The sequence below is a fragment of the Streptomyces sp. NPDC006798 genome, from assembly GCF_040635975.1.
Classification (GTDB): domain Bacteria; phylum Actinomycetota; class Actinomycetes; order Streptomycetales; family Streptomycetaceae; genus Streptomyces.
This window is the reverse complement of the sequence record NZ_JBEYIS010000001.1, coordinates 169936-226622: the sequence shown is the minus strand read 5'-3', so window position 1 is coordinate 226622 and position 56687 is coordinate 169936. Positions and strand designations below refer to the sequence as shown.

The following is a 56687-nucleotide window of genomic DNA, read 5'->3' as shown; positions in this document are numbered from 1 at the left end:
CCGGACGGCGCCGTGGTCGATCTCGACGGTCACGAGGCCGCCCCCCGGCAGCTCGCGCCGGGTCGCGGCGTCGGTGACGGCGAACCGCGGCACGGCCTCGGCGAATACGGTCTCCACCCGGCCGCCCAGGTGGCGGGGGTCCATCGGGAGATAGGCGGCACCGGACTTGAGGATCCCGAGCAGCCCCACCACCAGGTCCTCGGTCCGGGGCAGGGCCAGTACCACCAGGTCCTCGGGCCCGGCGCCGCGCCGGGCCAGCTCCCGGGCGACCTCGTCCGCCCGTTCGCCGAGCCGCCGGTAGGTCAGGGTCCGGCCTTCGCAGACGATCGCGGCGGCGTCCGGTGTCAGGGCCGCCCGGGCGTCGAAGAGTTCGGGGACGGTCAGTGCCGACGTCTCGGCGGCGGTGTCGTTGAACCGGTCGAGCAGCCGGTCCCGTTCGGCCGGGCCGAGTACGTCGAGCCCGCCGACCGGCCGCCCCGGGTCGGCGGTCAGCCGCCCCAGCACCCGGACGAAGCGCCCGGCGACGTCCTCGGCGGTCTCGCGGTCGAAGAGGTCGGTGGCGTACTCCAGCCGGCCGGCGGCTCCGCCCGTACCGTCCGGGATCAGATCGAAGAAGAGGTCGAACTTGGCGGTCCCGGTCTCCAGCCGTTCGGACCGGGCGTCGAGGCCGGGGAACCGGGCCGCCGGTACGGGCGGCTGCCAGGCGAGCATCACCTGGAAGAACGGGTTGTACGCGGTGGACCGGTCCGGGTTCAGCAGCTCCACCAGCCGCTCGAACGGCAGGTCCTGGTGGTCGTAGGCGGCGAGGGCCCGGTCCCGTACCCGCCCGAGGAGCTGACGGAAGGTCGGGTTCCGGGAGAGGTCGACCCGGAGGACCCAGGTATTGACGAAGAAGCCGACGAGCTCCCTCAGCTCCTCGTCGGTACGGCCCGCGATCGGCGCGCCGATCGGGATGTCGTCGCCGCAGCCCAGATGGTGCAGCAGTACGGCGAGGGCGGAGTGCATCACCATGGAGACCGTGGTGTCGGCCCCGGCGGCCAGCTCCTCCACGGCCCGGAGCACTCCGGAGTCGACGGTGAAGCGGACGACGTCGCCCCGGTGGCTCATGCTCCTGGGGCGCGGGCGGTCCGTCGGCACGGCCAGGGGCTGGGCCAGCCCGGCGAGGGTCCGCCGCCAGTACGCGAGCTGCCCGGCGGCGAGGCTGTCGGGGTCGGTCTCGTCGCCGAGGACGTCCCGCTGCCAGAGCGTGTAGTCCGCGTACTGCACCGGCAGCGGCTCCCACACCGGGGCGCCGCCGTCCCGGCGGGCCGTGTAGGCGGCGATGAGATCGCGGAACAGCGGTGCGAAGGACTCCCCGTCGACGGCGATGTGGTGCATCACCAGGACCAGCGTGTGTTCGGCGGGTCCGCGGCGCAGCAGTACGGCGCGTACGGGGATGTCGGCGGCGAGGTCGAAGGTCGCGGTGGCCGCCTCGTGGACGGCCGCCGGTTCGTCGTCCTCCGCGACCGGGACGACCGGCAGCCGGAACGGGCTCTCGTCGGCCGGCAGCACCCGTTGGTACGGTACGCCGCCGTCGTCCTCGACGATCACCGTACGGAGGACCTCGTGCCGGTCGACGACATCGCGGAGGGCGGCCTCCAGTGCGCCCGCGTCCAGCTCGCCGCCGAGCCGGAGGGCGAAGGCGCCGTTGTACGTCGGCGACGGGCCTTCGAACCGGTCCACGAACCACAGTCGGCGCTGCGCGAACGACAACGGGATCATCGTCTCTCCAAGGGGGTAGGGCTGCCGGGGCGCGGTCGGCGGCTCAGTTCCGGTCGAGTACCGCCAGGAGTTCGGCGTTGTAGAAGTCGTCGATGGAGCAGGCACCCGACACCGTCGAGAAGTACCGGTCGGTCAGCTCCTGGTGGCCGGTGAGATGCCGGAGCATCGCCGTCCGCCCCTCGGGCTTCAGCTCCGCCACGTTGAGCGCGCCCTGGTAGATGTCGGAGAAGGTGTCCTCCAGATCGTCCTGGTAGCGCTGCAGGGCCTCCTCCAGCGCCGGGCCGTCGTGGAGCCGGTCCCCGACGTGGCCGGTCAGCGACTGGGCCTGGAGGAAGGCGTCGGTGATGCCCCGGGCGGTGATGGAGTCCTTGTGGTGGACGGCGTCGCCGAGCAGGACCCAGCCGGGGCCGTACGCCCGGCGGAAGTAGTTCTCCTGGTGCCCGGTGCCGTAGAACTGCTCGACCCGCTCGCCCGCCGCCATCCGTTCGAAGAGCTCGGGGGCGGTCGAGCGGACGGCTTCGAGCCAGTGGGCCTCCACCGCCGTACGGACCCCGGCGAACTCGGCCTGCGGGAAGTAGGCCATGACGAGGGTGAGGCCGTCGTTGGTCGGCACGGAGACGATCCACCGGCCCGGCCGTTCATGGATCTCGAAGCCGGAGGGGACCCCGGCCCAGTAGCTGTAGTAGACACAGGACAGCCTCGGGTGTTCGACGACGTTCCGCGCCCCGGTGGTACGGGCCACCAGGGACCGCATCCCGTCGGCGCCGACGACCAGCCGCGCCCGCTCCGTCGTCTCGGTGCCGCCCGGCGTGGTGTACCGCACCCCGGCGACCCGGCCGCCGTCGTGGACCAGGCCGGTGACCGTGCAGGACTCCCGGAACTCCGCTCCCGCCGCCACGGCCCCGCCCGCCAGAACCGGGTCCAGGACGAACCGCCTCGGCGCGTACGTGGTCCGATAGCCGTCGACCGGCAGGGAGAAGCCGTCCAGCCGGACTCCGGGGCCCCGGTAGCTCTCCCGGTCGATCGGCGGGCAGCCGGTGGCCCGGAGCCGGTCGAGCAGTCCCCAGCGGCCGAGCAGGGCCACGCCCGGCTGATGGATGTAGTGGGAGGAGAGGGTGTCCTTCGGGAATCGCGCCTTCTCCAGCAGCAGGGTGCGATATCCCCGCCGGGCGAACAGCATGGCCGCCGGTGAACCCGCGCACCGGGCACCTATGACAATGATGTCGTACACGGCGCCTCCCTGCCGGTGAGGTCGGAATTTCTCCGGTCGGCCGGAGCGGCGGATATCACCGGGGGTTGACCGCGTCGGGCGATACGTCTTCTTTTCCCTCGGCGCTCTCGGTCTTCTCGGCGTTCTCGGCGTTCTCGGCGTTCTCGGCTGCCTCGATATAGGCGACGATCGAGGCCACCGTGGGATTGCGGAACATCTGATCCACCGGCACTTCGACACCCAGCTCATCGATATAGGCCATCTGAATCTTGGCCATGATCACGGACTGGCCGCCGAGGGCGAAGAAGTCGTCATCGGCGGAGATGTCGTCGCGCTCCAGTTCCCGGCACCAGATACGGCGTACCGCTTCGGCAGTCATCGGCTTCCTCTCGGTGGTCGGCGGGATCGGCGGCTACCGGCCCGGCCGGTCGTCGGCGTACCGGTCGCGCCAGGCATCGGCCAGGGCCGCGCGATCGGCCTTTCCATGCGGGCTCAGCGGCAGCCGGGAAATGCTCAGAAAACTGGTCGGAACCATGTTCCGGGGCAGGGTCTCCAGAAGCCGGGCGCGCAGTTCGTCCCCGGTAGGGCCGCCGCCCGCCGGGACGACGAAGGCGACCAGCCGGACCTCGCCCGAGCCGGTGCGGACGGCCACCACGGCCGCCTCCCGGACTCCGGCGATCCGGCCCAGGGCGCGTTCGACATCGGCCGGGTCGATCCGTGTGCCGCGGATCTTCACCTGGGCGTCCAGCCGCCCGGCGACGACGAGTTGGCCCGACTCGGTCACCCGGCCCCGGTCACCCGTGCGGTACAGGCCGCGCGGTACGCCGTGGACCGGGGCGGTGATGAAGCGCTCGGACTCGGGGCCGCCCCCGTTGAGATAGCCCGCGCCGACGCCGGTGCCGAAGATGCAGATCTCGCCGTACTCCCCCGCCCCGACGCCCCGCAGCCGTTCGTCGACGACCTGGATACCGGTGTTGTGGGCCGGGGTGCCGACCGGGGGGATGTCGTGTTCGTCGGGCCGGTAGCCCGACAGGTCGTACGAGGTCGCGACGTCGGTGCACTCGGCGACGCCGTACTGGTGCAGCAGGGTGCAGGTGGTGCCGTCCCGCCGGGCCCAGTCCATGATCCGCTCGGCGCGCAGCGGCTCCCCGCCGAACAGGATGTGATCCAGCCGCGCGAGGGCGTCACCGCCGCGCGCGATCTCCCACTCGACCAGCAGATACAGGGTGCTGGAAGCGCAGTGCACCACCCGGATGCCGTACCGGCCCAGCAGCCGGTGGGCGAGTGCCGGGTCGAAGTTCCGGCTGGCCATCAGATGCTGGGTGGCGCCGCAGAACAGCGGGGCCATCAGGGCGCGCTGGGAGAGGTCGAAGCCGAAGGCGCTGACGACCAGATGGCTCGATCCCCGGTGCATCCGGTAGGCGGTCCGGAGCCAGTTCAGCAGATTGAACCAGCCCTCGTGCCGTACGGCCGTCACCTTCGGGACCCCGGTCGAACCCGAGGTGAAGACCGCGTAGCAGATGTCGTCGCCGGAGATCGCGACGGCGGGATCGGTCGCCGGGAAGTCCGCCGTCCGCCCGGCCCCCCGGTCGAGGAGGAGCACCTCGGCATCGGCCGATTCGACCAGGGCGGCCGTCTCCGGGGAGGCCACGATCAGGGCGAGACCGGGGACCTGGCCGAGCAGCAGCCGCAGCCGGGCCGCCGGGTAGGCCGGGTCGAACGGTACGTAGGCCGCGCCCGCCTTCAGGGTGCCGAGCAGGGCGACGACCATGTCGATCGAGTAGTCGAGGCAGATTCCGACCCGGGTGCCCCGGCCGTGGCCGCGGGCGACGAGGAAGTGGGCGAACCGGTTGGCCCGCGCGTTCAGCTCGCCGTAGGTCACCCGCTGTTCGCCGTGGACGACGGCGACGGCGTCGGGGGCGGCGGCCGCGTGCGTCTCGAACCGCCGGTGTACGAGGGGCGCCGGGGGCAGGGCGACCCGTTGTCCCTGAAGGATCATCAATCGGCTCCGATGCGGTAGCGCGCGTCCGGCCGGGCGCCGGGTCGCGGCGGTCCGCGGCCGGTGCCGTGGGGGTGTACCGGCCGTGGCGATCGCCGGTACGCGGCCCGGGGCCGGGTGCTCAGACGGGGCGCCGTCCGGCGGCGTCCAGGACCCGGGTCACCCACTGGCCGACGGGCAGGCCGTGGGCGGCGGCCGCCTCGGCGTAGTGGTCGAGCTGTCCGGCGGACAGTTCGATGGTGAGCGTCGTGACCGCCGGCCGCCGCTCACCGGCGGCGGCTGCGGCTGCGGGCCCGGTCGCGCCGGGTGGTCCGGTGGTGCCGGGCCGCCGGTCACCAGGGGCCGGCAGGGCTCCGGCCGGTACCGACTGCTCGGCGAGACCGGCCCTGACCGCCCGGCGCAGCTCGTTCCGCGACCACTTGCGCTGTTCGGCCCGGCGCAGCCAGTAGTCCTGCTCCGGCGGCGACAGCCGGGTCACCTCGGCGTGATGGGCGAAGCTGAGGGTGTCCCGGCGGCGGTCGTGCTCGAACCGCCGGGCCACCCAGGCGTAGTTGCGCAGGGTCTGGTAGTCGAGCCCCGTGCGCTCGATCGCCTCCCGGTAGCGCCGCCAGCCGTAGGCGGCCTCGCCGAAGACAAGCCAGTCGCCGAGCCACCAGGCGGAGGAGTTCGACAGTTCGCGCAGACTGGATCCGATCCGCTCCCAGGACCGTTCCGACAGCGTCTCCGGGAAGATCATCCCCGTCTTCCGTACCTGCGTCTGCTTGCCGACGAACGACAGCACGACATCGCGCTGCGCGCGTTCGCCGCCGCCCGTGGCCACCGGCATCGTTCCGGGTCCGCTCACGGTTCTCACAGGGCGTCCTCCACAGTCTTCTCTCCCCATCGAGGTGTTCGTCCGGACGTGGACGGACCGCCCGGCCGGGCGGGAGGGGCGGTCAGTCCGCCGCCATGGCCTCCCGCAGGCTCCGGGGGCGCAGATCGGTCCAGTTCCGCTCCACGTACTCCAGGCACTCGGCCCGGGACGCCTCGCCGAAGACCACCCGCCAGCCCGCGGGCACCTCGGCGAACAACGGCCACAGGGAGTGCTGGTCCTCGTCGTTCACCACGACGTGGAAACGACCGTCCTCGTCATCGAAAGGGTTCGTACTCACTGCCACCGTCCTCGATCGTCACGGAGGTCTGCCGGGGGAAATCGGAAATCGCCGGTGCGGGCGCTGGTTCCCGGGGTCGGCTTCGTCCTGTCGACGGGACACCCGGCATCCACGGCGGCCCGGAATGCTGACGCCACGCTAGGTCCCGGCCGCCGACGCCGCAAGGACGGCGGGAAAGCCGTTCTCCCGGCCTCAGGACCGGATCTGTATCGACCCGGTGTTCTGTGCCACGATGGCGGAGCCGGACCCGTTTCCGGGCCTGCTCGAAATGTATGCCGAAGCCGATTCGGCCCATCGGGTGCGGGAAGGGAATTCCGGGGCCGAATTCCCCCGGACGACTCCCCGCCGCCCCTGCGCCCGTACTCCGGCATTACGGTGATCCGGCGTTTCCGCATGACGGCGGCACGGCAGCACGGCGTTACGGGAGCACGGCGTCGCGCACGGTTCGACATCCACCATCCATCCGCCCCGGACGGCCGTCAGAAACCGTACGGGAGCCCCGCCTGGAGGCGATGCAGTGACCAAGCCGACGACTTCGGAGCGGGACGGGGTCCCCTTGCTCTGTCTTCCGTTCGCCGGGGGCGGCGCGAACTTCTTCCACCCGTGGAACAAGGCGGGTCTCCGCGGGGTCGTGGCGGCACCGCTCGCGCTGCCCGGCCGGGAGCGCCTGCTGGACGAGGAGCCGTACCGGGATGTGCACCGGGCGGCGGACGGACTGCTTCCGGCGGCGCTCGCCGCGGCGGGGGACGGTCCCGTCGCCCTCTTCGGGCACTGCTTCCTCGGCGCGGTGCTCGCCTATGAACTCACCCGCCGGATCACCGCGGTCTCCGGTGTCGAGGTGGTGCGGCTGTTCGTCAGCGCCGCGCGCCCGCCGTCCGCCGGACCGGCCAGCGATGTGTCCGCGCTCTCCGACGACGCCTTCCTCGCCCATGTCGAGAAGACCACCGGACGGAGTTACCCGGCCTTCGACGTGCCGGAGATCCGGGAGCTGCTGCTGCCGACGCTGCGGGCGGACTTCGCGATGGACGAGGGCTACCGGCCGGGCGACGGCGGCCCGCTCGATGTGCCGGTGACCGCCGTGTACGCCTCCGGCGACGCGTTCGTGTCCCGGGCCGACGTGGACCGCTGGCGGGAGGTGACGACCGCCGGTTTCACCCTGGTCGGGGTCGACGGGGGCCATATGTATCCGGCGGACGACCCCGGGCCGCTGCTGGAACTGATCTCCACGGCCGTCGCCGGGGGCCCCGGCCGTCCCGAGGGGGCCGGTCATGGCGCTGCGTGAGAAGACCGTGGTGATCACCGGGGCGGCCCGGGGGATCGGCCGGGCGTGCGCCGTCCGGGCGGCCGAGGAGGGCGCGGATCTCGTCCTGGTCGACATCTCCGGGGATCTGCCGGAGATCCCCTATCCCCTCGGGTCAGCGGATCAGCTGGAGCGGACCGCGCGGCTCTGCCGCGAGCACGGGGCATCCGTACTCGTCGCACCGGCCGATGTCCGTTCGGCCGAAGCGGTCGCCTCGGCGATCACGGCGGCGGTGGACCGGTTCGGCCGGATCGACGCGCTGATCAACAACGCGGGCGTGGGGGCGCCGTCGGGCCGGCCCGCCCATGAGGTCACCGAGGAGGAGTGGCGGGTGATGCTGGAGGTCAACCTCTCCGGGCCCTGGCGGCTGATCACCGCCGTCGCCCCGGTGATGCTGGCCCAGCGGGCGGGCAGCATCGTGAATGTCGCCTCGACGGCCGGTGTCGTGGGCTACCGCCACTTCGCCGGCTATGTCGCCTCCAAACACGGACTGGTCGGTCTGAGCAAGGCGGCGGCGCTGGACTACGCGCCCGCGAACATCCGGGTCAACGCCCTCTGCCCGGGGCCGGTCCGGGACGATCCCGCGGTCGACGGCCAGATGACGGCGGTCGTCGCGGACGCGCTCGGCATCAGCTACGAGGAGCAGGAGGCGGTCTATCTGGAGTCGGTGGCGACCGACTCCCTGGTCGACCCGGCCGATGTCGCGGGTGCGGCGGTCTGGCTGGCCGGGGACGACTCCCGGATGGTCACCGGAACGGTGGTCACCGTCGACGCCGGTTTCACCGCCCGCTGACCCCGCAGGACTTCTCCCCGGTCCCAGCCAAAGGAGTGAGTGTGTCCGTCCCCAGCGCAGCGGCCGACGGGATGCCCCCGGCCGATCCCCCAAGCGGGCGGCCGCTCGCCCAGGTCTGCCACAGCCTCGTCCGGCGGCTGCCCACCGGGACCGGCGCGGCCTCGGTACGCGCCGCCCTCGACGCCCTGATGGAGCGTCACCCCGGCTTCCGGGGCGTACGGCTCTTCGACGAGAGGCTCGGCGTGGGCGCGGGCGACCCGGTGGCGCGGATCCGCCGCGACCGGGAGGCGGGCCGTACGGTCGACGGCGATCCGGTCGTCGCACGGGCCGTCGTCCTGGGCTATGCCGACGGCGAGGCGGATCTGGTGCTGGTGGCACACCGCCGGGTGGCGGCGGACCGGCGGGCCCTGGGTCGGCTGGCCTCGGCGTTGTCGGAGCCCGGTTCGCCCCTCACGCCACCGGAGGCGGCGGCCCCGGGCCCGGAACCGGCCCCGGCATCGACCCCGGCGCGTGGTGACGCGTCCCGTACCCCTGCCCGTACGACCGGCGGGGCGCCCCCGCTGCCGTGGGGGCTCGGCGATCCGGACCGGGCGGGCCGGATCCGTACCGTCGAACTGGCCGCCGCGAAGGTCGCGGCCGACACCGCGCCCGCACTGCTGGTGGCGGCCACCGCCCTGGTCCTCGCCCGCTACGGCGCCTCGGAGCAAGCCGTGTTCGGGCTGCTCGCCGAGGGGCCGGGCGGTGGGGAGACGGAGTCCCTGGTCATCCTCCCCGTACGGGACGGGGCCGGGGTCACCGAACTCCTCGAAGCGGCGGCCGAACGCACGGCCCCGGGCGGCGAGCGGCCACCGGAGGCACCCGCGGTCCGGGTCCTGCTCACCGAGGAGCGCCCGGGCGAGAGCTACCGGCCCGCCGTCGCCCCCGCCTTCCCGGCGACCCTGGACTGGCGGTACGACCCGGACGGCACCGTCAGCGGTGTGCTCCACCACGACGAGGGCGCCGTCGCCCCGGCCGTCGCCCGGCAGTTCGCCGGACACCTCGACCGCGCCGTACGCGAACTGGCCGATGCCCCCGCCACGGCCGCGCTCGGCGACATCGCGCTGGTCACCGCCGACGAGGCCGCCGCCGTCCGCGCCGCCGGACGTACCCCCGCCAGGGACGGTACGGCCCCCGTTCCCCTCCACGAGACCTTCCGCGCGGTAGCGGCCGCCCAGCCGGACGCCCCCGCGCTCTCCGGCCCGGGCGGCACGCTCGACTACGCCGAACTCGACGCCCGCTCCGATACGGCGGCCCGTGTGCTGCGGTCCCGTGGCGTACTGGCGGGCGACCGGGTCGGGGTCTGTCTCGATCGCGACACCGATCTGGTGGTGACCCTGCTGGGGATCCTCAAGTCCGGCGCCGCGTACGTCCCGATGGACGGCGCCTATCCGGCGGACCGGCTGGTCCACACGGTCACCGACGCCGGTCTGCGGCTCGTGGTGTCGTCCGCGCCGGACTTCCCCGCAGTGGCGGGGGTGACCGTACTGTCCCCGGCCGAGCTGTCGCACGCCGACGACGGCCCGGACCCGGCCCGCACCGATACCGGCACCGACGCGGATGCCATCGCCTATGTCATCTACACCTCGGGCTCCACCGGGCGCCCCAAAGGCGTCGCGGTCCCCCACCGCAATGTCCACGCCCTGCTCTCGGCCACCGCCGACGACTTCGGGTTCACCCCCGCGGACACCTGGACGCTCTTCCACTCCAGCGCCTTCGACTTCTCCGTCTGGGAGATCTGGGGGGCGCTGCTCACCGGTGGACATCTGGTCGTGGTGCCGTACTACGTCTCCCGGAGCCCCGAGGACTTCCACGGCCTGCTGGTCCGGTATCGCGTCACCGTCCTCAGCCAGACCCCGTCCGCCTTCGCCGCCCTCAACGAGGCCGACCGGCACTCCCCGGCCGCCCTCTCGGTGCGGCTGGTCGTCTTCGGCGGCGAACCGCTGGACGTACGGATCCTCCGGGACTGGTTCCGCGGCCATCCGCACACCCGCTGCCGGGTGGTGAATATGTACGGCATCACCGAGACCACCGTCCATGTCACCGCCCACACCGTCACCCCGCCCGATCTCGCCACCGGCTCCCGGACCGTCGGCCGGGCGCTGCCCGGCTGGTCGGTCTCCGTACGCGATCCGGCGGGCCGGGTCCAGCCCTTCGGCGCCCCCGGCGAGATCTGGGTCGGCGGCGCGGGCGTGGCCGACCGCTATCTCGGCCGGGACGAGCTGACGGCGGCCCGTTTCGTGACCGACCCCGCCACCGGGGAACGGGTCTACCGCAGCGGGGATCTGGGCCGGCTGCGCCCGGACGGGCGGCTGGACCATCTCGGCCGGATCGACGACCAGGTCAAGGTACGCGGCTTCCGGATCGAACTCGGCGAGATCCGCTCGGTCCTGCTGGAGGACGACGGCGTCACCGCGGCGGCGGTCGTCCTCGGCGGCGATCCCGACGACCCTGCGGGGGTGCGGCTGGACGCGTATGTCGTCCCCCGGGACGCGGGTGTGTCCATGGCGGACGTCCGCAGGCGGGCGGCCCGCCGTCTCCCGGAGTACATGGTGCCCGCCACCCTCACCCCGCTGTCCGAACTGCCCCTCACCGTCAACGGCAAGTTCGATGTCGACGGGCTGGCGCCGGAAGCCGTCCCGGACCCGGGTCCGACGCCCGCCACCGGTTCCGGGGAACCGGCGGACGACCCGGTCCTGAGGGTCTGGCGGGAGATCCTCGGCGACCATATCGGCCCCCATGACGACTTCTTCACCACCGGCGGCAACTCCCTGCTCGCCGTACGGCTCTCGGGCGCGCTGCGCCGAGCCGGACTGCCCCCGGTATCGCTGCGCGAGCTGCATATCCACCCGACCCCCGCCGAGGTGAGCGCGCTGATCGCCGGACGCGATCCCGCCGGGGAGCTGCCCGGACCGGCCTCGGCCTGACGGTCCCGGCCGCGGTCCGGGACCGTCGCGTTCCTCGTGGTCCCCGCCGCCGGACGGGCGGCGGCGGGGACGTCCTCACAGGCCCGGAGGCTTGTGACTAGTTGAACTCAAGGGCGCTGATGCGGTCGTTCATCGCATTGCCCACATAGGACGTGTCGGAGGTGTAGTACTGGGTGGCACCGCTGTAGTCGCCGTGCTCCCACCCCCGGACGTAGCAGTTGCCCGCGAGCTGGATGGAGCTGATGGCGTCGTTCCAGTCCCCGAGATTGGTCCAGCGCCAGTCCCATCGCCCGTTGTTGTAGCAGGGGTTGCTCGCCCTGGCGATCCAGGTGGGCCCCGAGTAGTTGCCGTCCCAGTAGAAGACCCCGATGACATGCGACTGGTTCGCGGCGCGTGCGGTGCCGTTGCCGGTGCCCGCGGAAGCGTTGAGCTTCTCCGGGAAGTTCTTGTCCTTCGCCGCCGTCTTCTGCGTGGCGTCGGTGATCCGGCCGCCGGTCGCCGCGGCGACGCTCTCGCGGAAGGTGTCGTAGCAGGTGGTCTTGCCGGTGTCGAGATCGCCGACACAGTGGGCGGCGGCGGCCTTGTCCTGCGGGGCCTGGGCCGCGACGGCCGGAACAGGCGCCAGGAACACGCTCGCGCACGCGACGGTCACCAGGCCGGTCATACCGGTTCTTAACCTCAAGTGCTTCTCCCTCACACTGGACGTGCGCCGGTCGTACCGGACCGGTACGGCGGTGCGCCCTGTGGCGTACCGGGGTGGAAGAGGAAGAACCCCCACCGGAGGTTGCCCCGTCCACGGACTTGGCGCGAAAGAGATCTCCACCCGGTGACGGCCTACGGCGTTGTCCGACCCCTCTGGCAGAATCCGCGGATACCGATCGAGGGGGAGATGGTGTCGCGTCAGCTCTGGGGCATGAGCCCGCGGTCGTGGCTGATCCTCGCGGTCTTCACCACGGCTCTCCTGACCCTGGTGGGCCTGCCCGCCCTCTCCGACCGGCCGGACCGCTCGGCCCCCACCGAGGCCGCGCCCGGATTCGCGCCCGCCTCCCCGCGTCCCGACCGGAAGCTCGCGGGCGGCGCGACGGCCAGGCTGTCCCGGTGCGGTGCGCGGGAGAACATCTACCCCCCGGTGCGGGGAGCCGGGGAGCGGGAAGGCGACCCCGAGCTGACCGTACTGAGCTGGTCGACGAACGACACCGCCGCCCCGGACGACGACGGCATGAACCTGACGGTCTTCGCGGCCCTCCGCGCCGACGAGCGGCCTCTGCGGATCGCGGCCCCGGCATTCGCCGGCCGGGGCACCGTGGATGTCATATCCCCCTTCGGCAGCGGTGTCGGCGCCTCGGCCGGCGGCCTGGACGCGACGGTCGTCGAGGACGGACCGGGCATGCGGCCGGTGAGACCACCGGCCTCCGGATCGCACCACATCGCCCCCGGCAAACGACTGCTCCTCCAGGTGAACGTCCCGGCCGAGGCCATGTGCCCCGGCCTCAACCCCATCGACCTGATCGCCTGCTCCCCCGAAGAAGCCGCCTCGCCCGGCGAAGCCTGCCCGACCCTCGTCCTCACCTTCACGGACCCGGCGGTACGCGCCTACCGCGCCCAGGGAGCCGAACGGTCGCCCGGAAGATTCAGCGACCGCCTGATCGGCCTCCTGCCGGACCCTGCCGGAACCGCCCCACTCGCCTAGGACCGGTCGATTCCGCCGGGCCGGCGCGTCACGCGATAGCGGAGATAGACGGCCTTCGACGAGCTGAAGGTCCGGTTCTCGACCAGTTGGAGGTCCACCCGGCGCTCGTGCCGGGGGAAGAACGGCGTGCCGCCGCCGACCAGGACCGGGTAGACCACGGCGCGGTACTCGTCGATCAGCCCCGCCTCGGCGGCCGCGGCGGCGAGTGACGCTCCGCCGATCGCGATATCGCCGTCGCCGGGTTCGGCCCGCAGCCGCTCGATCTCCTCCGCCAGGCTCACGGAGGCCAGCCGGGCGTTACCCCGTACCGACCGCAGGGTGTGGGAGAACACCACTTTGGGGAGCGATTTCCAGAGCGCGGCCCACTCCAGTGTCGAGAAGTCGAGTGACGGGTTCTGGTCGGCGGTCTCCCAGTACAGCATCGTCTCGTAGAGTCGCCTTCCCAGCAGGTGGACGCCGAGTTGCCGGGTCTCATCGGTCCAGAAGCGGAAGACCTCCTCGTCCGGGGCCGTCCAGTCGAAACCGCCGTCCGGGCCCGTGATGTAGCCGTCGAGCGAAACGCTCATCGCGTAGGTCACACTGCGCATCAGAACTCCTCCTCGGTGCCGGGTCCGACGGTACGGCCCGTACGTCGTGGAGTTCACCGCGGCTCACCGGGCCCGCCGGACGGGCCACGGGGTCCCGCCCTTCACGGGCCGGGATAGCGTGGAGTCGAACCCCCGGACCATGAGGAGGGCGTGTGCGCTTCGCGCTGGACGCGCTGTTCGCCGATGTACCGGCGGCGCAGATCGAGGAGGCCCGCGCGTTCTACGGGGCGAGGACGGCGGGCCGGGGCCCCGGCACGCCCGAGGAGCTGCGGGCGGCGCGGGCGAAGAGGCCCGTACCGTGTGCCGCCGTCCCACCCGCCGTGGAGGAGACCGTCGAGACCGGGGACGCGCCCGTCCCCGTCAGAATCCTCATGCCGGACAGCGGTCCGCCGCAGGGCGTGTATCTCGACATCCACGGCGGCGGCTTCTATATGGACTCCGCGGCGCGCGGAGACGTACGCAACCGTGAGATCGCGGACGCCCTGCGCCTCGTGGTGGTCGGCGTCGACTACCGGCTGGCACCCGAACACCCCTGGCCCGCGGCGCCCGACGACTGCGAGGCGGTGGCGCTCTGGCTCGTCGAAGAGGCCGCCACCCGCTTCGGGACGTCCCGGCTGGCGATCGGGGGAAGTTCCGCGGGGGCCACTCTCGCCCTGGCGACCCTGCTCAGGCTGAGGGACCGGGGAGCCGTGGGAGGGTTCACCGGTGCCGCGCTCCAGTTCGGGACGTACGACCTGAGCGCGAGGACCCCGGCCGGTCGTCTGATCGCGGACGAGTACTTCATCCGGGCGTACGCCGGCCATGTCGCGGACCGGACCCTCCCCGATGTCTCCCCCGGCTACGGCGATCTGCGCGGTCTTCCCCCGACACTGCTGGTCGTCGGAGCCGAGGATGTGCTGCTGGAGGACAATCTGGCGCTCGCGGGCCGGTTGTCGGCGGCCGGCAACGAGGTCGAACTCCGGATCTATCCGGAGGCGCCCCATGGCTTCACGGGCCACCCCACGGCGCTGGCCGGGACCGCGCTCCGCGGTGTCGAATCCTGGCTGCGGGACCGGTTGACGCGACCGTAGGCCGTGGGCCCGCGATAGTCGTTCGCCGCGGCCGTCCCCGGTGACTACCGTCTCGGCCATGGACATCCCAGATCCCAAGGACCTGGTCCGGCGAGGGTACGACGCGGCTGCCACGCGATACGACGAGGCGTACGGCGCCGAGACCAAGTATCAGTCGCTCCTCGGCGACCTCCGTCGGCGGATCCCGGCCGGAGGGGCGGTGCTGGACCTGGGCTGCGGAAGCGGTATGCCCGTCGCCCATGCCCTCACTGCCGCCGGTTGCCGGGTCGTCGGCGTCGACATCAGTGCCGTGCAGATCCGCCGGGCCCGGGAGCGGGTGCCCGGGGCGGAGTTCATCCACGCCGACGCCACGGCCGTCTCCTTCGCCCCCGCTTCCTTCGACGCCGTCGTCTCCCTGTACGCGCTGATCCACATTCCCCTGGCCGAGCAGCCGCCCCTGCTGCGGAAGGCCGCCGGGTGGCTCCGCCCCGGAGGTTGTCTCGTGGCCACCACGGGACACGGCGAGTGGACCGGAACCGAGGAGAACTGGCTCGGCAGCGGCGCCCCGATGTGGTGGAGCCACGCGGATGCCGCCACCAACCGCGAGTGGCTGGAACAAGCGGGGCTCGTAGTCGAACGGCAGGAGTACGTCCCCGAGGGCGACAGCGGCCACACCCTCTTCCGGGCCCGCCGCCCCTGACTCGTTCACCCGCGTCGGCCCGGGCGCGCCGGTGACACGATCCGCTGGTCAGGACGGGCGCCTGGGGCGAGAATCGCTTCGGCCGAGGTCCCGTCACCGTCACCGTCACCGTCACCGAGCGGTGGACCGTAGGGCTCCTACTTCCTCCGGTCCTGCCCGCCGACGGGCGGCACACCCCTGCCCCCCCGCCCGCGCCGCTCCGCCCCGCCGACCTCTACAGGCCACCGCACCGAACCGGGTGACCGGCGGGCGTCGGCGCGGGGCCCGGCGGGCGTCGGGCGGCCCCGCCGCCCGCCCCGCCCCGTACGCGCCCCCGGACCTGTCGGCGGGCGGGAGCCGTACCATCGAGAGAGGCGGTTCGACCGATGCCGGGAGAGCCGCGCGAAGCGGGGCCGGCGCCGGGCCGCGAGGCGATCGGCGCGAGGTCCGCGCTGGTAGGGTCGAGGTCACGCTCGCAAACATCCTGGGCCCGTGCCGGACAAGGTACGGGCCCCGGTCCGTTCAGGGGCGCCGAAACGAGGAAGGACCCCATGAAGGCGAAGCAGCCCGCCTCCAGCAGCTCCGGCCAGGAGAGGGCCCCGCGGGGCGAGCTCTCGGTGCCGGGGACGTCGGCGCCCGGTCTCCCGCCCGCCGGATCCTTCGCGGAGCTTGACCTGCCGGTCGAGCTGACGGGAGTGCTGGCGGAGCTCGGGGTGAGGGAGCCGTTCCCGATCCAGGCGGCCACCCTGCCGAGCGCGCTGGCCGGCCGGGACGTCCTCGGCCGTGCGCGGACCGGCTCGGGGAAGACGCTCGCCTTCGGGCTGGCGCTCCTGGCGCGTACGGCGGGCCGGCGAGCGGAGCCGAAGCGCCCTCTCGCGCTGGTCCTGGTGCCGACGAGGGAGCTCGCGCAGCAGGTGAGCGAGGCGCTGGCGCCTTACGCGGAGGCCCTCGGGCTCCGCTCGGCGACCGTGGTCGGCGGGCTGGCGATCAACCGGCAGGTGGCGGCGCTCCGGGCCGGTGCCGAGGTCGTGGTGGCGACGCCGGGACGACTGACCGATCTCGTCGCCCGGCGGGACTGCCATCTGGACCGGGTACGGATCGCGGTGCTGGACGAGGCGGACCAGATGTGCGACCTCGGTTTCCTGCCGCAGGTCTCGGAGACCCTGGACCAGGTGCCCCCCGGCGGGCAGCGGATGCTGTTCTCCGCGACGCTCGACCGCAACGTCGATCACCTGGTCAGGCAGTATCTGACCGAGCCGGTGCTCGCCACGGTCGACCGGGCGGAGGGCTCGGTCGCGACGATGGAGCACCACGTACTGAACGTCCATCCCGCCGACAAGCTCGCGACCGCCACCGAGATCGCCGCCCGGGACGGCCGGGTCCTGATGTTCCTGGACACCAAGCACGGTGTGGACCAGTTCACCCGCCACCTGCGGAGCAGCGGCATCCAGGCGGCCGCCCTGCACAGCGGGAAGTCGCAGCCGCAGCGCACGCACACACTGGCCCAGTTCAAGGACGGCAGGATCACGGTGCTGGTGGCCACCAACGTCGCCGCCCGCGGTATCCACATCGAGCAGCTGGACCTCGTCGTCAATGTGGATCCGCCCGCCGACCCCAAGGACTATCTCCACCGCGGCGGGCGCACCGCGCGGGCCGGGGAGTCGGGCCGCGTGGTCACCCTGGTCACGCCCGGCCAGCGCCGGGACGTGAACCGGATGATGTCGGACGCCGGGATCCGGCCCACGGTCACCCAGGTTCGCTCCGGCGAGGAGCGGCTGACCGGCATCACCGGCGCGAAGCGCCCGCCGGTGCGGGAGAAGGCGAAGACCGGCGACGCGGCGTTCCGGGGGCTGGGGACCCGTACGGGCCGCCCGCCGAAGGAATCCCGCAAGGCGGCGGAGGCCCGCATGATGGCGGAGGCCCGCAGGGCGGGCCGAGTGCGCAAGGCCCGCTGACGGCGGTGCGCGCGGCCGTGGTCGAGAACACCATGAGGCATCCGCTGCCTCGTATCGAGTGGAGTGTCGAGGAGTGCGGATGGCGAGCAGGGTCCATCAACCCCGGGAGGACGCCGAGTTCGAGTTCGTCCTGGCGCGGGCGGACGTGCCGGTCCTCGCGTACTTCTACGGGGTCTGGCCCAAGGCCGTGGCGGCGTGCAAGGAGATGGAACCCCTGGTGCGGGAGGTGGCCGACGCCTACCAGGGCCGGCTGATCGTCGTACGGGCCGACATCGCGAGGTGCCCCGGCCCCGTACGGCGGTACGGCGTCACCGGCGCGCCCTCCTTCGTACTGATCGACCGGTACGAGGCGATCGCGGCCGGGAGCGGTCCGATGACCGGAGCCGCGCTCGGGGAGTTCCTGGACGCCCACCTGTGAGCAGGCCGCGTACCGGCCGGTGAGCGTACGGCCCGCGGCGACCGGCCCGGGCGCATCGGGGCCGCCGAGTCCCACTGCTCTCGCAGGACCACCGTTTGCCCTCGCGGGAGACTGTGCCGAGCCCTTCCAGGGTGAACTCGCGGATGCCCTCCCGCTCGGCACCCGACGGGAAACGACAGCTCAGCCGACGCGTACAGGCCACTCCGGCGGCGTCCACAACCGGGCATCGGCACCGCCGGACTGGATCAGCGTTCCAGAATGTCGGCCCTGACGCGCCGGGCGGAATCCGTCGATCGCGAACACCCGCTGTCCGCTGGTGATGCCGACGCCGTGCGGACCGGCCTCGTCGGCGATCAGCGGATGCTCTCCGTCGGTGAAGAAGCCGGAGGCGCCGACCGGCCAGGGGTGTCGCGACCGCCTTGATCCGTCGGACGCCCGGCGAGCGCGGTTCGATCGAGGTGGGGTCGGGGACGTGGACGGTACCGCTTCCGCCGTCGTCCCGGTCGTACACCGCGATCCGCTCGTCGTCGATCCACGCCACCGGCCGGTTCCACTCCGAGACCCCGGGATACACCGCATAGCCGGGCCCGTCCTCGGACTCGTACGGGTTGTCGTGCAGCCAGGCGGTCAGGCTCCACACCGCCGGCGTCCCCCACGGCTGCCACACCCAGCCGCCGTCGTAGATACGAGTCCCGTCAGGACTCAACGACAGCGCGCCGTGGAAGTGGTCGAGGTCGTGCTCCGCGTCTTCCTCAGCCCTATTCGGACCGTCCCGCGCCGTAAGCACCTCGCCGGACGCGAGATCGGTGACGTCCAGCCGGTTCCAGTCAGTGGGCCGGTCGTCGGCATCCACCGCGCCGGCCGTCCGCCCCCGGACAGCACCAGCCACATCGGCCCCGCGTCACCGAGGGCCGGTGGCAGCGCCGCCACGTCCACGACCGGCCGCAGCGCGCCGGGAACCGCCACGTCCACCGTGGTCATCGCCATAGTGATCCCATCGGTACGCCCGGGTGACCCCCGGGGCGGCCCGAACAGCAGGTCATACGGCACCGTATCGGCCAAGTCCTTGGCGAACTCGCCGTAGAAGGAGTCGAGCTCGAAGTACTCGCGGTCGTCGGCGTAGTGCGGCTCGTAGGCGTCGCGGGTGGTGAGGAAGACGACCTCGTCCGGCGAGCAGTAGTACAGCGAGCCCGGGCACATGGGGCAGGGGTGGGCGAGGACGTACACGGTGGCGCCGGTCAGGTGCTCGGTGCCCAGCTTGGTGCAGGCCTCGCGGATCGCGAGGATCTCGGCGTGGGCGGTCGGGTCGGAGGTCTGGGCGACCAGGTTCGGGGACTCGGCGAGGGTCTCGCCGTCCTTGACGATGACGGTCGCGAAGGGGCGGCCGCCTTTCTCGACGTTGCGGCGGGCGATGTCGCTCGTGCGCTGTACGAAGTCCATGAGCGTTCCTTCGGAAGAGGCGGGGCGGACCGATGCCGTCACCGTGGGCCCGCCCCGGGGCTGCCGGTTCAGAAGGGCTTGGTCGGCAGGTACTTGCCGTCCAGGGTGATGACCGCGCGCTCACCGCCGTCGGGGTCGGCGACCTTCTTCACGTCCAGCTTGAAGTTGATCGCGGAGATGATGCCGTCGCCGAGCTGCTCGTGGACGAGGGCCTTCAGCGTGGTGCCGTAGACCTGGAGCATCTCGTAGAAGCGGTAGATGGTCGGGTCGGTGGGGATACCGCCGGGGATGGAACCGCGGACCGGGATGGTCCGGAGGACCGCCGTGTCGTCGGCGTCCAGCTCCAGGAGTTCGGCCACGGCCTCGGCCGACGCCTCGGGCAGCGGGTGCTGGCCGAGTACGGCTGCGGTGACGAAGGCGACCGACAGGCCCGCGGCGTCCGCGATCTCCCGCCAGGTCAGGTCCTTGCGGATCTTGGCGTCGACGGCCTTGGCGGCCAGGGCCTGACGAGCGGTGTTGTCGAACTGGGCGTGCACCATGAGATGGGCTTCCTTCCGGATGTGCCGCGCACCGCTCGCGGGGAGCGGAACGGCGGTTTCGGGGGGGGTAGAGAGGGAGAGGAGCGGGGAGGGCGTCGGCGTCAGACCGCGAGGGCGGCGGGCCGGCCGGTGGTGTCGAGTTCTTCGACCACGCCGGTGGGAATGTCGTAGACCCAGCCGCGCAGGGTGACCGCGTGCGCGGCCAGGGCGCGGGCCACCGAGGGATGGGTGGCCAGATTGGCCAGCTGGGCGAGCACGTTCTCCCGCACCAGGGCATCCACCTTCTGCGCGCCGGCCTCGGCGGCGGTGCGGGCGAGGGAGGCGTCCGCGTGTCGCAGCCAGTCGGCGATCGCCGGCGCGCCGGACAGATCGTGCTGCTCGGCGAGGGCGGTCATCGCGCCGCAGGCGGAGTGCCCGCACACCACGATGTCGCTCACGCCCAGGACGGACACGGCGTACTCGATGCTGGCCGAGACTCCGTCCGGACCGGGGGTGTGGGCGGGGACGAGGTTCCCGGCGGTGCGGATCACGAACAGCTCGCCCGGCTCGCTCTGGGTGATCAGCTCCGGCACCACGCGGGCGTCCGAACAACTGATGAACAGCGTCGAGGGGCGGTGGGTGGTCGCCAGGTGGGCGAAAAGGCCCGCCTTGGCCGGGTAGACGTCCCGCTGGAACTGCGCGACGCCCTCGGTGAGGTCTTGCATGGTCACTCCCTTCGTGGTTGCCGGCCCCGTGGGGCTGACGAGATCCACCATGCATGACCAGGACCTATAGCGTCCAAGACGCAATATCAATGCCTTCTATCGATGACATCTATAGTTGGGATATGGCTCTGGAACTCCGTCACCTGCGCTACCTGCTCGCCGTCGCCGAGCATGCCAACTTCACCCGCGCCGCCGAAGACCTGCGCATCTCCCAGCCAACGCTCTCCCAGCAGATCAAACAGCTCGAGCGCACCGTCGGCGCCCAGCTCCTGGAACGCACCGGCCGCACCGTACGCCTCACCGACGCGGGCGAGGCCTACGTCCGCTACGCCCGGCGGGCTCTGCGCGACCTGGCGGCGGCCGAGCGGGCCGTGCTGGACGTCGCCGACCTCTCCATCGGCCACCTCCGCCTCGCCTTCACCCCCACCTTCACCGCCTACCTCATCGGCCCCCTCACCGCCGAACTCCACACCCGCCACCCCGGCATCACCCTGGATGTCAGGGAGATGACCCAGGACCGCATCGAAGCCGCCCTGCTGGCCGACGAACTCGACCTCGGCATCGCCTTCCACGGCCCCCACCCGCCCGGCATCACCGCCACCGCCCTGTTCACCGAGACACTCACCCTCGTCACCGCCGCCGGCCGGTCCGGAACGGGCGAACAGGAGCCGCTTCCCGTACGGGACCTCGCCGACCGGCGACTCGCCCTGCTGAGCGGCGACTTCGCCACCCGGAGCCATATCGACGCCTACTTCGCCACCCACGCGGTGCGGCCGCGCATCGCGGTGGAGGCCAACTCCGTCCAGGCCCTCACCGAAATCGTCCAGCGCACCACACTGGCCACCGTCCTGCCCAATGCCATCACCCACGACCACCCCCGCCTCACCCCCATCCCCCTCAACCCCGCGCTCCCCGCCCGCACCGTCACCCTCCTGCGACGCGAGAACGCCTACCAAAGCGCCGCGACCCGTGCCTTCACCCACCTCGTCCACGACCACATCAGCACCCGCGGCTACACCCCCGCCTGAACGTCTGATCGCTCGCGCGAGTGCCGAGTGCCACGGCTTCCGCTGGTGGTGAGGATTGGCAGTGGGCCTGTTCCGCTGTGGGCCGCTGTGCGACCAGGGCCGGGTTCGCACCGCTTCTGACGGTCCCGAGTGCGTCGGTACGGGGTTGAGAGCGGTACGCGGTCCGGATCTCGCGGCGTGCGGCTACTGGAAGACCGTGTGGTGCGGGTGGTCGGGGTCGTCGGGGCAGATGAGGAGATGCATGGTGCCGCGGGCCGGTGAGACACCGGTCGGAGTGTTCGCACCCTTGGCGTTCATCGACTCACGGTCTTCGACGGGGACCCAGCTTTCCGTGCCGGTGTCCCATTCCCGGTCCGCGGCTGTCAGCAGCAGGCGCATGGGGGTACCGCACGCGGCGCAGACGGCGGTGGTGGGGCCGGTCAGGTGCCAGGAAGCGAAGCCGCCGGCCTTCCATCCCGGTGCGATCGACAGGTCGCCGGTGTAACTGACGGCCGGAGCGGTGTTCCGCTCGGCGGCGCGCATCGCCGCCTCGTACTCCTCGTAGGTGGCATAGCCGCCCGGCTCCGCGGCGCCGTCCGTCGCGTCGTCAGCGGCCTCCTCCATGTCCTCCTCCCATTCCTCGACGGATTCCAGGAGTTCGTCGTCGAGCAATTCGATGTACTCGTGCTCCGTGACCTGTTCGGGGTGGAGAACGCACGGATTGGGGAGCCCTTGGGCGCGGCCGATGACGGCGGGCTCGGGCTGGGCGGGCAGGACGTCCGTCACGTCCGCGGAGCGCCGCCACGTCAGTACGACGTCGAAGGCGTTGCGGCGGGGGCCGTGTGACTCGAAGGGGCACCACAGCACCTGGAGCAGGTCGCACCCGTCGGGCCCCGCCAGGCCGGGGACATCGCGGGTGAACAGCTGGGCGAGGGCGAGCAGCGGTATGGGGGCGGTTTCACCGAGGTGGGGTGCGTGGGGCCGGGGGCGAGGGTGGCCAGTTCGGCACGCTCGTCGTCGGTCGGGCCGTGCGGGTCCTGTCGTCCCCATGCTGCCGCGAGTACGGCCCTCTCCCGGCGGACGTCGGCCGGGCGGTGACCGGTGGTCCGGTCGTGCGGAACGGTACATACGGGCCACGGTTCGTGCGCCGGCCAGAAGAACGGGCCACCGACCGAACTGTCCGTAACGCGGGGGGAGCCCCGTCGTGGATGCATCCGCGTCGCCGTACCCCGGTGCGCCGCGAGAGCCGGGAAGACCGCCTCGATGTCCAGGGGCCGTTCCGGCGTGGTGCGGGTCACGCGGTGTTTCTCCTTCTTGCGTTCTTGCTCCGCGGGGATGACACCGAGGCCGCGCCGGGTGGTCCCGTCTGTCCGGGGTCCGGGGTCCGGGTGGCGCTGTCGCGTTATCCCTCTGCTGATGGTCGGCGGCCTGCTGCGCATCGGGCAGCCTGCGAAGCCGCGTACCACGGCTCGGACTTCGGTCGAGTACATGGAGGCGACCAGGGGCGGACGGAGCGCCCGGAGCGCTGCCGATTTCCGGATCCCCTCCCCCGACACCACTCCACCCCGCCGGATCGCGGATCCGGCCGCCCCTATGAAACACCGGTTCGGCACACCCGTCCAGGCGACTTCAGTGGCCCCGGGGGAGTTCGGGAGCCCGGAGCGGGGCGCCGTCAGCTTCGACCGGCTCAAGGTACTGAAGACCTTTCAGCACACCGTGACCGTCGAGACCGGGCGGGGCGACAAGAAGAGGAAGGACGACCGCGTCTTCAGCGTCTACGAACCGCTGATCAAACTCACCCCTCCCCCGGGCCGCACGATGAACGGAGCCCGGGAGGACCGGCTCTTCATGTTGTCCCCGCGCCGGGACGCCGCCACTTGCCTCCCCCGCCCTGACGGAACCGGTGGAAAGCCCACCACCAAGGGTGCAGCTGCCTTCGCCTACATCTCCTTCCTGCATCGCAGCGCGAAAGCAGACGCGAAGGAGAAGGCCGTCGCCGACCACCTACGCACGGCGTTCACGCAGCCTGGGAAAACCAAGCCCGTGAACGCGCGGAAGAGCATCCCGGGCGCGGCCCAGAAGAAGGACGCGCCCGCCGCGCCCGCCGACAACTATTCCGCACTCCCGATATATGCAGTTCAAACGGCGCGGCAGGCACCATGCCTTCCGGTCTCCTCGACGACTATCGCATTCTTGACGGACTGACATCCGATCTGAATCCGGAACTTCGGCCGCGGGAGCCGAGGACGCCGGGTTCTGCCCGGTGAGCAGCAAACCGTCCCGCTGGACGTACGGCTCCCCGTCCCCGGCCTTGGAGTACGCCCCGCCGAGCCCGGCCAACTCGCCTTCGGCCAGGAACGGGACGACCTCGGTGAGCTGGACGGCCTCGATGCCGAGGATCCCCGCGATGCCCACGGGCGGGCGGAGCGCTCAACGGCGTTCTCCACGCGCGGGACCGCGCCGAGGCGGCGGATCTCGGCGTCCGGGCTTGCGTCCGGGGCGAGCCCGTACGGCGAGCACGTGGGCGGCACCTGTTCCGCCAGGCGTCACCGCGCGCCCTGCCCAGCCAGCGGCACACCCTGTATCCGTGGACCGGGACTGCCTGACCCCGCCGTGCCGTCGGTGCCGGGCGGCGGGGAAGATGCCCTGGTGGCAACCCTTGAGATCTTCGCGGACTACTTCCAGATCCACATCCTGGACGAGAGGTCCGAAGGCGACTTCGGCGACGTGTGGAACAGCCAGGCCGTCCTGGACGGACTCGCCACGATCGACGACGCCCTGGCCATCGGCACAGCGGTCAACGACACCGTGACGGTCAACATCCACGTCCTCGCCCACCGGCCGGACGACGACAGCGACGAGTTCGACCACGTCGTCGAGGCGAGCCTCCACACCCCCTCGGGACGGCTCGTCGTGATGGGCTGCACCGACTACCTCGACGACGCGGCCCGGTTCGACACGCCCGCCGGATGGACCCGGGTCCGCGCCTCGCGCCGGAACACCGCCGCCGCCGCCGTCCACTGGTCCGAATCGGACGAGGAACCCGAAGCGACCGAGGAAGTCCGGCTCCAGACCTGGCCCGCCCCGCACTCCGGACCGCGCATCGTCAAGCGCTGGATCCCGGCACCGAGCTGACCCACCGCGGCGCGGCCCCCGCCCCCCCTTACCGTGGCAGCACCGGACTCCGTCGTAGTCCGTGCTGCGCACGGAGCTGTCAAGGCAGCGGGCGATCCACTTCGGAACGTTGAAGAGGACCACGAGGATCTCCAGGAGCACGCATATGGGGAGAGTGACGACCGCCATCACGGCGAGGCCTGTGTTGGCCCATCCGGGGTACGACTCCGGGAGCCCCAGGAGGAACAGGGCGCACACTCCGGAGTGATCCCGCCGTCAGGGCAGGAAGAACCCCGCTCGGGCTCCGTGACCCTCGACCACCGAACTCGGCCGTGCTATCAGGCAGTTCACCTCTACCTGCTGGCACGACGACCTCGGCAACGGGACGGTCACCGCACCGACCGGCCGGGCCGGGTTCAGTCGGTGGCGGTCTCCGGCCGGGGGACGACATCGAGCCTCGCGGGACCGTTGACGATCATCGAGGGGAGGCGGGCCGGACGTCGACCGGGATCGGTGAGGGACAGCGCGGGCAGCCGGGTGAAAAGCGTGGTCAGGGCCACGTCCGCCTCCAGACGTGCGAGATACGCCCCCATACAGAAGTGCGGCCCGAAGCCGAACGCGAGATGTGCCTTGTCCGTACGCGTCGGGTCGAAGACGTCGGGGTCGTCCGGGTGGACCTCCGGGTCCCGCCCGGCCGCCGCGAAGCCGATGATGACGGCCTCGCCCCTTCTGATCACCACGCCGTCGCCGAGGTCGATGTCCTCGATCGCGTACCGCAGCGGGACATGCATGACCGGGCCCTCGAACCGCAGGGTCTCCTCGATCACATCGTCCCAGCCGATCGATCCCTCGCGGACGCGGGCGAGGTGCCCGGGGTGGGTCAGCAGGGCCTGGACGGCGCTGGTGATCAGATTGACGGCGGTCTCATAGCCCGCGTTGATCATCGCGAACAACGTGCCGACCAGCACGGAGTCGGCCAGCGGCTCCTGACCTGGCGCGTTGGACAGCAACAGGTCCGTGGTCAGGTCGGACGCCGGGTGGGTCCGTTTGTAGGCGATGAACTCCGACAGACGCTCGTCGAGTTCCCGGCCGACGGCCAGCGCGCTCTCCGGGTCGAGCGTGGAGTCCAGCGAGGCGTCCATCACCCGGCCTATCCCCTCCCGCAGATGGGCGGGGACCCCGACCAGATCGCAGATGACCGTCATCGTGAGAGGCAGAGAGAAGGCCTGCCGCAGATCCACGCTCTCCCCCGGAGCGAGCGCGCCGAGCGCCGCCACCAGGCGGTCCGCCATCGCCTGCACGCGAGGACGCATCAGGTCGACCCGCCGGGGCGCGAACGCCGGTGAGATCCGCCCCCGGGACTTGCGGTGTTCCGCCCCGTACAGGTTGAAGAAGCTGTCCTCGAAGGCCAGCGGGGCCAGGGACCAGCCCTCGGGGGTGTCGGCCGCCCCCGGCCAGTGCTTGCGGAAGTCCCGGGACACGCGCGCATCGGTGGTCAGGTCCTGGATGACGCCGCGCCGCGTCACCGACCAGGCGATGACGCCCCCAGGCAGTTCGACACGGACGGCGGGACCCCGCATGCGCAGCGCGGCGGCCTCCGTGTGCGGCGCGCTGCCGGTGGGATCGAGCATCGGGCAACGCGGCCCGGGATCGGATGAAGACGGCATGACGGTGCTCCCCTCACTGGAGAAACCACGAACGGCTTCCCGCCGAGGCAACGAGCCTCGATCTGTCGGGGGAAGCCAGACACTGGCACAGGACGCTGAAGCCGCGCGGTTCAGTCTCGCGCCCGCAGAGGGCTCCGGGGAAGAGTCCACGCACCGCGCGATGCCGTATTCAGGCCGTGCCCGAGTCCCCATCAGTGGTAGCGCCGGCGCAGTCGGCTGCGCAGGCCGCCGGATGCCGACTGCAGAAGTTCCGGGGGACGCACGATTCCACGGGATACATGGAGAGGGTTTCGGGTGGGCCGCGGCCGGGGCCACCGCGGCACCGTCAGGCGTCAGGGTCGGCTTCGGGGTGCGTGAACCGCACGGGCTCGCCCAGGGACTCAGCCGTGTCCGGTGAACCGTTCAGGACACGGCTACCCTTCCGCCGTGTACGGCTACTTCGCTCCGGTGCCTCTGCTCGACGACGCGCGAGGGGCATTTCTCGGGCAGTGGTCGGATCGGAAGTGGCTCAATGTGCCCGGACCGTTCTACGGGGCCGAGACCGACCACTGCGGCACGGGCCGTATCCACGCCCCCGAGTCCGTGCTCTACGAGGCCGGCCACTTCACCGAGTACGTGTACCGGCAGCCCCGGACGCCCGAGGAGGTGCCGCAGCTGGTCAACGCGGCGGAGGCCGAGGCATTCTCCGGCTACGGCTGCGACGGCGACACTCGCTGGACACCGGCAGCGGTCCGGAAATGGTGGCGCGGCCGAGGGCAGATCAGGGAGTATCCGGCGAACCGGCGAGCCGACTGGAGGCCGACGACGCGAAGGCAGGGCGAGGTGTTGCCACTGCTGCCCTGAAGTATGCCGCACACCTCGACGGCGAGCTGGCATCGCACCTCCGCGTCTGTCTCTTCTGGCTTGAGGAGCGACGTTCTCCCACAGTTGCGGACCGACTGCCGCAGCTCTGAGCCGTGGTGGCGCGTTTCCCTCCCCGGCGCCACCCCGCCCTGCCGGATCGCGAATCCAACCGACCTCATGGGATCCCTGCTCAGCGCACCCGTCCGCGTTTCTTCAGCGGCCCCGGCGGGAGTTCGGGAGCCGGGAGCGGAGCGCCGTCGTATCCCTTCACCTCACCGAAGCGGGTGCCTTCCATCCAGTCCCGGCGCGCTTGGACGATCTCCTCGTTGCTTCGTGCGATCCAGTTCCAGAACATGATCAGCTCTTCGTCGAAGGGTTCGCCGCCGAGCAGCATCAGTTCGGCGTCGGACTCGGCGCGCAGTGGCAGCTCCGTGCGGCCGCAGCCGAGGTAGAGCATGGAGCCGGGGAGGACGGGGACGCCGTCGACACGGGCCTCGCCGGACATGGAGAGGACGGCGTACTCGAAGTCGGGTTCGAGGGGGAGCCGGAGGTCCGCGCCCGCGGTGAGAGCGAGGTCGGCGCCGACGATGGGGGTGTAGGTGGTTCCCGGGGAGGCCGCGCCGTCGAGGCTGCCGAGGATCAGTTTGGCGGTGAGTCCGGGGGCGGTGACCTCGGGGAGGGCCGAGTGGTGTTCGAAGTGGGGCTCGACATGGCGGTGGGTGTCGGGGAGCGCCACCCAGAGCTGGGCGCCGTGGAGGAAGCGGGCGTGCGGGCGGGGGCTCTCCTCGGAGTGGCTGATCGCCCGGCCCGAGGTCATCAGGCCCAGTTCCCGGGGGCGGATGGTGGCGAGGCTGCCGGTGCTGTCGCGGTGCAGTACCTCTCCCTCGTGCAGCCAGCTCACGGTCTGGAGGCCCATATGGGGGTGGGGCGGTACCTGCATTCCGGGCTCGTCGGCGATGTCGTCGGGGCCGTAGTGGTCGACGAAGACCCAGGCTCCGACCATCCGCCGGCCCAGGTTGGGCAGCAGCCGCCGGACCTCGGTGGACTCGCCGAGCCTCACCCGGCGCGGGCTGAGGAGCTCGCGGACGGGCTCGGCGACGACGAAACCGCGGCCGCCGCAGACGGAGAGGGCGGCCTGGCGATCGAGATTGCTCATGGGCCCAACCTATTCCCCGGCGGGGTCGGACCGGCAGCCCCCACGCCTCCGGGCCGGGTACGGCACGCCGGACGGCGGGCGCGGCGGCGGCGAGGGTGTCACGGGGGCGGGCACCGAGGGCACCGGGGAGGGGCGGGAATATCGGCTTCGGCGCTCCGGTTGCAGGGGGTGACCGACCGGAGAAGGAGGGATTCGGGTGACCGAGGAGACGTACTACGAGTTCGGTAACGCCGCCGAGCGGTGGGACCGCGCGCAGTTCTTCTTCGACAGCAAGGAGTATCTGACGTCCGCCCGGATCCTGCGCGGTCTGGTCGAGGAGGAGCCGGAGCAGCTGGCCGCGCGGCTGCTGCTGGCCCGGTCCTACTATCACTCCGCCCGGCTCGGCCGGGCCGAGTCCGAGCTGCGGGCCGTGCTGGAGCGGAACCCGGCGGAGTACTACGCCCGGCTGATGCTGGGCCGCACGCTGGAGCGGCAGGGGCGGGCCGCGGAGGCCGCGCCGCATCTGCGGATGGCCGCGGCGATGGGCGGGGAGTGAGCCCCGGGCCGTGATCCCGGCCGCGGGCCGGTGACCCCGGCCCCGGAGCCGTAGCGCCGGATCCGGCCCGCGACGACGCCGTGCCGACGGGCCCGAGGGCCGGTCGGCACGGCGTCGTGTGGTTTCGCGGCGGGGCTCAGCGCAGGGCGCTGCGCTGCTGCCACTGCTCCCACGACTCGTTCCAGTTGCTGAAGCCGTTGCCCTGCGGCGGGACGCCCTTGTGGTCCTTGCCGGTGATGACGAACGGGTCGCCGACGCGGACCTGCTGGTAGAAGGAGGACGCCTCGCCGGTGCTCATGCCGATACAGCCGGAGGACTTGTTGGCGCGGCCGAAGTAGGCGCCGTTCCACGGGGCGGCGTGGGCGTACATCCCGGACCAGGTGAGCCGCATCGAGTAGTCGACCATCTTGTTGTACGCGTCGCCGAGGCCGACGGTCTCGGAGTTCATGTTGATGGTGCCCTCCTTCGACATCAGGACCGTGGTCCCGCCCCAGGAGCGCTTGACGCCGCCGGGGGTGCCGCCGGAGACGGGGATCGTACGGACCTGCTGCCCGTCCCGTTCCAGGGTGAGGCGCTGGTTGTCCAGGTCCACCTTGACGATCTGGGCGGAGCCGATGGTGAAGGAGAGGTCGTAGTCGCGGGTGAAGAAACCCCCGGAGGGGCCGGAGTCGACGCCGTTGAGCCGGGCGTCGAGGGCGACCTTCGTGCCGGGCTTCCAGTACTCCTTCGGCCGCCAGTCGACGCGGTCCTTGCCGTGCCAGTCCTTGACCCAGCCCCAGGAGCCCTGGGTGTTGTTGTCGGTGGTGATCTTGAGCGCCTTCTCGACCGCGGCCTTGTTCTTGACCGGGAAGTCGAAGGCGATGGAGACCGGGTGGCCGATGCCGATGGTCTTGCCGACCGGCGCCAGGGTCACCTTGTTGACCTTCTCCGCCTTCAGGGTGGAGAAGGTGCCCTTGCCGGTGCCGGTGGTGCCGCCGTCGGTCTTGGTGGCTGCGGTGACCTGGTAGTCGGTGCCGGGGGCGGCCATCCGCTCCGAGGTCCAGACCCGGCCGTCGGCGGAGAGCTTGCCCTCGAACTTCGTCCCCTTGCCGTCGGTGACGGCGACGGAGGTGATGCTGCCGCCGTCGGCGGTGACCTTGATGGGCTGACCCGCCTTCACTCCGCTGCCGCTGGGCGACACCGTCACGGTGGCCGGCTTGCCCCCGCCCTTGGCCGAGTCCGATGAGCCGTCGGCGGCCTCGCTGTCGGAGGAGCAGCCGGCGAGGGCGAGCGGGGCCAGCACCGCGACGGCCACGGCGAGACGGGTGGCGGAGCGGCGTGAGGGACGCGCGGATATCGGGCGCAACAGGGCCTCCGGCGGGAGCGGGGATCCGGTCTCCGGCAACTGCCTGGAGGAACGGATCCGGTGTCGGTGAGTCGGTGTATCCACGTCGGCCGGTGGGTTGTTCTGTCGACCTATCGAGATTCAGGGATCGCGACAGCTGTGCGACTGTGCACCGTTTCGGGGGACATGCATGACTCTAATGCCGGAAAACAGCAGGTGATCGCCGTAACCCCGATGTAACGGTCACTGATGAGAAACGGTCATCGTCCTGTCACATTGCTCATGCGACACGGGTATCGGACCGCTGGACCGATCCGGCGTCATGGGCTACAGGCGGCGCCGGGTAACCTCCACGTTCACCCCCGGGACCGCTTCTGCGGGCTTCCGCCGCGGAAGCCGGGCGCCGGGGGCGGGGCACGGAGAGACCGGGGGAATGGGAAAGACCGTTGGGCGGAACGACTCGCCGGGCACGGAGCCGCGCGGGGAATCACCTACGGGACCGGGTACGGCGCCGAGTACGGGGCCGGGCGCCGAACCGGGCCTCGCGGAACTGACCGGCGGTCCGGTCGGCCCGGCGACCGGTCTCGTACCCGGCGCGCGAACGGCTCCCGAGGCCGGGGAGGCCCGGGAAGCCGGGGCCGGACAGGGCGAACGGGAAGAACAGGCCGGACAGTCCGGCTCCGTGGCGCGCAGCGGTGCCCTGATGGCCGCCGGGTCGCTGGTCTCCCGGCTCACCGGCTTCGCCCGCTCGGCGGTGATCGCCGCGGCTCTGGGCATCGGGCTGACCGCCGACGGGTACGCGGTCGCCAACGCCGTGCCCACGATCGTCTACATGCTGCTGGTCGGCGGCGCCCTGAACGCGGTCTTCGTGCCCGAACTGGTCCGGGCCGCCAAGGAGCACGCGGACGGCGGTGCCGCGTACACCCAGCGGCTGCTCACGGTCTGCGCCGTCGCCCTGCTGCTGATCACGGGGGCCGCGGTCGCCGCCGCGCCGCAGATCGTCTCCGCGTACACCGGTTACACCGGGGCACAGGCGGAGATGACGGTCGCCTTCGCCCGCTACTGTCTGCCGCAGATCTTCTTCCTCGGTCTCTTCACGGTGCTCGGTCAGGTGCTCAACGCCCGGGGCCGGTTCGGCGCCATGATGTGGACGCCCGTCCTCAACAACCTGGTCGTCATCTCCGTCTTCGGGCTCTATCTGGTGACCGGTGACGGGGGGACCCTCACCCCGGCCGAGAGGGCGCTGCTGGGCTGGGGCACCACGGCGGGCATCGCCGTCCAGGCGCTGGCGCTGGTCCCGTCGCTGCGGCGGGCGGGGTTCTCCTGGCGGCCCCGGTTCGACTGGCGCGGCAGCGGGCTGACCCGGCCGCTGCGGGCCGCGGGCTGGCTGGTGCTGCTGGTCCTGTCCAACCAGGCCGCCTACTGGGTCGTCACCCGGCTGGCGACCACGGCGGGCCGGCGGGCGGCGGAGGCGGGTATCGACGGCGGCGCGGGGTTCAGCGCGTACACCAACGCCTATGTGCTGTGGGCCGTACCGCACGGGATCATCACCGTGTCGCTGGTGACGGCGCTGCTGCCGAGGATGAGCCGGGCCGCGGCCGACGGCGACCGGGCGGCGGTACGGCGCGATGTCTCGTACGCCCTGCGGACCACCGCTTCGTTCATCGTGCCCGCCGCCTGCGCGCTGTTCGCGCTGGCCCAGCCGATCATGACGGTGGTGTACGGCTACGGACGGACCGACCCGGACGACGTGGCGCTGATGGCGGGCATCCTGATGGCCTTCGCCCCGGGGCTGATCGCCTTCTCGGGCCAGTACGTCCTCTCCCGCGCCTTCTACGCGCTCTCCGACACCCGGACGCCGTTCCTGCTCAATCTGGTGGTCGTGGCGGTGAACGCGGGGCTCGCGGTGATGGCGTATCTGCTGCTTCCGGCGCGCTGGGCGGTGACCGGGATGGCGGGGGCGTACTCGGCCGGGCTGATCGTCGGCTGGGTGGTGACGGCGCTCGTGCTGCGCCGCAGGCTGGCACCGGAGGACGGTTCGGGTCCGGGGCGGTCCGGGCGGTGGTGGCGTTCGGCGTCGGCGGGGACGTTCGTCCGGCTGCTGGTGGCCGCGGTACCCGCGGCCGGGCTGGGATTCGCGACCGCCCGCGCGGTCGGCGGCTGGGCCGGGGCCGTACCGGCGGGCGCCGCCGGTGGTGTGGTCGTGGTCGGGGTCTTCGTGGCGCTGGCCCGCCCGTTGCGGCTGGCCGAGGTGGACGCCGCGGTCTCCGGTGCCGTACGGCGGCTGCGCGGGCTCGCCGTACGACGCGGGGCCCGGTAGCGGTACGGGCCGGAGCCGGTGGCGGTACGGGGCCCGGCGGGGGCGCACCGTACGGAACGGGGCCGGGGGCGGGCCGGATGTGTCCGGAGCACCCCCGGCCGCCGGTTCAGAGGGCGTCGGTGTAGAGCAGCCGGTTCGGCGATGTCTTGCTCGCCGTCAGGATGTCCTTGGTGGACTGCGCGGCCAGCCAGTTGGCGACCTGCTCCGGTTCGGCCGACGGGTGGGCGGCCTTGTAGAGGAGCGCGACCCCGGCGACGTGCGGGCTGGCCATCGACGTGCCGTCGAGGGCCGTACTGCCGCCGCCGAGCCTGGCCGAGATGATGGCCTTGCCGGGGGCGTAGAGCCAGAGGCACGGTCCGAAGTTGCTGAAGTCGGTCTCCGCGTCCTGGTGGTCGGTGGCGCCGACGGTCACCACCCGGCTGGCGCTGGCGGGCGACACGTCGCAGGCGTCCCGGCCGTCGTTCCCGGCCGCGATGACGGGGAGGACGCCGCGCAGGGAGAGGTTGGTGGCCGCGTTGTTGACGGACTGGTTGCGGTCGCCGCCGAGGGAGGCGTTGACGACGGCGGGCTGGCGGGCGTTCTGGGCGACCCAGTCGAAGCCCGCGATGATGCCCGACCAGGAGCCGCGGTTGTCGCAGCCCAGGACCCGCACGCTGACCAGCCGGGCCTGCCGGGCGACACCGTAGGTCGCGCCGCCGACCGTACCGGCGACATGGGTGCCGTGGCCCGCGCAGTCGGCGCCGTTGCGCCCGTCGCCCATGGCGTCGAAGCCGCGGACGGCGCGCCCGCCGAACTCGGGGTGGGCGAAGTCGATACCGGAGTCGATGATGTACGCCGTGGCGCCGACCCCGGTCCCGCTGACGTTGAACTGCTGGTTCAGCGGGAGATAGGGCTGGTCGATCCGGTCGAGCCCCCAGCTGAACGCCTGGACGCGGGTGTCCCGGGGGGCGATCGGCCCGCCGGTCGCCGTGCCGTCCTCCTCGACCGTCTCGACACCGGGCAGCGCCCGTACCGCCTTGAGCTGGACGGCGTTGAGCCTGGCCGCGAAGCCGTTCAGCGCCGCCGAGTAGGTGAACAGGGGTTTGAGGCCGGGCACCGCCTCTTTGACCGCGGACTCCGGGCTCGTCCCCTTCTTCAGGGTGACGATGTACTGGCCGGGGATGGGCGAGGGCGCCTTCCGCAGCGGGGCGGGTTCGGCGCGGGTGGTGCCGGACGGATCCGGCTCGGGGGCGGCGGACGCGCTGCCCGCCGCCGACAGGGTCGCCGCCGTGATCAGGGCGACGAACGACGCGGCACAGGCACGGAGCCTTGTTTGCGTTGGCATGGACAAACACTGACAAAGCATGATCGATAAAGCTATTACCGTATCCGCGGATTCACTGCACTGCGTGAGACCGCCGGGATCGGGTCGCCCGAACGGCCCAAACGCTTCCGTGGCCGGCGGGGTCGGCGCGGTCGGCGTCGCCGGTCAGGGGGTCGTACGGCGCCCCGGTCTCCCCGGGCCCTCGTGCGCCGGGGGCACCCCGCCATCCGCGGCGAGCGCGGCGGCGGTACGGGTGATGTTGCGGGCCATGCCGCCGAACACCACCGCGTGGAACGGGGCGACGCTCCACCAGTAGGCGTGCCCCAGCAGTCCGCGCGGATGGAACAGGGCCCGCTGCCGGTAACGGGTCCGCCCCTCCCCCAGCGGTTCGCACCGCATCTCCAGCCAGGCCGGCCCGGGCAGCCGCATCTCGGCCCTGAGCCGCAGCAGCCGGCCCGGTTCGATGGCCTCCACCCGCCAGAAGTCGAGGGAGTCGCCGATCCGCAGCCGGGTGGCGTCCCGGCGCCCCCGGCGGAGCCCCACCCCGCCCGCCAGCCGGTCGAGATGGCCGCGGATCGCCCAGGCGAGCGGGAAGGAGTACCAGCCGTTCTCGCCGCCGATTCCCTCGACGACCCGCCAGAGCGCGTCGGACGGTACGTCGACCACCCGCTCCCGTTCGTCGGTGTAGAGGCTGCCGCCCGCCCAGTCGGGGTCGGTGGGCAGCGGGTCGCTGGGCGCGCCCGGGACGGAGGCGGAGGACCAGCGGGTGGAGACCTGGGCCTCGCGCACCCGGCGCAGTGCCAGGGCCACCGCGGTGTCGAAGTCGAGGGGGTGGCCGGGCGGATCGGGTACGTAGCGGGAGATGTCGTGCTCCCGGCAGACCACCTCGTGCCGCAGGGATTCGGTGAGCGGCCGGGCGATCGAGCCCGGGACGGGGGTGACCAGTCCGACCCAGAGGCTGGAGAGCCGGGGGGTGAGCACGGGGACGGGCAGGATCACCCGGTGCGGGAGTCCGGCGACAGCCGCGTACCTCAGCATCATCTGCCGGTACGTCAGCACATCGGGGCCGCCGATGTCGAAGGCCCGGCTCACCTCGGCGGGCATGGCGGCGGCGCCGACGAGCAGCCGCAGTACGTCCCGTACGGCGATGGGCTGGATCCGGGTGTTGACCCAGCGGGGCGTGATCATCAGGGGCAGTCGCTCGGTGAGATGGCGCAGCATCTCGAAGGAGGCGGAGCCCGAGCCGATGATGACGGCCGCCCGCAGTACGGTCGTCGGGACCCCGGACTCCAGCAGGACCCGGCCGACCTCGGCACGGGACCGCAGATGGGGCGAGAGTTCGCGGTCCGGGACTCCGGCGGGGGTGAGACCGCCGAGATAGACGATCCGGCGGACCCCGGCGGCGCGTGCCTGTTCCCCGAAGATCCGGGCGGCGCGGCGGTCGGTCTCCTCGAAGCCCTTGCCGGTGCCCAGGGCGTGGACCAGGTAGTACGCCACATCCACACCGCGCATCGCGGCGGCCGTCGAGACGGGGTCGGTGACATCGCCGCGGACGATCTCGGTCCGGTCGGCCCAGGGGTGGTCACGGAGGGCGTCGGGCGACCGCGCCAGACAGCGGACACGGTGTCCGGCGGCGAGCAGTTCGGGGACGAGCCTGCCGCCGATATAGCCCGTGGCGCCGGTGACCAGGCAGTTCAGTCCTTCGGCCGGGGTCGGGTCCGGGCTCATGGTGCCTCCGTCGGGTCCGGTGCGTACGACTGATCCCTACCACGGTCGGTGCTGGTCACACCGGTTTGGTCGGGGCGCGCCGGGCAGGTGGGCGAGGCGGGGCCGGGTCCGCGGCGGATCTGCGACGGTTCCGTAATGGGGCGGTGGGGGCGGTCGCGAGGGGTGATCCGGGTGGGGATTGAACGGCCGGGTATGGCGTGAGGTGCGGGAAATGGCCGAGGATACCCCCGGCCCCGTGGACCCGGGGCCACCGCCCGTGCGACGGGCCGGGCCGGGAGAGGGAACGGAGGTCGTCGGGGTGGCGGTGGACGGCGGGGCAGTGGGAGACGGTGGCCGGGCGGGCGCGGGCGCGGGCCCGGTGGCGGTGAATCCGGGGGCGGGGGACGCGGGGGCGCGGCTGCGGGCCACCGGGGTCGGTGCCGTCGCGGTGCTGTTGTGGGCGTCACTGGCCCTCTTCACCACACTCACCGGGGACATCCCGCCGTTCCAGCTCACCGCGATGGCCTTCGCCGTCGGCGGACTGATCGGCCTTCCGCTCGTACTCCGCGGCGGACTACGCGGACGCGGGCTGCCGCGCGGGGCCTGGGCTCTCGGCATCGGCGGGCTCTTCGGCTATCACTTCTTCTACTTCCTGGCGCTGGACAACGCGCCCGCCGCCGAGGCGGGGCTGATCGCCTATCTGTGGCCGCTGCTGATCGTCGTCCTGTCGGCGCTGCTCCCCGGGGAGCGGCTGCGCTGGTGGCATGCGGCGGGTGCGGCACTAGGGCTCGGTGGAACGTTCCTGCTGGTGACCGGGGGCGGTGGGGTGGAGTTCCGGGGCGAGTATCTGCCGGGTTACGCGGCGGCGGCCGTCTGCGCGGTCGCCTGGTCCGGCTACTCGGTCGCCAACCGCCGCTATCCGCAGGTGCCGACGGCCATGGTCGCCTGCTTCTGTCTGGCGACGGCCGTCCTCGCGGCAGGGGCGCATCTGGTCTTCGAGGAGACGGTGTGGCCCCGGGACGCGGTGGAGTGGGCGGCCGTCGTGGCACTGGGGCTCGGCCCGGTGGGAGGGGCGTTCTACGTCTGGGACCGGGGCACCAAGCACGGCGACATCCGGCTACTGGGCACCCTGTCGTACTTCGCGCCCCTGCTGTCGACGGGGCTTCTGGTGGCGACGGGCCGGGCGGACGCGGGCTGGCCGGTGGCGGCGGCGTGTGTCCTGATCACCGCGGGGGCGATAGTGGCCTCCTCCGACGCGCTGCGGGCCGTACTCGCCCGTCCCGCGCGGACGGCGCGGATCGCGCGGGACGACCGGGACGGCCTGCCGGGCGCGGAGATCGGGGCGGACGGAGAGGCCGCGCCGAGTGGAGCCGGGGCCGCGGACGGGAGGACGTAGGCCGTCTCCTGCCGGGTACGTCACCCCGCGCGGGGCGCGACAGGGCCCGGCCGGTCGCCCGGCCGGGCCCCTCGCTTCTCACGCGCCGGTCACCGCCGGGGCGGCGAACAGGTGACGTGAGCCGTCCGGCTCCCGAGGCGCGTCATCGCGGTGTGTGCCGTCAGAGGGTCGACTTGAACAGCAGCCGGTTGGGGGTGCCGCTGACGTTGCCCCGGATGGCATTGGCGGTGCTGTTGTTGATGATCCAGTTGTTGACCGTGGTGCTGCTGGCCTCGCCGTAGGCGCCCTTGTAGAGGGCCGCGACACCGGCGACGTGCGGGGCGGCCATCGACGTACCGTTCATGCTGGTGGTGCCGCCGCCCATCCGGGTGGAGACCACACCCACACCGGGGCCGTAGAGGTCGGTGCAGTTGCCGTAGTTGCTGAAGCTCGCCTTGTTGTCGCCCGAGTCGGAGGCGGCGACGGAGAGGGCGCCCGGCGCGCTGGCCGGGGAGAAGTTGCAGGCGTTCTGGTTGTTGTTGCCCGCGGCGACGGTGGTGTGGACGCCCGAGTTGGCGAGGTTCGTGGCGGCGTTGTTCAGCGCGGCCGAGTAGCCGCCGCCGAGGGACGCGTTGGCGACGGCGGGCTTGACGGCGTTCTGCCGGACCCAGTCGAAGCCCGCGATGATCGCGGAGAAGGAGCCCGAGCCCTGACAGTTGAGGACCTTCACACCGCGGAGCTGGACGCCCTTGGCGACGCCGTAGGTACCGCCGCCGACGGTGCCCGCGACATGGGTGCCGTGGCCGTTGCAGTCCTGGCCGTTGCCGCCGAAGGCGTCGAAGACGTTACGGGCCCGGTTCCCGAAGTCGGGGTGCGCGGTGTAGATACCGGAGTCGATGATGTAGGCGGTGACCCCGGCGCCCGTGCCGTTGTAGGTGTAGGTGGTGTTGCGCCCGGTGCGCTGGTCTATTCGGTCCAGGCCCCAGGGCGCGTTGTTCTGCGTCGCGACGGAGACGACCTTCTGGTCCTCCTCGATGGAGGCGATCCGGGAGTCCGCGCGCAGGGTGTTGAGCTGGGTGGTCGTCAGGGTCGCCGAGAAGCCGTTGATGACCTTGTCGTAGACGTAGTCGGTTCTGATCGACTTCGCGTCGGCGACGGCGGCGGCGTCAGTACCGGCCTTGACCGTGACGATGTACCGGCCCTTGATCTCCGTGTCGGCGGGCGCCTGGGCGACGGAGACCAGGGGCACGGGGGCAGGGGCGGGAGCGGCGGTACCGGTACCCGGAAGGAGCGCGATGGGGAGGGCGATACCGAGGGCTCCGGCGGCAAGGGCACCGATGTGGGGTGAGCGCATGGAGGGCTGACACCTTTCGTCGTCCGGCCGCGCGGATCCCGGCGGCCGGTGTGGGGGAACGCGCGGGCCGCCGTGGTACGGGGACATGGGGATGTCCGGATACGACGCGGGCGGGGCGCGGAAGGTGGGGACAGCTCGCCGCGCGGGGCGGCGGAGGGTGGTGCGCGTGAACACAGCGGATGGCGGGGCGGACGGCGACGAGGACCGTCCGGGGTCCGGGCGCCCCCGGCCTCGTGAGGGGGCGTCAGCCGCACATCGGCACGATGGACCCCAGCGGGATCGCCGCTTTCCGGGACTCCGTGTCCGCTGTGCGAGCGACAACTTACCGGCTCGGCTCTGACTACACCATGGTTGAAATGAGCATGACCGATCCGCCATACTGGCGCGCGGTCGCCTCCCGCTGAGGGGTTGTCGGCTTGCACCCGGGCGCGCTCCGTCGACCGCCCGAGGCCCCTTCCCCTCGGAGCCGACACCCGGCATTCCCGGCGCGGACCGTCGAATGACGCGTCATGACGACCGGAGTTCGCCGACGTAGAATCGCCGAGATCGGTCCGCTTCAGGGCCCCGGCTGCTACTGAAGCAACTAAATGAAAACGGCCTTGATCGCCGACAGACCCGCTGGTGAACAAGTGTCGGCCCCGCGTGTGCGGGGATGTTCCCATGCAGGAGGGCCGCAGCATCACGCTGGAGGGGTCGGCCCCGCGTGTGCGGGGGTTTTCCGCCGGTCGCGGACGAGAAGCACTACCGTCGTACGTCGACCCCGCGCCTGCGGGGATATCCCAGTGCGTCAGCGCGCCGGGAGGGGTCAGTCCGCGCCTTCCGGAATCAGGCGGCGGGGGCCCGCGCCCTGTGCGCTCAAGGTGTCTTGCGGGTTGAGCACCCCGCAGCGTCGGAGTGAGAGGCAGCCGCAGCCGATGCAGCCGGTCAGTTCCTCCTCCAGGCGTTCGATCTCGCGGCGTCTGGCCTCCAGATGGGCCGCCCAGCGGCGGGAGATGCGTTCCCAGTCGCGTTGGCCCGGCATCCGGCCCTCGGGGAGCGTCGAGAAGATCTCCGCCACCTCGGACAGCGGGATGCCGAGGCGCTTGGCCGCCAGGATCAGGGAGATCCGCCGCAGGACGTGGCGGCGGTAGCGACGCTGGTTGCCGGGGGAACGTTCGGCGGAGATCAGGCCCTGGTCCTCGTAGAAGCGGACCGCCGAGGTCGCGATGCCCGCCCGCTTCGCGACCTCGCCCACGGTCAGCAGATCGCTCGCGCGCCGTTCCACAACGGTCTCCTTGACTTCAAGTTCGGTTGAAGTTCTACCGTAGCGTGACGTGACTTCATCGACTACGTCCCCCGACCCGTCCACCTCCTCCCCCACAGGTCCGGCCACCGCCCCGAGCGGCGGCTGGGGGGAGTTGTTCTCGCGTGACCATCTCGCCACCGTGCTGACCCTGGCCGGAGGCGTCGCGCTGTACGCGATGAATCTCTACTTCACGGCGGCGCTGATGCCGTCGATCGTGGCCGATATCGGTGGCGCCCGGTACTACGCCTGGGTCGCCACCGGATTCCTGATGGCCGCCGTGATCGCCTCCATGCTGGTCAGCGGGGCGCTCGCCCGGCTGGGCGCCGCCCGTGCCTATGTCACCGGCTTCGTCGTCTTCGGGGCCGGGGCGGTCATCAACGCCGTCAGTCCCTCGATGGAGCTCCTGGTCGCCGGACGGGTGGTGCAGGGCCTGGGCGGCGGGCTGCTGGCCGGGCTCGGCTATGCGGTGATCCGCGGCGCGCTGCCGGACCGGCTGTGGGCCCGCGCGGCCGGGCTGGTCTCCGCGATGTGGGGTGTGGGCACCCTCGTGGGACCGGCCCTCGGCGGTCTCTTCGCCGAGTTGGGCGCCTGGCGCTGGGCGTACGCCCTGCTGACCGCCGCCGCCTTGGTGTCGGCGGCGCTCGCCGTCCGCGCGCTGCCGGGCCGCCCCGCCGGAAAGGGCGCTCCGGTCGCCGTCCCGCTGGCGTCGCTCGCCCTGCTGACGCTCGCCGCCGCTGCCTTCGGGCTCAGTTCCTCCGTTCCCCGGGGCTGGGCCACGGGTACGGCCATCGCGGCCGGGCTGGCGCTGCTGGCCGGATTCCTCGCCGTCGAGCGGCGGGCCACGACGACCGTTCTGCCGTCCCTGGCGTACCGGCCGGGCAATGGGCTGAGGTGGGTCTATCTGACGGTCGCCGCCCTCTGCGCCGGGGTGATGGCCGAGACCTTCATCCCCCTGTTCGGCCAGGAGCTGGGCGGGCTCGGCCCGTTCACCGCGGGGCTGCTGGGGGCCGCGCTGTCGGTCGGCTGGGTGGTGGCGCAGCTGGTCAGTGTCGGTTTCGCGACGGACCGCGCGCGGCGTACGGCCGTCCGGACCGGGCCGGTCCTGCTGACGGCGGGCCTGATCGGCTACGGGCTGCTCCAGAGCGACGCGCCGTCCGCCGTGCTGATGGCGGTCTGGGCCGTCGTACTGTTCGTCGCGGGCGCGGGCATCGGGCTGGCCTTCCCGCATCTGAGCGTCGCGGCGATGCGCAGCGGCGCCGACGAGAGCGAGGGCAGCAAGGCCGCTGCCGCCCTCAACACCACCCAGCTGATCGCCTACGCGGTCGCCTCCGCCCTGGCGGGCACCCTGGTCACCCTGGGCGGTGACTCGCTGCTCACCTCGGCGCGGCTGATGATCCTGGGCATCGCGGCGGTGACGGCCCTCGGTACGGTCACGGCCGTCCTCACCTCCCGGCGCGGTACGGGCGAGTAACCACGGGACTGGCGTGGCCCCCGGGACAGCTGGGGCCGGGGTGCCGTTCCGGGCTCGTACGACGGAGATCGACGGAGATCATTGGTGTAGACCTCTTGTCCGGACCCGGGGGCGTCGCTACGTTTCTCCTCGCCACCGCGGCTCGCGGGGCATCCGTACCGCAGTTCCTCTCCGCCTCGTCGCACCTTTCTCCTTCCCGAGGGAGTCACCCGTGTTAAGACGCACCGGAATCGTTCTCGGCACCGCCGTCGCGGCGGTGGCGCTCTCCCTGGGCGCCGTCCCGGCCGCAGCGGCGGCCGGACCCGGCGCCCAGGCGACCGACACCACCGCCGGGGTCCCCTGGCCGTGGCGGATCCACGGCACGTACACCACCTACGAAGCGTGTCAGGCCGCGGGCAAGGCCCTGGAACCGATGTGGGGCAAGGTCTGGTGGTGCAGCCTGAACGGCTCGGGCTACTACGACCTCTGGGGCCACGCCTGAGAAACGTTTCCGGCGACCGGCCGCGCGGTGACTCCCCCGGCCCCCCGTCCCGGGGGAGTCACCGCGTCCGTACGCCCCCGGCGCGGCAGGTCCGGGCCGGGTGTCCGGCCCGGCACCGGTGGTAACCCTCCGCCCTCGCGGACGGAAGTTGTATATTCCGGAAATGTTCGTGGATTCCATCGCCCAGTCGATCGTCGACGATGTCGTCACCCGGCTCGGGGTCCGGGTGAACATCATGGACGAGCACGGGGTGATCATCGCCAGCAGCGACCGGTCCCGAGTGGGGACCGTACACGAAGGTGCCGTACGGGTACTGCGTACCGGGGCGCCCCTGTCGCTGACCCGGGACGCGGCACGGACGCTCGGCGGGACCCAGGCCGGGGTCAATCTGCCGCTCCGGGTGGACGGCCGGATCACGGGTGTGGTCGGTGTCCGCGGCGAGCCGGACGAGGTCGGTGAGATCGCCCGGGCCGTGGCCCGGCTCGCCGAACTGATGATGATGCGGGAGACCTTCGCGGGCGAGGTCGGCTGGCGGCACCAGGTACGGCGGCAGACGGTCGGCGATCTGCTGGCCGGACGGCTGACCGAGGCCGGCTGGCGGCAGGGGCAACAGCTCGGCGGCTGCCGGGTCGAGGCCCCGTTCGCCCTCTTCGCGGTCCGCGGCGGCGGGCTCGGCCCGGGCCCGGGCGGTGAGCCGCGCGAGCCGTACCGGCTGCTGGAGACCGACGAACGCGCGGCACTGATCGTTCCCGACGGGACGGGAACCGTGTGGGTCGTCAGCGGCGGCGATCCGGCCGCCCTGCGCCACCGGCTCTCCCGGCTCTGCGCGCGGGACCCGGCGGCCGGGGTGCTGGACGCGGGCCGGGCGGAGGACTTCCCGACCCTCCTGGAGCGGGCCGAACGCGCCCGGCTCGCCCTGCGCCGACCGCTGACCGGCGAGGTCCGGCTGGCCGATCTCGAACTGGTGGTCCTGCTCGGCAGGCTGGACGAGGACGTACGGTCCGCCGCGGCCGAACGGGTCCTCGGGCCGCTCTCCGCCGAGCTGCGCCGCACCCTGCGGGTGTACTTCGAACTCAACCGGGGCGTCGCCGAGTCGGCCGACCGGCTGCGGGTGCACCGCAACACCCTCGCGTACCGGCTGGGCCGGATCACCGAACTGACCGGCCGCGATCCCCGGGTCTTCCAGGACGCCGTCATCCTCCAGGCGGCGCTGCATCTGGACGACCCCGCGTAGCGGGCCCCTCCGCCGCCGTCACGCACGACCGCCGCTGTCACGCACGACCGCCCCGCCATTGTGCGCGGCGCACAAAACCACCGGCCGGACCGCCGGGAAAATCCGTTTACCACACCAGTACTCGGACGTACCCGCAGTGCCTAGAGTGCCGTCACGGCTCATCGCGAAGCCGAAATCTTCCCCCTTTCCCTTTTCCTCACTCTCTCCTGTTGCCCGTTTTCCCGTTCCTCCGAGGAAGGCTTCTTTTGTGCGTGTGGTGCTCGCTCCCGACTCCTTCAAGGGCAGTCTGACCGCCGACGCGGTGTGCGCGGCGATGCAGACCGGGGTACTGCGTGCCGTACCCGGCGCCGAAGTCGTCCGGATACCCATGGCCGACGGCGGCGAGGGCACCCTCGACTGCGTCGGCGCCGCCACCGGCGGCCGGGAGATCCGGCTCGATGTCGAGGGCCCGCTCGGCGCGCCCGTCACGGCCCGCTACCTCCTCGACCCCGGCCGGGCCTCCGCCGTGGTCGAACTCGCCGCCGCCTCCGGGCTGCCCCTGGTCGACCCCGCGCACCGCGATCCGCTGCGCGCCGACACCACCGGCACCGGGCGGCTGGTCGCCGACGCGATCCGGCGCGGCGCCCGTTCGGTGCTGGTCTGCGTCGGCGGCAGCGCCAGTACCGACGGCGGTACGGGGCTGCTGCGCGCCCTCGGCTTCCGCTTCCTGGCCGCCTCGGGCGCCGAACTGCCCCCCGGCGGGGGCGCCCTCGCCGATCTCGACCGGATCGACACCGGAGGCGTACCGGAGCAGATCCGCCGGACCCGGTTCCGGATCGCCTGCGATGTGACCAATCCGCTGATCGGGCCGCGTGGCGCGGCGGCCGTCTTCGGTCCGCAGAAGGGCGCGGGGCCCGAAGAGGTCCGGATCCTCGAACGCGGGCTGGCCCGGCTGGCGGACGTGCTCGCCGAGCGGACGGGCGTCGCCGTCCACGACGTACCGGGGGCGGGGGCCGCCGGAGGCACCTGCGGCGGGCTGCTCGCGCTCCTCGGCGCCGAGGCCCTGCCCGGCTGCGAGCTCGTGGCGGACGCCGTCGGACTGCCCGCCGCGCTCGACGGGGCCGATCTGGTACTCACCGGCGAAGGCAGGCTGGACGACCAGAGCGCCGGGGGCAAGGTCGTCTCCCTGGTCGCCCGGCTGGCCGCCGCCCGCGGCATTCCGGCCGTGGCGCTGGCGGGCCAGATCGTACCGCCGCTGACCGAACTGCACGGCCTCGGTCTCACGGCGGCGTTCAGTATCGCCGACGGGCCCCGCGCGCTGGCCGAGATGAGCGAGTCGGCGCCCCGGCTGCTGGCCGCGGCGGCCGAGCAGACACTGCGGCTGCGCGTCGCCTGACGGCCCGTACCGCCGACTCGCCCCACCCTCGCGCCCGGGCGCCCGCTCCCCCGCCGGCGCACGCCGACCGGCCCGCTCGCCCGTCCGCCTCGCCGACCCCGGACCGGCACCGCCGGAGCCGTAGAACCGCCGTCCCTGTCCGTACCGTCCCCTGGTAGGAGTCCCATGAGCACTACCGGCCCCGCCCTGCTCGCCGCCCTGGCGGCCAGCATCGGGCTGATCATCGTCCTGTGCGGACGGTTCCGTCTGCACCCCTTCCTCGCCATCGTGCTGGCGACCTACGCCTTCGGCCTGCTGGCCATGGGTATCGGGGCGGCCTCCGGGGCCGACCAGAGGTTCGTGGACAACCTCGCCGGAACCATCGCGGAGGGCTTCGGCTCGATCCTGGCCAGCATCGGTCTGGTCATTCTCTTCGGCACCATCATCGGCAAGGTGCTGGAGCGGACCGGAGCGGCCGTCACCCTGGCCGAGGGCGTCCTCAAGGTCGTCGGCAAACGCCATCCGGCGCTGGCCATGTCCCTGATGGGATGGGTGGTCTCGGTCCCGGTCTTCTGCGACTCGGGCTATGTGGTGCTCTCCCCGCTCCAGCGGTCCATAGCCCGCAAGACCGGCAAGAACCCCGTCGTCCTCGGTACGGCGCTGGCCACCGGGCTCTACGCCTCCCACACCTTCGTACCGCCGACCCCCGGGCCGATCGCCGCCGCGGGCAATGTCGGGATCGGCTCGGACGGTCTGATCTGGGTCATCCTCTTCAGCATTCCCGTCTCGCTGGTCGCCGCGGGCGCCGGGCTGGCCTGGGCGCTGCGCCGGACCGGCGATCTGGAGAGCAAGCTGCCCGACGCCCGGCAGACCTTCGAGGAGTACAAGGAGCAGTTCGAGCGGCTGCCCACCATGAGCCGGGCGCTGGCGCCGATCGTGGTGCCCATCGTGCTGATGGCGATCGGTTCGGTCGCCGCGTTCCCGTCCGGTGACGGCACCCTGGTCGACGGTGTGTTCGGCGCCTTCCTCACCGATCTGGGGAATCCGGTGAACGCGCTGCTGATCGGCGTTCTGCTGGCCCTGGCCCTGCTGCCGCCCCGGCGTGATGCCAAGGCCCTGACCACCTGGGTCGCCGAAGGACTCGTGGACGCGGCGCCCATTCTGGTGATCACCGGCGCGGGCGGCGCCTTCGGCGCGGTCATCAAGGGGACGCCGATCGCCGACTACATCGCGTCCCTGATCGGCGACGGCTCCTCGGTCAGCGGGGTCACGGCGCTGCTGGTCCTCTTCGGGCTCGCCGCGCTGCTGAAGACCGCGCAGGGCAGCAGCACCGCCGCCCTGATCATCACCTCCACGCTGGCCCAGCCGCTGCTGCCCGCCCTCGGACTCGACGGCATGATGGGCTCCGTACCGATCGGGCAGGTGATGGCGGTCCTCGCGATCGGCGCGGGCGCGATGGTCGTGAGCCATGTCAACGACTCCTATTTCTGGGTCGTCTCCCAGTTCTCCGGCATGGACGTCAAGACCGCCTACCGCGCCCAGACGGCGGCCACCCTGGTCCAGGGCCTCACCGCCCTCGCGTTCGTCCTGGTCCTCGGCGCCGTACTGCTGTGAACGACCGGGCCGCCCCGCCGGGAAGGGACCGGGGCGGCCCGCCCGGCCCGGGGGCGGCCTTCCGCCTGTGGATATCACCGGGACCACAATCGAACTAAGGTCAGCCTTACTTCCGTTGGCACTGTGCGTCCGCGCGGACGGGCACGGCCGGGCCGTGTCCTCGGCCCCGCCCGTGCCCGTCCGCGCCGGGCCGAGGAGGAGGGGCTGAGAGCATGCGGGGCGACCCGGACGACTTCCCGACCCGGGGGCGGCGTGACCGCCGTCCCGGCGAAGACCCCGCCTCGCGCGAAGACCCCGTATCGCGCGATCCGGCGGCCGGGACCGTCCGCCGGGACCGGTCGGCCGGCCGGTGCCGGTGAGCCCCGAGGCGCCGCTCGTGGCCGCGCCACCGGCCCGGGGACGATCGCGAACAGGCCGCCGCCCCCGTCGTTCTGCGGGGCGCCGGGCTGCTGCTGGCCCTGGGCGTCCTGCTGCTGATGGTCGTCGTCAGTACCTGGATCGGGACGAAGGACACGTCACTCGCCCAGGTCTGGTCGGCGATCCGGTACGACGACGGCTCCTACACCACGGATGTGATCCGGCAGCTCCCGCTGCCGCGCACGCTCACCGGGCTCGCCGTCGGCGCGGCGCTGGGGGCCGCGGGCGCGGTGATGCGGGCCGTCACCCGCAATCCGCTGGCCGACCCGGGGCTGCTCGGGGTGAACGCCGGGGCGTCCGCGGCCGTGGTCCTCGGGATCGGGGTGCTCGGGCTGAGCGGCTTCCACTCCCTCGTATGGCTCGCCTTCGCCGGGGCGGGGGCGACGACCGTGGTGGTGTATCTGCTGGGCGCCTCGGGGCGCGGCGGGCCGACCCCGGTACGGCTCGCCCTGGCCGGGGCGGCGGTGAGCGCCTGCCTCGGCGGGGTCATCGGCGGAGTGACCGTCTTCGACGCGGCGTCCTTCGAGTATCTGCGGTTCTGGTCGGTCGGCTCGCTCGCCGGGCACGACCCGGCGCTGACCGGGCAGTTCGTGCCGTTCGTGGTGGTCGGTCTGGTGGCGGCGCCGCTGATGGCCCGGCCGCTGAACGCCCTGGCGCTCGGGGACGAGCTGGGCCGGGCGCTCGGCGCCCGGGTGGCCGGGACCCGGCTGGCGGCCGTGGTGACGGTGACCCTGCTCTGCGGGGCGGCGACCGCCGCCACGGGGCCGATCGCGTTCGTCGGGCTCGTCGTGCCCCTGGTGGCGCGCTGGCTGACCGGCCCCGATCTGCGCTGGGTACTGCCGTACTCCCTGGTACTGGCCCCGATTCCGCTGCTCGCCTCGGATGTGGTGGGCCGGGTGGCGCTGCCCGGTGACGAGTTGGAGGTGGGGGCCGTGACGGCGGTCACGGGCGCCCCGGTGTTCATCGCCATGGTGCGCCGCCGGAAGGAGATCGCGCTGTGACGGGTCCGCGTCGAACGGTTCCGGACGGCCCGGGGCGGCCGGCCGGCGCCCCGGGGCCGCTGAGCGGGGGCCCGGCCCGGCCGGTGAGCCTGTTCGCCGGGCGTATCGCTTTCCGGTGGCATCCGCGGACCGGTGCGATCTGCCTGCTGGCGGTACTGCTGTCGGCCGGGGCGCTGGTGATCGGTCTCGGGGTCGGGTCCTATCCGGTGGCACCGGCCGAGGTGGTTCGCGCCCTCTTCCACGGCACCGGCGACCGGCTCGCGGTCCACTTCGTGAACCAGGAGCGGCTGCCGCAGGCCCTGCTGGCGGCCCTGGTGGGCACGGCGCTGGGAATGAGCGGCGCGGTCTTCCAGAGCATCTCCCGCAATCCGCTGGCCAGTCCGGACGTGGTCGGCTTCAACAGCGGCGCGGCGACCGGCGCGATCGCCGTGATCGTCGCCCTCGGCGGTGCCGCCGGTGCGGCGGCGACGGCGCTGGGGGCGGTGGGTGGCGGCCTGGTCACGGCCCTGGTGGTCTTTCTGCTGGCGGGCCGGGGCGGTTCGCACGGGGTGCGGCTGGTACTGATCGGGCTGGGAGTGACCTCGGACCCTGCGGTTCGAGGCCGGGGACCAGGTCGGGCTCACCGGCCCCACCGGGGCGGGCAAGACGACCCTGGCGAAACTGCTCACCGGGCTCTACACCCCCGACGCGGGCGGGATCCGCTACGACGGCCGGGATCTGCGCGAACTCCCGGCGGACGAGCTGCGCGAACGGCTCGTCCTCGTACCGCAGCGGGTCCATCTGATCCGCGGCACGCTGCCGGACAATCTGGCGCTGGTGCCCGGCGAGCCGGACGAGGCCGGGATCCGGGCGGCCGTTCGCGCGCTCGGCCTCACCGAGTGGGTCGACTCCCTCGCCGACGGTCTGCGGACCCCCGTCGGCGGGGCCGGGGGCGGGCTGTCGGCGGGCGAGGTCCAGCTCGTCGGGCTGGTCCGGGCCGCCCTGGTCGATCCGGCGGTACTCGTCCTGGACGAGGCGTCGGCCGATCTCGACCCGGAGACCGCCCGCCGGACCGAGACGGCGATCGCCGGGCTGCGGACGGGCCGCACCCTGATCGTCGTCGCGCACCGGGAGGCGACGGTGGCCCGGCTGTCCCGGGTCGTCGGGCTCGGTACGGACGGGACGGCGGCGGGACGGTGAGCGCCGGGCGGGGACAAGCCCGGCAGGGACGAGACGGGGACGAAGCGGAGATGTCCGGGCGCGACCGGCTCACCCGCCGAGGAGGCGGGCGAACCCCTCCCGCAGATCCCGGGCCGTCGGCGGGCTGATCCTGGCCGCGAGATAGCCGTCCGGGCGGATCAGGAACGCGGTCGGCTTGCTCGCGCCGTACTGCCGGGCGAACTCGCCCCGGGTGTCCCGGAGTACCGGCAGCCGGGTCACGGGGGCCGGATCGTCCTCGGCGAGGACCAGACAGCGGTGGAGCGGGGCGCCGAACGCCCCCTCCGCCGCGTCGTCCGTCCCCTCCGCCGTGGTCGTGGTGCCCGTCCCGGTGAGCGCGTCGACGTCCGTGCCCTCGGGGGTTCCGTACAGGACGAGTACCTGGTCGCGTTCGCGCAGGACGTCGTAGAGCCGGAGCGGATATCGGGCGATGTCGCGGACCAGTCCGCCGCAGTCGGGGGCGCGGTCGCCCGGCTGGGGGCCGTCGCCCGCCGGGTCCGGCGGGCCCGCGAGGGGGCCGTTCCGGTAGGAGATCAGCAGTTGGGCCTCGCGCAGCAGGACGGTCGCGGGATCGCCGGGGTCGGCGGAGACGCCCCCGGCGGCGTGCCGCACGGTCCGTCCGACGACCTCCTCGCCGACCGGCCGCCGTTCGGCGTCGTAGCTGGCGACCAGCCCCGGCGGGGCGGCGCCGTCGAGCGCGAGGGCGAGTTTCCAGGCCAGATTGACGGCGTCCTGGATACCGGTGTTCATGCCCTGCGCACCGGTCGGCGGATGGATATGGGCGGCGTCGCCGGCGACGAGGACCCGGCCCGCGCCGTACCGGTCGACGATCCGGTGGCTGATCCGGAAGACGGAGGACCAGCGGGCGGCGGAGGCCGTGACGGGCCTCGGGGAGAGCCGGTCCAGTACCCGCTGGATGTCGTCGAGGCCGGGGAGCCCGCCGCCGCCGAGGCCGTGCGCCACCCCGTCGGCGTCCTCGGGCCGCCGCTCCCGGGCGAGTTCGGGCGGGGCCGCCATGGACACCCGGTAGCGTCCGGCGCCGGGCAGCGGAACGCACATCAGCACATCGGGAGCGTCGTCGGTGCCGTCCGCCCCCCGGCGGGTGGCGCGTACCGCGTAGCCGGGCGGCAGATCCCAGTCGAGCACCACATCGGCCAGCATGTACGCGGCCGGGAACGCGCCGCCCTCGAAGCCGAGTCCGAGCGCCTTGCGGACGGTGCTGTGCGCGCCGTCGCATCCCACCAGATAGCGGGTGCGCACCTCCTCCTCCCCCGCCGGTCCGGTGAGACGGCTGGTGACACCTCGGGCGTCCTGGGTGAAGGAGGCGAGTTCCGTGCCGCGTTCGACCCGGGTGCCGAGGCGGGCGAGCCGGGTTTCGAGGACGCGTTCCGTCTCGTACTGCGGCAACGCGGCGAAGCCGTACGGCACTCCGGGCGGCAGGACCAGTTCGATCCGGTCCTGTTCGGCGCCGTCGGCATAGGTGAGCTGGCCGCGGAGGGGGACGGCCGCGTCCAGGATCTCCCGGACCATCCCCGCCCGGTCCCAGATCTCCAGGGTGCGGGGCTGGATCCCGATGGCCTTGGCGTAGGGCTGGCGTTCGGGGAGCCGGTCCGCGATCCGGCAGGAGACACCGCGCCGCCGCAGCTCTCCGGCGGCGGTGAGTCCGACCGGACCGGCGCCCACGACGAGGACGTCCGGCTGATCGGCGCGTTCCACGAGCGCCTCCCGATGGGCGGTGAACCGGTACCCCCGGTGTCCTTCCCCCGTCCTTCCATGGTCGGCCCGTGGGCCGGTTCCGGCCACCTCGGGGGCGGACCGGGAGCCGTCCTGCCCCGGCGTCCGGGCGAGGGGCCCTGTGGCAGACTCGCGCCATGCGGCCGGATCTCGAACTCCTGCGGAATCTGATCGACACGACCCCGGAGATCGCGCCCCGGCCGGGTGCCGGCAAGTCGGCGGCGGAGGTACGGGCGGCGGAGTCCGTCGTCGGGCCGCTCTCCCCGTCGTATCGCTGGTGGCTGGCGGAGTACGGCGAGGGGACCGTGGCCCGGCAGGAGATCGCGACCGTGGGCGCGCTCCGTCATATCGGCGGGCCGGACATCGCCGGGCGACGGCCGGAGGGTGACCGGCTGCCGTTCCATCAGGACGGGGACTGCGGCGACCGCTACTCCTTCGCCCTCGACGCGGCCGGGGCCGACGGTGAGCACCCGGTGGTCCGGCACGATCCGTTCACCGGCGAGGACGAGCCGTTCGCCGACTCCTTCGCCGGATTTCTGACGGTACGAACGGCTTTGCTGCGCGGGCTCCGGGAGGGGCCGAATCCGGCCGTGGCCCGGCTGTGGCGGGCCACCCCGGGCGTCCGGCTGCGCGACGGCGGCCAGGTGTACGGCCCGCAGGCGCTGGGGGTGCGGAACGAGGCCCGGGGGATCGCGGACCGCGCGCCGCACTGGGTGCTGATCGGCGAGGACGGCACGGGCGGTGGGCTGTTCATGCGCCGCCACGGCCGGGACCGGACCTCCGTCCACCGGCTCGCCCTCGAAGCCGTCACCGCCGCCGAACCCCGGCCCGAACCCCGAGCCGAGGCCGGAAGCGGAAGCGGAACCGGGGCTCTCGAAGCCGCCGCCGGGGACGTCGCCGCGATCGGCGAGCGGCTCACGGACGATCTGCTCGGCTGGATCCGCGGAGTCCGGACCCCGGCGGGCGCCGGGGAACCCCCGGCGCCCGGCTGGACCGGCCGGGCGGGCCCGACAGGCTGACCACGGGGCCGGAGCGAAGGCGGTACGGGCCCCCGGCGACGGGCGTCCGCCCCTCCCCCGCCGCGCCGCGTGACCGACCGGACGGTCAGCCCGCGAACCGGGCCATCCACTCCTCCACGTCCGCCGCCGACCTCGGCAGGCCGCCCGACAGGTTCTCGTGCCCGTCCTCGGTGACCAGCAGATCGTCCTCGATCCGGACGCCGATGCCGCGCCAGTCCTCGGGCACGGTGAGATCGTCCGGCTGGAAGTAGAGGCCGGGCTCGACGGTGAGGACCATCCCGGGCACCAGCACCCCGTCGACGTACTCCTCGTTCCTGGCCTGCGCGCAGTCGTGGACGTCCAGGCCGAGCATATGGCCGGTGCCCGCCATGGTGAAGCGGCGCTGGAGGCCGAGTTCGTACGCCCGGTCGGCGGGGCCCTCGATGAAGCCCCACTCGACCAGCCGGGCGGCGAGGGACCGCTGGGACGCCTCGTGGAAGTCGCGGTAGGCGGCGCCCGGCTGGACGGCGGCCATCCCCGCCTCCTGCGCCTCGTAGACCGCGTCGTACACCTTCCGCTGTACCGGGGTGAAGGTGCCGCCGATGGGGAACGTCCTGGTCACATCGGCGGTGTAGAGGGTGTGGGTCTCCACTCCGGCGTCGAGCAGCAGCAGTTCGCCGGGGCGGACCGGGCCGTCGTTGTCGGTCCAGTGCATGATCGTGGCGTGGTCGCCCGCGGCGCAGATGGAGCCGTAGCCGACGGAGTTGCCTTCGAGCCGGGCGCGGCGGAAGAAGGTGCCCTCGATCCACCGCTCGGACGAGGCGATCGCCCGGGAGAGTTCGGCGATCGCGTCGGTGAAGCCCCGGACGGTGGAGTCCACGGCCTTCCGGAGTTCGCCGATCTCCCAGTCGTCCTTGACGGCACGGAGGTCGCTCAGGGCCTCTTCCAGTTCGGCGTCGCGCTCCTCGTCGGTACTGAGGACGGCCTCCAGGGCGGGGGCGATGCCGCGGACGATCCGGGTCGGCGCGCCGGATCCGGCGGCCAGGTCGTCGACGGCGGTACGGACGTCGCGGCAGGGCAGTCCGAGTACGGTCGCGGCCTCGGCGAGCGACCGGCGGCGGCCCATCCACAGCTCGGCCGTGGGCCCGGTCCAGAACTCGTCGTCCTCCCGGCTGTCCCGGGGCAGCTGGTAGCAGTAGGCGTCATGGCCGCCTTCGGCCCGGGGTTCGAGGACGAGGGCGCCGTCCCTGGCCCGGTCGCCGGTCATATGAACGTATCCGGTGTACGGGCGGAAGGGGTAGGTGTCGTCGTTGGAGCGGACCTTGAGGCCGCCCGAGGGGATCACCAGACGCTCGCCCGGGAAGCGGGCGGAGAGCGCGGCCCGGCGGCGGGCGGCGTACGGGGCCTGCTCGTCGGGGGTCAGATCGTGCCGTTCGGTGTCCGCCCAGCCCGTCCGCATCAGGGCGGACAGCTCCGGGGAGATCCCGGAGTAGAGACCGTTCTTCCGGCCTTTCGCCACGTCGTGCTCCCTTGTCCTGGTGGGTCTTTCCCGGTGGATGCGCCGGAGCCCCGACGGGTGCCGGTACGGCTCCGTTCCGGCCCGGCGGCCTCGGGCCCCGGGCTCGGCACACGGACCGTATCCCGGGCCGTCCTTCCCGGAGGCAGGGCAGTGCCACTGGCACTGATCGGCCACATCGCGGCGCGGACGGCCGACAATGGGTCGTATGACGAACGCGAGACTCGGCGAGGCGCTGCGGCTGCTGGGGCTGGACGCGGCGGCGGCCCGGATCTATCTGACCCTCCTCGACCTGGCCCCGGCGCCGCTCGGCGCGGTCGCGGCGGCTTCCGGGGTCGGCGAGCCGGACTTCCCGGCGGCGTACCAGGTCCTGGTCGACACGGGGCTGGCCAGCGCGCCCCGGGCGGACGGCGACGTGGTCGCGCCCGTACCGCCCGCCGCGGGTCTGGAGCTGCTGGCCCGGCACCGGGCGGCCGAGGTGGAGGAGTCGCGGATCGCCGTCTCGGGGGCGTTCGACTCGTTCCGGCGGCAGCGGCTGGCCGCGTACAACGACGATCTGGTGGAGGTCGTCACCGGTGATGCCGTCGGGCCCCGGATCAGGCGGGCCTGGGCGAGCGCCCGGGAGCAGATCCGGCAGTTCGAGTCGCCGCCCTACGTCCCCCTCACCGACCCCACCCGGGACGCGCTGGCCACCCTCGCCCGCGGGGTGACCCAGCGGGTGGTGTACTCCCGGGAGTCGCTGGAGTACCCGGGCCGCCTCCAGGAGGTGATCGAGCCGTGCGTCCGGGCGGGCGAGCAGGCCAGGGTGCTGCCGTCGGTCCCGGTCAAGCTGGTGATCATCGACGACGCGTACGCCCTGGTGTCGTTGTCGATCGAGGAGGCCGACGTCCACAACACCATGCTGGTGGTGCAGCCGTGCGGACTCTTCTCGGCGCTGGTCGCCCTGTTCGAGCAGTCCTGGCGGAACGCCGTACCGTTCCAGGGCCGTACGACCCGCCCCGGCGGACTGCCGCCCGCCGACCGCAGGCTCCTCTGGCTGCTCGCGGGCGGCGCGGCGGACGAGGTGATCGCCCGGGAGCTGGGGATCAGCCGCCGTACGCTCTACCGGCGGCTCCAGACTCTGATGGCCCGGCTGGGCGCGGCGAACCGGTTCCAGATGGCGTTGCAGGCGCAGCGCCACGGCTGGCTCTGACGGCGGCGGGTCCCGGCGTCCGGCGGGCCGGTGGTCACACGGCGCGCAGCGCCTCCACCGCGAGCCGGGCGGCCGTGCCGATCGCCGCGTCGGCGGCGGGCTGGCGGACGGCGGCGCGCGCGGCGCGGGTGAAGACGGCGACCGCGTACCGGCCGCCGTCGGGGTACTCCACCACCCCGACCTCGTGGCGCAGGGTGGGCAGGGTGCCCGTCTTGCCGTGGACCCGGACGTCGTCGTAGGGGAAACCGCTGCTCAGGCGGTGCGGCCAGACCTGGCGCCCGAGGATGTCTCGGAGTTCGCGGGCTCGGCCGGGCGAGCACGCCTCGTCGCGCCAGACGGCGGCGAGCAGCCGGGTCATCTCCCGGGGGGTGCTGCGGTTGGCCCGGGCCGGGTCGAGGACCCGGAGCCGGGCGAGGGTCGCCGGGTCGGAGGTCAGCCGGGCCGGGTCGCCGCCGGAGTCCTCGTCGATCGAGTCGATGAGTTCGCGCATGGTCAGTACGGCGACGGTACGGCGCAGTCCGAGGGCGCGCATGGCGGCGTTGACGCCGTCGAGTCCGACCCGGTCGATCAGCAGGTCGGCCGCCGCGTTGTCGCTGACGGTCAGGGACATCGCCAGCAGATCGCGGACCGGCATCCGGACCGTTCCGGTCAGCATCGAGAGACCGGTCGGGCCGGGGGTGCGGTCGGCGGGCCCGGACTCGACCTGTTCGTCGGGGTCGAGCCGCCCCTCGTCGGCGAACCGCTGGACGGTGACGGCGAGACAGAGTTTGTGCACGCTCGCGGTGCTCACCGGGGTGTCGGCGGCGAGGGCGACCTCGGCGCCGGTCGTGAGGTCCAGGGCGTGCAGCCGCCCGGTGACGCCCGCGTCGCCGAAGACGGCCCGGATCCGGGACCGTACGCCCGTCGTGGAACCGGGACCGGGCCCTTCCGCCGCCGGGTCCGTCCCGGGCCGCCGCTCCCGGGCCCTCATACCGTGTATCCGTAGGCGGGGCGGGGCACGGCCGTCCGCCGGGCCGCGGCCGTCTCCATCACCGGGGTCATACCTCCCGGACCGGCGAGTACCCGCTCGGTCACCTCGGTGAAGAACCGGACGGCCGGATCGTCCTGACGTCCGCGCGCCCAGGCGGCGGAGACCTGTTCCAGCAAGGGTTCGCCCTCCAGGGGGTACCACGCCGTCCCCGGCGGGCGTTTGCGGTCGCGGGTGGCGAAGGTGACCGCCGTCCCGGACATGACCAGGCCGTCCACGAACTCGGGGTCCTGCCCGGCCAGTACGGAACCGGGCTCGAAGCCGTGCCGGCGGCAGACCGAGAGGATCTCCTCGTGCAGGGCGGGCGCCGACGGGCGGGGGAAGAGCACCAGGTCGAGACCGGAGAGCGACGCCAGCCGGACCGGGCCGCCGCCGGACGGCGGATCCTCGTCGGACCGTACAGGATCGGGTCGTACGGCATCGGGTCGTACGGGACCGGCATCCGACCGGGCCTGCCGGCGGCCGTCCGGTGCCGCGTCGGACCGCTCACCGCCTGGCGGGCGGGGCAGCAGCACCCCGTACGGGCGGCACAGCACCTCGCCCAGACCGAGCCCGGCCACGTCCACCGGGTGCCGCAGCACTCCGACATCGAGGGTCCCGGCCCGCAGTTCGGTCAGCTGGACGGCGGGGCCCAGCTCCCGCAGGGCGAGCCGGACGCCCGGGGAGCCGTCCCGGAAACCCTCGACCAGGGCGGCCACGACCGCGCCGCCCAGTTCGGGCGGTACGGCGGCCCGCAGCACCCCCGCCGAACCGGCGCGTACCCGGGCGGCCACGCCCAGCAGGGCGTCCGCCCGCTCGATCAGGGGCCGGGCCTCGGCCAGCAGCAGCCGGCCGCCCTCGGTGAGATCGACCTGCCGTCCGCCGCGGTCGAAGAGCCGGACGCCCAGCTCCCGCTCCAGCCGCTGGATGCGCTGCGACAGCGACGGCTGCGCCATCCCGAGCCGGTACGCCGCCCGCCCGAAGTGTCTCTCCTCGGTGACGACGATGAAGTACCGGACATGCTTGACCAGGTCCACGACCGGCCATCATAGCGATTCGGCTATTGCCGCCACGGCGATAGGGCGCTTGCCCCGGCGGCGGGCGGCGAACCGGTGGCGGGGGCGTTGTCAGTGGGTGCTGCGATGCTCGCCGTATGTCCTTCTACGGCTCCCGGTCCACGGTGACCACCGTCTGGCTGCTGCCCGACGACGAGGCTTTGGCGGGTCTTCGGATCGCCGAGGCGCTGCCGGCCGCCCGGTGGCTGTGCAGCCAACCGGGTCCGGCGGGCGAGCGTCCGACGCACGCCCATCCGTCGGCGCCGGAGGCGCTGGAGTGCGGTGGCGGGGTCCAGACCCTGATACCGCTCCCGGCCGGTGCCACCGCGCCCGGGACGGGACCCGGCCCCGTGCCCGCCGCGGTCGTCCAGCTGCTGTGCTCACGACGTGTCCGGCCGGGCGGCGAGGAGCAGGAGGAGGTCTTCGCGGCGGGCCGGCTCGCGGTCCGCTGGTACGAGCCGGAGGTGGGCCCGGCGGTTCATGCGCTGCTGACGGCGGAGACCCGGCTGATCTGGCGGGCCCTGCGGGCGGCGACCCGCCCGGCCAAGGTCGCGGACCGGCACGGAAGACAGGTCTCCGGGATGCGGATCGGCGCCGCCGCCCATGCCCTGGTGAGCGCCACGGGCCTGCCGCTCGACCGGGGCGGCGGCCGGTTCAGCCTGGTGGGATGACCATCGCCCGGGACTGGGACCAGGAGCAGGAGCAGGACCGCGCGCCGGCGGCCCGTCCTCCCGTTTTGCCGAAGCCGCAAAGAAGCTGGGATCCGGCGGTGGCGCGGCGCATGATCGGCGGGGCGTCGCCGTCGCGATGACGGACCATCGGGCGGGCGGATGCCTCACGGTCACCGAGGAGGGCGTATGACACGGCACGGCACGGACCTCACCCATCGGCTGGTCCCGTCACCGGGCGGCCGGATCCATCTCGTGGAGCAGGGGACCGGGCCATTGGTCCTGCTCGTCCACGGCTTCCCCGAATCCTGGTACTGCTGGCGCCATCAACTCCCGGCTCTGGCCGCGGCGGGCTACCGCGCGGTGGCCGTCGACGTCCGGGGGTACGGCCGCTCCTCCCGGCCCGCCGCGATCGACGCGTACCGGATGGCGGAGCTGGTCGCCGACGAGGTCGCGGTGGTGCGCGCCCTCGGCGCGGAGTCCGCGGTCGTCGTGGGCCACGACTGGGGTGCGGCGATCGC

At 72.8% G+C, this 56687-nt stretch carries 49 protein-coding genes and 3 pseudogenes (2 of these 52 only partly in view); 28 read left to right on the top strand and 24 right to left on the bottom strand.

Annotation, left to right across the window (positions count from 1 at the left end; translation table 11 throughout):
- From ABZ714_RS01065 to ABZ714_RS01040, 6 genes are all read right to left on the bottom strand, one after another.
- On the bottom strand, positions 1-1761 hold the 5' portion of the coding sequence (locus ABZ714_RS01065; RefSeq protein WP_358822985.1) for an amino acid adenylation domain-containing protein. 6948 nt of this gene lie to the left of the window's left edge; 1761 of the gene's 8709 nt are visible here — the first part of the coding sequence; it begins with the start codon at positions 1759-1761; its stop codon lies beyond the left edge, outside the window.
- A gap of 43 nt (positions 1762-1804) precedes the next feature.
- Complete coding sequence (locus ABZ714_RS01060) at positions 1805-2992, bottom strand: NAD(P)/FAD-dependent oxidoreductase (protein ID WP_358822984.1); 1188 nt, start codon at positions 2990-2992, stop codon at positions 1805-1807.
- Between the two features lie 55 nt (positions 2993-3047).
- A complete protein-coding gene (locus ABZ714_RS01055; protein ID WP_358822983.1) occupies positions 3048-3350 on the bottom strand; it encodes an acyl carrier protein in 303 nt (100 codons plus the stop codon).
- A 33-nt stretch (positions 3351-3383) separates the two neighbouring features.
- Positions 3384-4970: an amino acid adenylation domain-containing protein gene (locus ABZ714_RS01050; protein ID WP_358822982.1), complete on the bottom strand. Its 1587-nt coding sequence runs from the start codon at positions 4968-4970 to the stop codon at positions 3384-3386.
- Between the two features lie 121 nt (positions 4971-5091).
- Positions 5092-5823, bottom strand: a complete 732-nt coding sequence (locus ABZ714_RS01045; RefSeq protein WP_358822981.1) for an LmbU family transcriptional regulator — start codon at positions 5821-5823, stop codon at positions 5092-5094.
- Between the two features lie 82 nt (positions 5824-5905).
- Entirely contained in the window at positions 5906-6121 is a 216-nt protein-coding gene (locus ABZ714_RS01040) for an MbtH family protein (protein WP_358822980.1), read from the bottom strand.
- Between the two features lie 517 nt (positions 6122-6638).
- Here ABZ714_RS01040 and ABZ714_RS01035 point away from each other — a divergent pair.
- Genes ABZ714_RS01035 through ABZ714_RS01025 form a run of 3 tightly spaced genes read left to right on the top strand, consistent with a single transcriptional unit; the run spans position 6639 to position 11177 of the window.
- Positions 6639-7403: a thioesterase domain-containing protein gene (locus ABZ714_RS01035; RefSeq protein ID WP_358822979.1), complete on the top strand. Its 765-nt coding sequence runs from the start codon at positions 6639-6641 to the stop codon at positions 7401-7403.
- Positions 7390-8214 (top strand): SDR family oxidoreductase, encoded by an 825-nt coding sequence (locus tag ABZ714_RS01030; RefSeq protein ID WP_358822978.1) that lies wholly within the window; start codon positions 7390-7392, stop codon positions 8212-8214. The genes ABZ714_RS01035 and ABZ714_RS01030 overlap by 14 nt, the downstream gene beginning before the upstream one ends.
- Before the next feature lie 41 nt (positions 8215-8255).
- Positions 8256-11177, top strand: a complete 2922-nt coding sequence (locus ABZ714_RS01025) for an amino acid adenylation domain-containing protein (protein ID WP_358822977.1) — start codon at positions 8256-8258, stop codon at positions 11175-11177.
- A 97-nt stretch (positions 11178-11274) separates the two neighbouring features.
- On the opposite strand, the gene ABZ714_RS01020 is transcribed toward ABZ714_RS01025, so the two are convergent.
- Entirely contained in the window at positions 11275-11841 is a 567-nt protein-coding gene (locus ABZ714_RS01020; RefSeq protein WP_358822976.1) for a hypothetical protein, read from the bottom strand.
- Positions 11842-12090: 249 nt separating this feature from the next.
- Here ABZ714_RS01020 and ABZ714_RS01015 point away from each other — a divergent pair, with 249 nt between their 5' ends.
- On the top strand, positions 12091-12867 hold the full coding sequence (locus ABZ714_RS01015) for a hypothetical protein (protein ID WP_358822975.1): 777 nt from the start codon (positions 12091-12093) through the stop codon (positions 12865-12867).
- Here the strand turns inward: ABZ714_RS01015 and ABZ714_RS01010 are convergent.
- The gene (locus ABZ714_RS01010) at positions 12864-13454 is read right to left on the bottom strand and encodes a dihydrofolate reductase family protein (RefSeq protein WP_358822974.1); all 591 of its coding nucleotides are present in this window, start codon (positions 13452-13454) and stop codon (positions 12864-12866) included. The genes ABZ714_RS01015 and ABZ714_RS01010 overlap by 4 nt on opposite strands.
- 152 nt (positions 13455-13606) lie before the next feature.
- On the opposite strand from ABZ714_RS01010, the gene ABZ714_RS01005 reads away from it, so the two are divergent.
- The 4 genes from ABZ714_RS01005 (at position 13607) to ABZ714_RS00990 (ending at position 17555) form a co-directional block, all read left to right on the top strand.
- On the top strand, positions 13607-14524 hold the full coding sequence (locus ABZ714_RS01005) for an alpha/beta hydrolase fold domain-containing protein (protein WP_358822973.1): 918 nt from the start codon (positions 13607-13609) through the stop codon (positions 14522-14524).
- A gap of 58 nt (positions 14525-14582) precedes the next feature.
- The gene (locus ABZ714_RS01000; protein ID WP_358822972.1) at positions 14583-15203 is read left to right on the top strand and encodes a class I SAM-dependent methyltransferase; all 621 of its coding nucleotides are present in this window, start codon (positions 14583-14585) and stop codon (positions 15201-15203) included.
- A 530-nt stretch (positions 15204-15733) separates the two neighbouring features.
- Positions 15734-17137 (top strand): DEAD/DEAH box helicase, encoded by a 1404-nt coding sequence (locus ABZ714_RS00995; protein WP_358822971.1) that lies wholly within the window; start codon positions 15734-15736, stop codon positions 17135-17137.
- Between the two features lie 79 nt (positions 17138-17216).
- Positions 17217-17555, top strand: a complete 339-nt coding sequence (locus ABZ714_RS00990) for a thioredoxin domain-containing protein (RefSeq protein WP_358822970.1) — start codon at positions 17217-17219, stop codon at positions 17553-17555.
- 1062 nt (positions 17556-18617) lie between these two features.
- Here ABZ714_RS00990 and ABZ714_RS00985 read toward each other — a convergent pair.
- From ABZ714_RS00985 to ABZ714_RS00975, 3 genes and pseudogenes are all read right to left on the bottom strand, one after another.
- Positions 18618-18995 (bottom strand): annotated as a pseudogene (locus ABZ714_RS00985) (nucleoside deaminase); the annotation flags it as partial.
- Between the two features lie 68 nt (positions 18996-19063).
- Complete coding sequence (cynS, locus tag ABZ714_RS00980) at positions 19064-19534, bottom strand: cyanase (RefSeq protein ID WP_358822969.1); 471 nt, start codon at positions 19532-19534, stop codon at positions 19064-19066.
- 101 nt (positions 19535-19635) lie between these two features.
- On the bottom strand, positions 19636-20238 hold the full coding sequence (locus ABZ714_RS00975) for a carbonic anhydrase (protein WP_358822968.1): 603 nt from the start codon (positions 20236-20238) through the stop codon (positions 19636-19638).
- A gap of 122 nt (positions 20239-20360) precedes the next feature.
- Here ABZ714_RS00975 and cynR point away from each other — a divergent pair, with 122 nt between their 5' ends.
- Complete coding sequence (gene cynR / locus ABZ714_RS00970; RefSeq protein ID WP_358822967.1) at positions 20361-21266, top strand: transcriptional regulator CynR; 906 nt, start codon at positions 20361-20363, stop codon at positions 21264-21266.
- 183 nt (positions 21267-21449) lie between these two features.
- Here cynR and ABZ714_RS00965 read toward each other — a convergent pair whose 3' ends face one another.
- The gene (locus ABZ714_RS00965) at positions 21450-22295 is read right to left on the bottom strand and encodes a hypothetical protein (protein WP_358822966.1); all 846 of its coding nucleotides are present in this window, start codon (positions 22293-22295) and stop codon (positions 21450-21452) included.
- 543 nt (positions 22296-22838) lie between these two features.
- On the opposite strand from ABZ714_RS00965, the gene ABZ714_RS00960 reads away from it, so the two are divergent.
- A complete protein-coding gene (locus tag ABZ714_RS00960) occupies positions 22839-23450 on the top strand; it encodes a hypothetical protein (RefSeq protein WP_358822999.1) in 612 nt (203 codons plus the stop codon).
- A gap of 33 nt (positions 23451-23483) precedes the next feature.
- On the opposite strand, the pseudogene ABZ714_RS00955 reads toward ABZ714_RS00960, so the two are convergent.
- Positions 23484-23633: pseudogene (locus ABZ714_RS00955) on the bottom strand (type 1 glutamine amidotransferase domain-containing protein); the annotation flags it as partial.
- A 261-nt stretch (positions 23634-23894) separates the two neighbouring features.
- Between ABZ714_RS00955 and ABZ714_RS00950 the strand changes: the two are divergent.
- Positions 23895-24380: a hypothetical protein gene (locus ABZ714_RS00950; protein ID WP_358822965.1), complete on the top strand. Its 486-nt coding sequence runs from the start codon at positions 23895-23897 to the stop codon at positions 24378-24380.
- Positions 24381-24775: 395 nt separating this feature from the next.
- Here ABZ714_RS00950 and ABZ714_RS00945 read toward each other — a convergent pair whose 3' ends face one another.
- Positions 24776-25990: a cytochrome P450 gene (locus tag ABZ714_RS00945; protein WP_358822964.1), complete on the bottom strand. Its 1215-nt coding sequence runs from the start codon at positions 25988-25990 to the stop codon at positions 24776-24778.
- Positions 25991-26452: 462 nt separating this feature from the next.
- Between ABZ714_RS00945 and ABZ714_RS00940 the strand changes: the two genes are divergently transcribed.
- On the top strand, positions 26453-26869 hold the full coding sequence (locus ABZ714_RS00940) for a ferredoxin (protein ID WP_358822963.1): 417 nt from the start codon (positions 26453-26455) through the stop codon (positions 26867-26869).
- A 190-nt stretch (positions 26870-27059) separates the two neighbouring features.
- On the opposite strand, the gene ABZ714_RS00935 is transcribed toward ABZ714_RS00940, so the two are convergent.
- Positions 27060-28025, bottom strand: coding sequence for a pirin family protein (locus ABZ714_RS00935; RefSeq protein ID WP_358822962.1), 966 nt, complete (start codon positions 28023-28025; stop codon positions 27060-27062).
- 196 nt (positions 28026-28221) lie between these two features.
- On the opposite strand from ABZ714_RS00935, the gene ABZ714_RS00930 reads away from it, so the two are divergent.
- A complete protein-coding gene (locus ABZ714_RS00930; protein WP_358822961.1) occupies positions 28222-28560 on the top strand; it encodes a tetratricopeptide repeat protein in 339 nt (112 codons plus the stop codon).
- A 136-nt stretch (positions 28561-28696) separates the two neighbouring features.
- Here ABZ714_RS00930 and ABZ714_RS00925 read toward each other — a convergent pair whose 3' ends face one another.
- Entirely contained in the window at positions 28697-29905 is a 1209-nt protein-coding gene (locus ABZ714_RS00925) for an Ig-like domain-containing protein (RefSeq protein ID WP_358822960.1), read from the bottom strand.
- Positions 29906-30317: 412 nt separating this feature from the next.
- Here ABZ714_RS00925 and murJ point away from each other — a divergent pair, with 412 nt between their 5' ends.
- Positions 30318-32204, top strand: a complete 1887-nt coding sequence (murJ, locus tag ABZ714_RS00920; RefSeq protein WP_358822959.1) for a murein biosynthesis integral membrane protein MurJ — start codon at positions 30318-30320, stop codon at positions 32202-32204.
- Between the two features lie 106 nt (positions 32205-32310).
- Here murJ and ABZ714_RS00915 read toward each other — a convergent pair whose 3' ends face one another.
- On the bottom strand, positions 32311-33528 hold the full coding sequence (locus tag ABZ714_RS00915) for a S8 family peptidase (RefSeq protein ID WP_358822958.1): 1218 nt from the start codon (positions 33526-33528) through the stop codon (positions 32311-32313).
- A gap of 144 nt (positions 33529-33672) precedes the next feature.
- Positions 33673-35235: an SDR family oxidoreductase gene (locus tag ABZ714_RS00910; protein ID WP_358822957.1), complete on the bottom strand. Its 1563-nt coding sequence runs from the start codon at positions 35233-35235 to the stop codon at positions 33673-33675.
- A 211-nt stretch (positions 35236-35446) separates the two neighbouring features.
- Between ABZ714_RS00910 and ABZ714_RS00905 the strand changes: the two genes are divergently transcribed.
- Entirely contained in the window at positions 35447-36610 is a 1164-nt protein-coding gene (locus tag ABZ714_RS00905) for a DMT family transporter (protein ID WP_358822956.1), read from the top strand.
- 160 nt (positions 36611-36770) lie between these two features.
- Here ABZ714_RS00905 and ABZ714_RS00900 read toward each other — a convergent pair whose 3' ends face one another.
- Both ABZ714_RS00900 and soxR read right to left on the bottom strand, forming a co-directional pair.
- On the bottom strand, positions 36771-37943 hold the full coding sequence (locus ABZ714_RS00900; protein ID WP_358822955.1) for a S8 family peptidase: 1173 nt from the start codon (positions 37941-37943) through the stop codon (positions 36771-36773).
- 805 nt (positions 37944-38748) lie between these two features.
- On the bottom strand, positions 38749-39207 hold the full coding sequence (gene soxR / locus ABZ714_RS00895) for a redox-sensitive transcriptional activator SoxR (protein WP_358822954.1): 459 nt from the start codon (positions 39205-39207) through the stop codon (positions 38749-38751).
- A gap of 49 nt (positions 39208-39256) precedes the next feature.
- Here soxR and ABZ714_RS00890 point away from each other — a divergent pair, with 49 nt between their 5' ends.
- The 8 genes and pseudogenes from ABZ714_RS00890 (at position 39257) to ABZ714_RS00855 (ending at position 47979) form a co-directional block, all read left to right on the top strand.
- Entirely contained in the window at positions 39257-40699 is a 1443-nt protein-coding gene (locus ABZ714_RS00890; RefSeq protein ID WP_358822953.1) for an MFS transporter, read from the top strand.
- 211 nt (positions 40700-40910) lie between these two features.
- On the top strand, positions 40911-41180 hold the full coding sequence (locus ABZ714_RS00885; protein ID WP_358822952.1) for a hypothetical protein: 270 nt from the start codon (positions 40911-40913) through the stop codon (positions 41178-41180).
- A gap of 163 nt (positions 41181-41343) precedes the next feature.
- A complete protein-coding gene (locus ABZ714_RS00880; RefSeq protein ID WP_358822951.1) occupies positions 41344-42414 on the top strand; it encodes a sugar diacid recognition domain-containing protein in 1071 nt (356 codons plus the stop codon).
- Between the two features lie 247 nt (positions 42415-42661).
- The gene (locus ABZ714_RS00875) at positions 42662-43789 is read left to right on the top strand and encodes a glycerate kinase (RefSeq protein ID WP_358822950.1); all 1128 of its coding nucleotides are present in this window, start codon (positions 42662-42664) and stop codon (positions 43787-43789) included.
- Positions 43790-43954: 165 nt separating this feature from the next.
- On the top strand, positions 43955-45382 hold the full coding sequence (locus ABZ714_RS00870; protein ID WP_358822949.1) for a GntP family permease: 1428 nt from the start codon (positions 43955-43957) through the stop codon (positions 45380-45382).
- A 476-nt stretch (positions 45383-45858) separates the two neighbouring features.
- Positions 45859-46800 (top strand): iron chelate uptake ABC transporter family permease subunit, encoded by a 942-nt coding sequence (locus tag ABZ714_RS00865; RefSeq protein WP_358822948.1) that lies wholly within the window; start codon positions 45859-45861, stop codon positions 46798-46800.
- Positions 46797-47321: pseudogene (locus ABZ714_RS00860) on the top strand (iron chelate uptake ABC transporter family permease subunit); the annotation flags it as partial. The gene ABZ714_RS00865 and the pseudogene ABZ714_RS00860, both read left to right, overlap by 4 nt.
- A gap of 67 nt (positions 47322-47388) precedes the next feature.
- On the top strand, positions 47389-47979 hold the full coding sequence (locus ABZ714_RS00855; RefSeq protein ID WP_358822998.1) for an ATP-binding cassette domain-containing protein: 591 nt from the start codon (positions 47389-47391) through the stop codon (positions 47977-47979).
- A gap of 69 nt (positions 47980-48048) precedes the next feature.
- Here ABZ714_RS00855 and ABZ714_RS00850 read toward each other — a convergent pair whose 3' ends face one another.
- On the bottom strand, positions 48049-49713 hold the full coding sequence (locus tag ABZ714_RS00850; RefSeq protein WP_358822947.1) for an FAD-dependent monooxygenase: 1665 nt from the start codon (positions 49711-49713) through the stop codon (positions 48049-48051).
- A gap of 155 nt (positions 49714-49868) precedes the next feature.
- On the opposite strand from ABZ714_RS00850, the gene ABZ714_RS00845 reads away from it, so the two are divergent.
- On the top strand, positions 49869-50750 hold the full coding sequence (locus ABZ714_RS00845; RefSeq protein ID WP_358822946.1) for an SMI1/KNR4 family protein: 882 nt from the start codon (positions 49869-49871) through the stop codon (positions 50748-50750).
- 85 nt (positions 50751-50835) lie between these two features.
- Here the strand turns inward: ABZ714_RS00845 and ABZ714_RS00840 are convergent, their stop codons facing one another.
- Complete coding sequence (locus ABZ714_RS00840; RefSeq protein WP_358822945.1) at positions 50836-52248, bottom strand: aminopeptidase P family protein; 1413 nt, start codon at positions 52246-52248, stop codon at positions 50836-50838.
- A gap of 205 nt (positions 52249-52453) precedes the next feature.
- Here ABZ714_RS00840 and ABZ714_RS00835 point away from each other — a divergent pair, with 205 nt between their 5' ends.
- Positions 52454-53437 carry a helix-turn-helix transcriptional regulator gene (locus ABZ714_RS00835; RefSeq protein WP_358822944.1) on the top strand — a complete coding sequence of 328 codons (984 nt, stop codon included), beginning with the start codon at positions 52454-52456 and terminating at the stop codon, positions 53435-53437.
- Between the two features lie 34 nt (positions 53438-53471).
- Here ABZ714_RS00835 and ABZ714_RS00830 read toward each other — a convergent pair whose 3' ends face one another.
- Positions 53472-54407: a serine hydrolase gene (locus ABZ714_RS00830; RefSeq protein WP_358822943.1), complete on the bottom strand. Its 936-nt coding sequence runs from the start codon at positions 54405-54407 to the stop codon at positions 53472-53474.
- Positions 54404-55480: a LysR substrate-binding domain-containing protein gene (locus tag ABZ714_RS00825; protein WP_358822942.1), complete on the bottom strand. Its 1077-nt coding sequence runs from the start codon at positions 55478-55480 to the stop codon at positions 54404-54406. The genes ABZ714_RS00830 and ABZ714_RS00825 overlap by 4 nt, the downstream gene beginning before the upstream one ends.
- A gap of 116 nt (positions 55481-55596) precedes the next feature.
- Between ABZ714_RS00825 and ABZ714_RS00820 the strand changes: the two genes are divergently transcribed.
- The 3 genes in view from ABZ714_RS00820 to ABZ714_RS00810 are tightly spaced (at most 46 nt apart) and all read left to right on the top strand, a layout consistent with a single transcriptional unit that may run on beyond the window.
- Positions 55597-56169: a hypothetical protein gene (locus ABZ714_RS00820; protein ID WP_358822941.1), complete on the top strand. Its 573-nt coding sequence runs from the start codon at positions 55597-55599 to the stop codon at positions 56167-56169.
- On the top strand, positions 56166-56309 hold the full coding sequence (locus tag ABZ714_RS00815; protein ID WP_358822940.1) for a hypothetical protein: 144 nt from the start codon (positions 56166-56168) through the stop codon (positions 56307-56309). The genes ABZ714_RS00820 and ABZ714_RS00815 overlap by 4 nt, the downstream gene beginning before the upstream one ends.
- 46 nt (positions 56310-56355) lie before the next feature.
- Positions 56356-56687: the beginning of an alpha/beta hydrolase gene (locus ABZ714_RS00810; protein ID WP_358822939.1), read on the top strand. The gene runs 652 nt beyond the window's last position; the window shows 332 of its 984 coding nt (coding positions 1-332); the start codon lies at positions 56356-56358; the stop codon falls past the right edge of the window.

What these genes read in the sequence shown, in the direction of transcription:
- ABZ714_RS01055 (WP_358822983.1), bottom strand. Translation starts at nt 3,350, where the DNA reads ATGACTGCCGAAGCGGTACGCCGTATCTGGTGCCGGGAACTGGAGCGC.
- ABZ714_RS01050 (WP_358822982.1), bottom strand. Translation starts at nt 4,970, where the DNA reads ATGATCCTTCAGGGACAACGGGTCGCCCTGCCCCCGGCGCCCCTCGTA.
- ABZ714_RS01030 (WP_358822978.1), top strand. Translation starts at nt 7,390, where the DNA reads ATGGCGCTGCGTGAGAAGACCGTGGTGATCACCGGGGCGGCCCGGGGG.
- ABZ714_RS01020 (WP_358822976.1), bottom strand. Translation starts at nt 11,841, where the DNA reads ATGACCGGCCTGGTGACCGTCGCGTGCGCGAGCGTGTTCCTGGCGCCT.
- ABZ714_RS01015 (WP_358822975.1), top strand. Translation starts at nt 12,091, where the DNA reads ATGAGCCCGCGGTCGTGGCTGATCCTCGCGGTCTTCACCACGGCTCTC.
- ABZ714_RS01010 (WP_358822974.1), bottom strand. Translation starts at nt 13,454, where the DNA reads ATGCGCAGTGTGACCTACGCGATGAGCGTTTCGCTCGACGGCTACATC.
- ABZ714_RS01000 (WP_358822972.1), top strand. Translation starts at nt 14,583, where the DNA reads ATGGACATCCCAGATCCCAAGGACCTGGTCCGGCGAGGGTACGACGCG.
- ABZ714_RS00995 (WP_358822971.1), top strand. Translation starts at nt 15,734, where the DNA reads ATGAAGGCGAAGCAGCCCGCCTCCAGCAGCTCCGGCCAGGAGAGGGCC.
- ABZ714_RS00990 (WP_358822970.1), top strand. Translation starts at nt 17,217, where the DNA reads ATGGCGAGCAGGGTCCATCAACCCCGGGAGGACGCCGAGTTCGAGTTC.
- cynS (WP_358822969.1), bottom strand. Translation starts at nt 19,534, where the DNA reads ATGGTGCACGCCCAGTTCGACAACACCGCTCGTCAGGCCCTGGCCGCC.
- ABZ714_RS00975 (WP_358822968.1), bottom strand. Translation starts at nt 20,238, where the DNA reads ATGCAAGACCTCACCGAGGGCGTCGCGCAGTTCCAGCGGGACGTCTAC.
- cynR (WP_358822967.1), top strand. Translation starts at nt 20,361, where the DNA reads ATGGCTCTGGAACTCCGTCACCTGCGCTACCTGCTCGCCGTCGCCGAG.
- ABZ714_RS00965 (WP_358822966.1), bottom strand. Translation starts at nt 22,295, where the DNA reads ATGGGGACGACAGGACCCGCACGGCCCGACCGACGACGAGCGTGCCGA.
- ABZ714_RS00960 (WP_358822999.1), top strand. Translation starts at nt 22,839, where the DNA reads ATGAAACACCGGTTCGGCACACCCGTCCAGGCGACTTCAGTGGCCCCG.
- ABZ714_RS00945 (WP_358822964.1), bottom strand. Translation starts at nt 25,990, where the DNA reads ATGCTCGATCCCACCGGCAGCGCGCCGCACACGGAGGCCGCCGCGCTG.
- ABZ714_RS00935 (WP_358822962.1), bottom strand. Translation starts at nt 28,025, where the DNA reads ATGAGCAATCTCGATCGCCAGGCCGCCCTCTCCGTCTGCGGCGGCCGC.
- murJ (WP_358822959.1), top strand. Translation starts at nt 30,318, where the DNA reads ATGGGAAAGACCGTTGGGCGGAACGACTCGCCGGGCACGGAGCCGCGC.
- ABZ714_RS00915 (WP_358822958.1), bottom strand. Translation starts at nt 33,528, where the DNA reads ATGCCAACGCAAACAAGGCTCCGTGCCTGTGCCGCGTCGTTCGTCGCC.
- ABZ714_RS00910 (WP_358822957.1), bottom strand. Translation starts at nt 35,235, where the DNA reads ATGAGCCCGGACCCGACCCCGGCCGAAGGACTGAACTGCCTGGTCACC.
- ABZ714_RS00905 (WP_358822956.1), top strand. Translation starts at nt 35,447, where the DNA reads ATGGCCGAGGATACCCCCGGCCCCGTGGACCCGGGGCCACCGCCCGTG.
- ABZ714_RS00900 (WP_358822955.1), bottom strand. Translation starts at nt 37,943, where the DNA reads ATGCGCTCACCCCACATCGGTGCCCTTGCCGCCGGAGCCCTCGGTATC.
- ABZ714_RS00880 (WP_358822951.1), top strand. Translation starts at nt 41,344, where the DNA reads ATGTTCGTGGATTCCATCGCCCAGTCGATCGTCGACGATGTCGTCACC.
- ABZ714_RS00870 (WP_358822949.1), top strand. Translation starts at nt 43,955, where the DNA reads ATGAGCACTACCGGCCCCGCCCTGCTCGCCGCCCTGGCGGCCAGCATC.
- ABZ714_RS00865 (WP_358822948.1), top strand. Translation starts at nt 45,859, where the DNA reads ATGGTCGTCGTCAGTACCTGGATCGGGACGAAGGACACGTCACTCGCC.
- ABZ714_RS00845 (WP_358822946.1), top strand. Translation starts at nt 49,869, where the DNA reads ATGCGGCCGGATCTCGAACTCCTGCGGAATCTGATCGACACGACCCCG.
- ABZ714_RS00835 (WP_358822944.1), top strand. Translation starts at nt 52,454, where the DNA reads ATGACGAACGCGAGACTCGGCGAGGCGCTGCGGCTGCTGGGGCTGGAC.
- ABZ714_RS00830 (WP_358822943.1), bottom strand. Translation starts at nt 54,407, where the DNA reads ATGAGGGCCCGGGAGCGGCGGCCCGGGACGGACCCGGCGGCGGAAGGG.
- ABZ714_RS00820 (WP_358822941.1), top strand. Translation starts at nt 55,597, where the DNA reads ATGTCCTTCTACGGCTCCCGGTCCACGGTGACCACCGTCTGGCTGCTG.
- ABZ714_RS00815 (WP_358822940.1), top strand. Translation starts at nt 56,166, where the DNA reads ATGACCATCGCCCGGGACTGGGACCAGGAGCAGGAGCAGGACCGCGCG.